Annotated in this window: 48 protein-coding genes (2 of these 48 only partly in view); 21 read left to right on the top strand and 27 right to left on the bottom strand. The window is 73.4% G+C overall.

Going from position 1 to position 57,671, the window contains the following annotated elements; all coding sequences use genetic code 11:
* From QOL16_RS13925 to QOL16_RS13900, 6 genes are all read left to right on the top strand, one after another.
* Positions 1-608, top strand: the 3' portion of a protein-coding gene (locus tag QOL16_RS13925; protein WP_065962892.1) for a phosphomevalonate kinase. 472 nt of this gene lie to the left of the window's left edge; the window shows 608 of its 1,080 coding nt (coding positions 473-1,080); the start codon falls outside the window, past its left edge; the stop codon is at positions 606-608.
* Positions 605-1,669 carry a hydroxymethylglutaryl-CoA reductase gene (locus QOL16_RS13920; protein ID WP_071282311.1) on the top strand — a complete coding sequence of 355 codons (1,065 nt, stop codon included), beginning with the start codon at positions 605-607 and terminating at the stop codon, positions 1,667-1,669. Before QOL16_RS13925 ends, QOL16_RS13920 begins: the two co-directional genes overlap by 4 nt.
* Positions 1,666-2,841: a hydroxymethylglutaryl-CoA synthase gene (locus tag QOL16_RS13915; RefSeq protein WP_071282309.1), complete on the top strand. Its 1,176-nt coding sequence runs from the start codon at positions 1,666-1,668 to the stop codon at positions 2,839-2,841. The genes QOL16_RS13920 and QOL16_RS13915 overlap by 4 nt, the downstream gene beginning before the upstream one ends.
* Positions 2,842-2,997: 156 nt before the next feature.
* Positions 2,998-3,492, top strand: coding sequence for a hypothetical protein (locus QOL16_RS13910; RefSeq protein ID WP_071282307.1), 495 nt, complete (start codon positions 2,998-3,000; stop codon positions 3,490-3,492).
* Entirely contained in the window at positions 3,492-4,397 is a 906-nt protein-coding gene (locus tag QOL16_RS13905) for a hypothetical protein (RefSeq protein WP_065962883.1), read from the top strand. Before QOL16_RS13910 ends, QOL16_RS13905 begins: the two co-directional genes overlap by 1 nt.
* Positions 4,398-4,401: 4 nt before the next feature.
* Positions 4,402-5,544, top strand: a complete 1,143-nt coding sequence (locus QOL16_RS13900; RefSeq protein WP_083394871.1) for a S9 family peptidase — start codon at positions 4,402-4,404, stop codon at positions 5,542-5,544.
* A 96-nt stretch (positions 5,545-5,640) separates the two neighbouring features.
* Here QOL16_RS13900 and QOL16_RS13895 read toward each other — a convergent pair whose 3' ends face one another.
* The 6 genes from QOL16_RS13895 to QOL16_RS13870 all read right to left on the bottom strand — a co-directional run bounded on the left by QOL16_RS13895 (position 5,641) and on the right by QOL16_RS13870 (position 17,306).
* Positions 5,641-7,434, bottom strand: coding sequence for a sulfite reductase subunit alpha (locus QOL16_RS13895; protein ID WP_071282305.1), 1,794 nt, complete (start codon positions 7,432-7,434; stop codon positions 5,641-5,643).
* Positions 7,431-13,016 carry a glutamate synthase-related protein gene (locus QOL16_RS13890; protein WP_071282297.1) on the bottom strand — a complete coding sequence of 1,862 codons (5,586 nt, stop codon included), beginning with the start codon at positions 13,014-13,016 and terminating at the stop codon, positions 7,431-7,433. Before QOL16_RS13890 ends, QOL16_RS13895 begins: the two co-directional genes overlap by 4 nt.
* 502 nt (positions 13,017-13,518) lie before the next feature.
* Entirely contained in the window at positions 13,519-14,331 is an 813-nt protein-coding gene (locus QOL16_RS13885; protein ID WP_071282295.1) for a fructosamine kinase family protein, read from the bottom strand.
* A 104-nt stretch (positions 14,332-14,435) separates the two neighbouring features.
* Positions 14,436-15,173 (bottom strand): response regulator transcription factor, encoded by a 738-nt coding sequence (locus QOL16_RS13880; RefSeq protein ID WP_071282293.1) that lies wholly within the window; start codon positions 15,171-15,173, stop codon positions 14,436-14,438.
* The gene (locus QOL16_RS13875; RefSeq protein ID WP_083394869.1) at positions 15,161-16,369 is read right to left on the bottom strand and encodes a sensor histidine kinase; all 1,209 of its coding nucleotides are present in this window, start codon (positions 16,367-16,369) and stop codon (positions 15,161-15,163) included. Before QOL16_RS13875 ends, QOL16_RS13880 begins: the two co-directional genes overlap by 13 nt.
* A gap of 88 nt (positions 16,370-16,457) precedes the next feature.
* Complete coding sequence (locus QOL16_RS13870; protein WP_071282291.1) at positions 16,458-17,306, bottom strand: LysR family transcriptional regulator; 849 nt, start codon at positions 17,304-17,306, stop codon at positions 16,458-16,460.
* 71 nt (positions 17,307-17,377) lie between these two features.
* Here QOL16_RS13870 and QOL16_RS13865 point away from each other — a divergent pair, with 71 nt between their 5' ends.
* Positions 17,378-18,331 carry a DMT family transporter gene (locus QOL16_RS13865; RefSeq protein ID WP_139266281.1) on the top strand — a complete coding sequence of 318 codons (954 nt, stop codon included), beginning with the start codon at positions 17,378-17,380 and terminating at the stop codon, positions 18,329-18,331.
* Here QOL16_RS13865 and QOL16_RS13860 read toward each other — a convergent pair.
* Positions 18,273-19,454: a HAMP domain-containing sensor histidine kinase gene (locus QOL16_RS13860; RefSeq protein WP_071282287.1), complete on the bottom strand. Its 1,182-nt coding sequence runs from the start codon at positions 19,452-19,454 to the stop codon at positions 18,273-18,275. The two genes, QOL16_RS13865 and QOL16_RS13860, sit on opposite strands and share 59 nt — an antisense overlap.
* A complete protein-coding gene (locus QOL16_RS13855) occupies positions 19,451-20,185 on the bottom strand; it encodes a response regulator transcription factor (RefSeq protein WP_071247527.1) in 735 nt (244 codons plus the stop codon). Before QOL16_RS13855 ends, QOL16_RS13860 begins: the two co-directional genes overlap by 4 nt.
* 88 nt (positions 20,186-20,273) lie before the next feature.
* On the opposite strand from QOL16_RS13855, the gene QOL16_RS13850 reads away from it, so the two are divergent.
* The 5 genes from QOL16_RS13850 (at position 20,274) to QOL16_RS13830 (ending at position 25,442) form a co-directional block, all read left to right on the top strand.
* Positions 20,274-20,927: a M15 family metallopeptidase gene (locus QOL16_RS13850; protein ID WP_065965163.1), complete on the top strand. Its 654-nt coding sequence runs from the start codon at positions 20,274-20,276 to the stop codon at positions 20,925-20,927.
* Positions 20,924-22,198: an alanine racemase gene (gene alr / locus QOL16_RS13845; RefSeq protein ID WP_071282285.1), complete on the top strand. Its 1,275-nt coding sequence runs from the start codon at positions 20,924-20,926 to the stop codon at positions 22,196-22,198. The genes QOL16_RS13850 and alr overlap by 4 nt, the downstream gene beginning before the upstream one ends.
* Entirely contained in the window at positions 22,191-23,171 is a 981-nt protein-coding gene (locus QOL16_RS13840) for an ATP-grasp domain-containing protein (RefSeq protein WP_071282283.1), read from the top strand. Before alr ends, QOL16_RS13840 begins: the two co-directional genes overlap by 8 nt.
* A gap of 89 nt (positions 23,172-23,260) precedes the next feature.
* On the top strand, positions 23,261-24,481 hold the full coding sequence (gene fdhA, locus QOL16_RS13835) for a formaldehyde dehydrogenase, glutathione-independent (protein ID WP_071282281.1): 1,221 nt from the start codon (positions 23,261-23,263) through the stop codon (positions 24,479-24,481).
* 94 nt (positions 24,482-24,575) lie between these two features.
* Positions 24,576-25,442 carry a UbiA family prenyltransferase gene (locus tag QOL16_RS13830; RefSeq protein WP_254780147.1) on the top strand — a complete coding sequence of 289 codons (867 nt, stop codon included), beginning with the start codon at positions 24,576-24,578 and terminating at the stop codon, positions 25,440-25,442.
* Positions 25,443-25,572: 130 nt separating this feature from the next.
* On the opposite strand, the gene QOL16_RS13825 is transcribed toward QOL16_RS13830, so the two are convergent.
* The 4 genes from QOL16_RS13825 to QOL16_RS13810 form a co-directional block, all read right to left on the bottom strand.
* Positions 25,573-26,763 (bottom strand): NAD(P)/FAD-dependent oxidoreductase, encoded by a 1,191-nt coding sequence (locus QOL16_RS13825; RefSeq protein ID WP_071282278.1) that lies wholly within the window; start codon positions 26,761-26,763, stop codon positions 25,573-25,575.
* A 114-nt stretch (positions 26,764-26,877) separates the two neighbouring features.
* A complete protein-coding gene (locus QOL16_RS13820) occupies positions 26,878-28,086 on the bottom strand; it encodes an acyltransferase (RefSeq protein WP_071282276.1) in 1,209 nt (402 codons plus the stop codon).
* 361 nt (positions 28,087-28,447) lie between these two features.
* The gene (locus QOL16_RS13815; protein ID WP_254780146.1) at positions 28,448-29,779 is read right to left on the bottom strand and encodes an NAD(P)/FAD-dependent oxidoreductase; all 1,332 of its coding nucleotides are present in this window, start codon (positions 29,777-29,779) and stop codon (positions 28,448-28,450) included.
* A 103-nt stretch (positions 29,780-29,882) separates the two neighbouring features.
* A complete protein-coding gene (locus QOL16_RS13810; protein WP_071282384.1) occupies positions 29,883-30,431 on the bottom strand; it encodes a dihydrofolate reductase family protein in 549 nt (182 codons plus the stop codon).
* A gap of 90 nt (positions 30,432-30,521) precedes the next feature.
* On the opposite strand from QOL16_RS13810, the gene QOL16_RS13805 reads away from it, so the two are divergent.
* Together QOL16_RS13805 and QOL16_RS13800 are read left to right on the top strand one after the other, a co-directional pair.
* Positions 30,522-31,427, top strand: coding sequence for an alpha/beta fold hydrolase (locus QOL16_RS13805; protein ID WP_071282259.1), 906 nt, complete (start codon positions 30,522-30,524; stop codon positions 31,425-31,427).
* A complete protein-coding gene (locus QOL16_RS13800) occupies positions 31,424-32,239 on the top strand; it encodes a triacylglycerol lipase (RefSeq protein ID WP_254780145.1) in 816 nt (271 codons plus the stop codon). The genes QOL16_RS13805 and QOL16_RS13800 overlap by 4 nt, the downstream gene beginning before the upstream one ends.
* A gap of 358 nt (positions 32,240-32,597) precedes the next feature.
* On the opposite strand, the gene QOL16_RS13795 is transcribed toward QOL16_RS13800, so the two are convergent.
* On the bottom strand, positions 32,598-33,605 hold the full coding sequence (locus QOL16_RS13795; protein ID WP_071282257.1) for a LacI family DNA-binding transcriptional regulator: 1,008 nt from the start codon (positions 33,603-33,605) through the stop codon (positions 32,598-32,600).
* A 186-nt stretch (positions 33,606-33,791) separates the two neighbouring features.
* On the opposite strand from QOL16_RS13795, the gene QOL16_RS13790 reads away from it, so the two are divergent.
* On the top strand, positions 33,792-34,847 hold the full coding sequence (locus tag QOL16_RS13790; protein WP_139266280.1) for a hypothetical protein: 1,056 nt from the start codon (positions 33,792-33,794) through the stop codon (positions 34,845-34,847).
* Positions 34,848-35,543: 696 nt separating this feature from the next.
* Here the strand turns inward: QOL16_RS13790 and QOL16_RS13785 are convergent.
* From QOL16_RS13785 to QOL16_RS13760, 6 genes are all read right to left on the bottom strand, one after another.
* On the bottom strand, positions 35,544-36,335 hold the full coding sequence (locus QOL16_RS13785) for a hypothetical protein (RefSeq protein WP_139266279.1): 792 nt from the start codon (positions 36,333-36,335) through the stop codon (positions 35,544-35,546).
* A gap of 350 nt (positions 36,336-36,685) precedes the next feature.
* Positions 36,686-36,934: a hypothetical protein gene (locus tag QOL16_RS13780; protein WP_065965201.1), complete on the bottom strand. Its 249-nt coding sequence runs from the start codon at positions 36,932-36,934 to the stop codon at positions 36,686-36,688.
* A gap of 134 nt (positions 36,935-37,068) precedes the next feature.
* Positions 37,069-37,269 (bottom strand): hypothetical protein, encoded by a 201-nt coding sequence (locus tag QOL16_RS13775; RefSeq protein ID WP_065965199.1) that lies wholly within the window; start codon positions 37,267-37,269, stop codon positions 37,069-37,071.
* Between the two features lie 10 nt (positions 37,270-37,279).
* The gene (locus tag QOL16_RS13770) at positions 37,280-38,011 is read right to left on the bottom strand and encodes a class I SAM-dependent methyltransferase (RefSeq protein WP_071282253.1); all 732 of its coding nucleotides are present in this window, start codon (positions 38,009-38,011) and stop codon (positions 37,280-37,282) included.
* Between the two features lie 163 nt (positions 38,012-38,174).
* Positions 38,175-38,402, bottom strand: coding sequence for a hypothetical protein (locus QOL16_RS13765; protein WP_071282251.1), 228 nt, complete (start codon positions 38,400-38,402; stop codon positions 38,175-38,177).
* 121 nt (positions 38,403-38,523) lie between these two features.
* Entirely contained in the window at positions 38,524-39,174 is a 651-nt protein-coding gene (locus QOL16_RS13760; RefSeq protein WP_071246659.1) for a CatA-like O-acetyltransferase, read from the bottom strand.
* 61 nt (positions 39,175-39,235) lie between these two features.
* Here QOL16_RS13760 and QOL16_RS13755 point away from each other — a divergent pair, with 61 nt between their 5' ends.
* From QOL16_RS13755 to QOL16_RS13745, 3 genes are all read left to right on the top strand, one after another.
* Positions 39,236-39,907: a DUF2461 domain-containing protein gene (locus tag QOL16_RS13755; RefSeq protein ID WP_175473030.1), complete on the top strand. Its 672-nt coding sequence runs from the start codon at positions 39,236-39,238 to the stop codon at positions 39,905-39,907.
* Between the two features lie 132 nt (positions 39,908-40,039).
* A complete protein-coding gene (locus QOL16_RS13750; protein ID WP_071282246.1) occupies positions 40,040-40,915 on the top strand; it encodes a hypothetical protein in 876 nt (291 codons plus the stop codon).
* A 65-nt stretch (positions 40,916-40,980) separates the two neighbouring features.
* Positions 40,981-41,526, top strand: coding sequence for a YbaK/EbsC family protein (locus tag QOL16_RS13745; RefSeq protein ID WP_071282243.1), 546 nt, complete (start codon positions 40,981-40,983; stop codon positions 41,524-41,526).
* 85 nt (positions 41,527-41,611) lie between these two features.
* Here QOL16_RS13745 and QOL16_RS13740 read toward each other — a convergent pair whose 3' ends face one another.
* From QOL16_RS13740 to QOL16_RS13710, 7 genes are all read right to left on the bottom strand, one after another.
* Complete coding sequence (locus tag QOL16_RS13740; protein WP_071282241.1) at positions 41,612-41,980, bottom strand: VOC family protein; 369 nt, start codon at positions 41,978-41,980, stop codon at positions 41,612-41,614.
* 19 nt (positions 41,981-41,999) lie between these two features.
* Entirely contained in the window at positions 42,000-45,842 is a 3,843-nt protein-coding gene (hrpA, locus tag QOL16_RS13735; RefSeq protein ID WP_071282239.1) for an ATP-dependent RNA helicase HrpA, read from the bottom strand.
* A gap of 75 nt (positions 45,843-45,917) precedes the next feature.
* Positions 45,918-47,753, bottom strand: coding sequence for a thioredoxin domain-containing protein (locus QOL16_RS13730; protein WP_071282382.1), 1,836 nt, complete (start codon positions 47,751-47,753; stop codon positions 45,918-45,920).
* A 196-nt stretch (positions 47,754-47,949) separates the two neighbouring features.
* Complete coding sequence (locus tag QOL16_RS13725) at positions 47,950-48,480, bottom strand: ATPase (RefSeq protein ID WP_071282237.1); 531 nt, start codon at positions 48,478-48,480, stop codon at positions 47,950-47,952.
* 3 nt (positions 48,481-48,483) lie between these two features.
* The gene (locus QOL16_RS13720) at positions 48,484-49,551 is read right to left on the bottom strand and encodes an NAD(P)-dependent oxidoreductase (protein WP_071282235.1); all 1,068 of its coding nucleotides are present in this window, start codon (positions 49,549-49,551) and stop codon (positions 48,484-48,486) included.
* Between the two features lie 273 nt (positions 49,552-49,824).
* Positions 49,825-50,682 carry a sulfurtransferase gene (locus QOL16_RS13715; RefSeq protein WP_071282234.1) on the bottom strand — a complete coding sequence of 286 codons (858 nt, stop codon included), beginning with the start codon at positions 50,680-50,682 and terminating at the stop codon, positions 49,825-49,827.
* Between the two features lie 248 nt (positions 50,683-50,930).
* On the bottom strand, positions 50,931-52,547 hold the full coding sequence (locus QOL16_RS13710; RefSeq protein WP_305410979.1) for an MFS transporter: 1,617 nt from the start codon (positions 52,545-52,547) through the stop codon (positions 50,931-50,933).
* A 77-nt stretch (positions 52,548-52,624) separates the two neighbouring features.
* Here QOL16_RS13710 and QOL16_RS13705 point away from each other — a divergent pair, with 77 nt between their 5' ends.
* Entirely contained in the window at positions 52,625-53,284 is a 660-nt protein-coding gene (locus QOL16_RS13705; protein WP_175473825.1) for a TetR/AcrR family transcriptional regulator, read from the top strand.
* 174 nt (positions 53,285-53,458) lie between these two features.
* Here the strand turns inward: QOL16_RS13705 and QOL16_RS13700 are convergent, their stop codons facing one another.
* Positions 53,459-55,090, bottom strand: coding sequence for a dolichyl-phosphate-mannose--protein mannosyltransferase (locus QOL16_RS13700; protein ID WP_065962614.1), 1,632 nt, complete (start codon positions 55,088-55,090; stop codon positions 53,459-53,461).
* Between the two features lie 54 nt (positions 55,091-55,144).
* Between QOL16_RS13700 and rsmI the strand changes: the two genes are divergently transcribed.
* Complete coding sequence (gene rsmI / locus QOL16_RS13695; RefSeq protein ID WP_065962613.1) at positions 55,145-55,966, top strand: 16S rRNA (cytidine(1402)-2'-O)-methyltransferase; 822 nt, start codon at positions 55,145-55,147, stop codon at positions 55,964-55,966.
* A gap of 152 nt (positions 55,967-56,118) precedes the next feature.
* On the top strand, positions 56,119-57,671 hold the 5' portion of the coding sequence (gene metG / locus QOL16_RS13690; RefSeq protein ID WP_071246710.1) for a methionine--tRNA ligase. 31 nt of this gene lie beyond the right edge of the window; 1,553 of the gene's 1,584 nt are visible here — the first part of the coding sequence; the start codon lies at positions 56,119-56,121; its stop codon lies beyond the right edge, outside the window.

The following is a 57,671-nucleotide window of genomic DNA, read 5'->3' as shown; positions in this document are numbered from 1 at the left end:
AGGCCTCCGGCGGCGACCTCGCGGCGAGCACCTTCGGCGGGTGGCTCCGCTACAGCGCGCCCGACCGCGAACGGCTGGCCGGGATGCTCGGGGACCGCTCCGTCTCCGACGTCCTCGGTGACGCCGAGGCGTGGACCGGGTTCGACGTGCAGCGCCTGCCCGCGCCGGCGGACCTCGAGCTCCTGGTCGGCTGGACGGGTTCGCCCGCGTCGACGACGAAGCTCGTCGACGTCGTCCGTCGGCACCGCAACGGCGGGTACCAGGCGTTCCTCGACGAGAGCCGGACCTGCGTCGACGACCTGACCACGGGCCTCCAGACCGGCGACGCGGCGACGACGCTCGACGCGCTGCGGCGCGCCCGTCGACTGCTGCAGCGCCTCGGCGCGTCCGTCGGCTCGCAGATCGAGACCGAGCGGCTCACGACCCTGTGCGACGTGGTCGAGGCGGCCGGCGGGGCGGCGAAGCCGTCCGGCGCCGGCGGCGGCGACTGCGGCATCGCACTCGTCCCGGCGGACACCGACCTCGCCGAGATCCACCGCGCCTGGGAGGCGCACGACATCAGACACCTCAGCGTCGCGGTGCAGGCACCCGAAGGGAGCGTCGAATGACCGACCTGCTGACCCCGATCCCGACCAAGTGGGTTGGACCGATCCGCATCAGCGGCAACGCCGTCGAGGGCGAGCACGAGGTGCCGCTCGCGACGTACGAGTCGCCGCTGTGGCCCTCCGTCGGCCGCGGCGCCCGTGTCTCGCGCATGGTCGAGGGCGGGATCGTCGCGACCGTCGTCGACGAGCGCATGACGCGCTCGGTCGTCGTGAAGGCCGACAGCGCCGCCGCCGCGCACATCGCCGCGGGCCGCATCCTCGCGCGCCAGGACGAACTCGCGCAGCTCGTCGCCGGGCAGAGCCGGTTCGCGAAGCTCATCGAGGTGCACCCCGAGATCGTCGGCGACCTGCTGTTCCTGCGCTTCGCGTTCACCACGGGCGACGCGTCCGGGCACAACATGGTGACGCAGGCGGCGGACACGCTCCTGCCCGCGATCCTCGCGTGGGAGCCGGGTCTGCGGTACGTGAGCGTCTCGGGCAACTTCTGCACCGACAAGAAGGCCACCGCGGTGAACGGCATCCGCGGCCGCGGGCGCAACACCATCGCCGAGATCCTCATCCCGGGCGAGATCGTCGAGAAGCGGCTACGGTCCTCCGCCGCCCGCATCGCCGAGCTCAACGTCGCGAAGAACCTCGTCGGCTCGACCATCGCCGGGGCCCTGCGCTCCGCGAACGCGCACTACGCGAACATGCTCCTCGGCTTCTACCTGGCCACCGGGCAGGACGCCGCGAACATCGTCGAGGGCTCGCAGGGCATCACCTTCGCCGAGGCCCGCGGCGACGACCTGTACTTCTCGACCGCGCTGCCGCACCTGATCGTCGGCACGGTCGGCAACGGCAAGGGCGGCGACCTGCCGGTCGTCGAGGACGCACTCGTGCGCCTCGGCTGCCGCGAGGAGCGCGAGCCCGGCGCCAACGCCCGTCGTCTGGCCGCCATGTGCGCCGCGACGGTGCTCTGCGGTGAGCTGTCCCTGCTCGCCGCCCAGACGAACCCCGGGGAGCTGATGGCCGCGCACGTCGCGATGGAACGCCGTGGCTCCCGACCTGCAGGAGGTGCAGCATGACCACGCAGCAGTCGCTGTCCGTCGGCGTCCACGACATCGCGATCGCCACGGGCCACCACGTGCTCGAGCTCGACGACCTGGCGGAGCGCCTCGGCGTCGACCCGGCCAAGTACCACGTCGGCATCGGCCAGGACGCCTTCAGCGTGCCCGCCCCGGACGAGGACATCGTCACGATGGGCGCCGCCGCCGCGAAGGAGGTCATCGACCGCCACGGCGTCGAGGGCATCCGCACCGTGCTGTTCGCGACCGAGTCCGGCGTCGACCAGTCGAAGGCGGCCGGTGTGTTCGTGCACGGCCTGCTCGGGCTGCCGAAGGGCGTCCGCGTCGTCGAGCTGAAGCAGGCCTGCTACGGCGGGACCGCCGCGGTGCAGCTCGCGCTCGGCATCGTCGCGCGCGCACCGCACGAGCGCGTGCTCGTGATCGCCGCCGACGTCGCGCGCTACGACGTCGACACCGCCGCGGAGCCGACGCAGGGTGCCGGCGCCGCCGCGATCCTGGTGTCGGCCGACCCCGACCTCATCGAGATCGAACCGGCCGCCGGGGTCTTCACCGCGGACGTCGACGACTTCTGGCGGCCGAACGACCGCTCCACCGCGCTCGTCGACGGCCGCCTGTCGGTCAGCGCCTACGTGGACGCCTTCATCGGCGCGTGGGACGACCTCGCCGCGCAGGGCGGTCCGGCCTTCGGCGACATCGCCCGGTTCGTGCACCACCAGCCGTTCACGAAGATGGCGATCAAGGCGCACCGGAAGCTCACGCAGCACGTCGGTGAGCCCTTCGACGAGTCCGAGCTCGCGATCGGCTTCACGTACAACAAGCAGACCGGCAACACGTACACGGCGTCGATCTGGATCGGGCTCGCGGCGCTGCTCGACCTGGACGACGACCTCGCCGGGCAGCGGATCGCGATGTTCAGCTACGGCTCGGGCAGCGTCGGCGAGCTGATGACCGGCATCGTGCGGCCCGACCACCAGCAGCACCGCCGTGCCGGCCGGGTGCAGGAGGTGCTCGGGTCCCGCGTGCGGCTGACCGTCGACGAGTACCGCGCCCTGCACGCCGCGGGTGCGGCGACGAGCGAGGACGTCGAGCGTCCGCGCGTGACCGCCGGACCGTTCCGCTTCGCGGGCGTCCGCGGTGGCGCGCGCCACTACGAGGCGGTCGCGCAGGACTGAGTGCGGCAGGTCGCGGTGGACGCGACCTGACGACGGACGGGAGGCGCGGTGCTGGACGGCACCGCGCCTCCCGTCCGTCGTCCGGTCGCCGCGACCGGCGTCCGCCCGGTCCGCCCCACCGCGCCGCTAGGCTGTCCGCGGGACGAGGGGGAGTCGATGGCCGAGCGGGACGTGACGGCGGTGGTCGCCGACCTCGTGCGCACGCTGCCGCGGGCCCCGCGACTCGACGACGTGGTCGCCGCGGTCGCCCGCACCGTCGGCCGCCCGACGCGGGTCGTCGACGTCGACGGGCCGTCGTGGGGGAGCCTGACCGCCCTGGTGTCGCAGGCGCCGCACGAGAACCTCGTCCTCGTGCCGGCCGCCGTCCCGCCGCTGTACCGGATGCACTGCGTGCTGCACGAACTCGGCCACCTCGTGCACGGCGACGCCGGAGCGCCGACCCCGACCGCGGTCGCCGCCCTCGCCAGCGGGACGAACGTGTGCCAGCGGGACGTCGACAGGACCCCAGCGCCGCACGCCGGCCACGCCGGTGCCGGGCTCGCGCGGGTCTCCGGGGACGACGAGCACTTCGCCGAGCGGTTCGCCTACGAGGTCGCGACCGTGCTGCTCGGTGCGGGTGCGGGCGCGTCCGACGAGCGGGCCTACGGCTGATGGGTGCCCTGCACGCCGCGACCTTCTGGTGCGCGGCCCTGATCTTCGTGGCGCGGACGCCGTCCGTCCGGCGGAACCCCCGCGGCCGTGCGGCCTGGGCGGCGACGGGCGTCGGTGCCCTCGGGTTGTTGACCCTCGGCAGCGTGGTGCCGCAGACCGTGCTCGACGGGTGGCTCGGCGGGACGAACGTCGTCAACCTGGTGCAGAACGTGTGCGCGACCACCGCGTTCTGGCTCATGCTCCGCGCCGCGACGGGCGACCTGCCGCGACGACCGCTCCTCGCGCACCCGCTCGCGCTCCTGGCGATGGTCGCCGCGTTCGCGATCCCCTTCGCCTGCATCACCGACCGCGGCACCACCGCGTTCCACTTCATCGTGCTCGGCATCGACCAGACCGCGATGTGGCTGTACGCCTCGGTGTACATGGCCTGCGTGGCGGCGATCACCGTGACGACGCTCGTGCGCGGGATGCCGACCGGCCGAGGCGCGCTCGGGGTCTTCCGGGTCGGGCTCGTCCTCGTCACCGCGGCGAGCGTCGAGGAGGTCGTGTCGCTGACGGCCGACCACTTCGGCCTGTTCCCGGCCGGGGTCCGCGACGTGCTGCGGTTCGCCTTCGACCCGCCGTTCTACCTCGGGATCGTGCTCGTCGTGGTCGGCATGGCCTCGTTCACGGTGCGCCGGTGGGTGCGCGACCTGCGGCTCGGCCGGCACCACCGGCGGCTCGCCCGCGTCGTGCGGCACCACGGGCTGCGGCCGGTCGAACGCCGCGCGGACCTGCGGGTGCGGACGTACGACCTCGTCATCGCGATCCGCGACGCAGAGGTGCAGGGACGGTCGATCGACCCGGGCGAGCTCGCCCACGTGCGGTCCGCGGAGCGGGTGCTCGCACGGAACATCGGAGGATGACGGCATGACGGTCGTGGTGTGGGTGCTCGTCGCCCTGGTGGTGCTCGTGGTGGTCGGCGCCCTGCTGGGCCTGCGGGCCGTGGTCGGCAAGATCGTGCTGCCCGGGCGGGACCGCTGGACGCCCGTGCTCTCGGCGGACGCCGACTCGGTGCAGCTGCCGCTGACGCCCGACACGCTCCGGCCCGGCGAGTACGGCCTGTGGCACGACGGCGACGGGCACACCACCGTCGGACCCGTGCTCGAGGTCGACGAGACCGCGGGCACCGTGCGCCGCGCCGTGGTCCGGACGACGGGTGCGGTGTCCGACCGGATCCGGTGGAGCGGGCACGTGCACCCGGACCCGGCGGCGATGGCGGTCGACTGGTCCGAGGTCGCGATCCCGACGCCGCTCGGCGACGCCCCCGCGTGGGTGGTCCGCCCGGCCCGTCCGGACGACGACGCCGCGTCGACCTGGGCCGTGCACGTGCACGGCATCCGGACCACCCGCGTCACCGCGCTCCGGACCGTCCCGGCCGCGCTCGAGGCCGGGTGGACCTCGATCGTCCCCTCGTTCCGCGGCGACGGCGAGGCCCCGTGGGAGGGGCGGGCGTCCCACCTCGGTGCCCGGGAGTGGGTCGACGTCGAGGCCGCGCTCGACCACGCGGTCGCGAACGGTGCACGGCGCATCGTCCTGGTCGGCTGGTCGATGGGCGCGACCGTCACGCACGAGCTGCTCCTGCGCTCGGCACACCGCGACCTGGTGGTCGGCGTGCTGCTCGTCGCGCCGGCGCTCGACTGGGAGGCCGCCGTCCGCTTCCAGGCCGCCCGCACCCCCGTGCCCGGTGCCGTCGTGTCCGCCGCCCTCGCCGCGATGCGCACGCCCGGGCTGCACCGCGTCGTGGGACTGCGGCGGCCGGTGGACGTCCGCGCGCTGTCGTGGCTGCGGGTGCCGCCGCCGCTGCCGCCGACCCTGCTCGTGCACTCCGACGGCGACCGCACCGTGCCGTTCACGGTGAGCCAGGACTTCGCCGCCGCGCACCCCGACCGGGTGACCCTGGCGGTGAGCGGGTCGGCCGAGCACGCGTGGGAGCGGAACCTCGACGCGGCGTGGTTCGACGCGCAGGTCGGCGGGTGGATCGCCGCGCTGCCGGGGCTGCCGACCCGCTGAGCGCAGCGCGCCGCATCGGGGGCGGCCCCGGGGGTGCCCTGGGTCCGAGCCGTCGCGCCCCGGGGCAGGGTGGCGCCGCAGGGGTGATGGCCCCGCTCAGTACACGTCGCGCACGTACCGCTTCGCGCGGCGCAGGTCGGCCAGGTACGCGAGCGCGTCGTCCACGCCGCGCCCCCGACCGGCGGCGATCACGTCGAGCAGCGCCTGCTCGACGTCCTTCGCCATCCGCGAGGCGTCGCCGCACACGTACACGGACGCACCGTCCTCCAGCCAGCGGTACAGCTCCGCCGCCTGCTCCCGCATGCGCGTCTGCACGTAGACCTTCTCGGCCTGGTCGCGCGAGAACGCCAGGTCGAGGCGGTCGAGCACGCCGCGCTCCTGCAGGTCGGTGAGCTCGTCCTCGTACACGAAGTCGGTCGCGCGGTGCTGGTCGCCGAAGAACAGCCAGTTCGCACCCCGCGCCCCGGATGCGGCACGCTCGTGCAGGAACCCGCGGAACGGCGCGATACCGGTGCCCGGACCGATCATCACCATCGGGGCGTCGCCGTCGGCGGGCACCCCGAACGCGGCGTTCGGCTGCAGGTACACGCCGACCTCGCCGTCCGCCCGCACACGGTCCGCCAGGTACGTCGAGGCGACGCCGTGGTGGGTGCGGTGGGCGTCGCCGTACCGCACGCTCGCGATGGTCAGGTGGACCCGGCCCGGGTGGGCGAGCGGGCTCGACGAGATCGAGTACTGGCGCGCCTGCAGTCCGCGCAGGTTCGGCAGGAGTTCCTCGAGCGTCGGCGCCGCGGGACCCGCGTCCCGGAGCAGGTCGAGGACGTCGCGGCCCCACAGCCACCGGTCCAGCTCCTGCTTGTCGCCGTGCGCCACGACCGCGGCGAGCTCGGACGCCGGCGCGCGCTGCACGAGGTCGGCGACCAGGTCCTTCGACGGGGTCCTGACCTCGCGGTCGACGCGCAGGACCTCGGCGAGCGGGCGGCCGTCGACGTCCGCGGAGCCGTCGGCGCCGAGGTGGTCGAGCAGTTCGTCGACGAGCGCCGGGTCGTTGTGCGGGACGACGGCCAGGGCGTCACCGGCCGCGTACTCGATGCCCGAGTCGCCGAGGTCGAACTCGAGGTGGCGGATCTCCTTGGCGCTGCCCGGTGCGCTGAGCAGGCGGTTCACGACGAGCGGCGCACGGTACGGGGTGCGCTTGGTCCACTGCGCACCCGGCCGGGAGGCGCGGCTCGCCCCCGCCCCGCCGGCTGCGGTCGCGGTCGTGGTCGCGCCGACCCCGGTGGTCGCGCCGGCAGCGGCGCCGGTGGCTCCCGCCTGGGCGGCGACGCGGTCGAGGACGGCAGCCGTCCAGAGCTCGGCCGGGTCCTCGAAGTCGACGTCGCAGTCGACCCGGTCGTGGATCCGTGTCGCGCCGAGCTGCTCGAGGCGGGTGTCGAGGAGCTTGCCGGCCTGGCAGAACTCGTCGTAGCTCGTGTCGCCGAGCCCGAGCACGGCGTACTGCAGCCCCTCGAGCCGGGGCACGGTGCTCGCCTGCAGCGCCTCCCAGAACAGACCGGCGTTGTCGGGCATCTCGCCCTCGCCGTACGTCGAGGTGACGACGAGCACGTGGGACATGTCGGCGAGCTGCTCGGGCGAGACGTCGTCGAGCGCGGTGGCCCGGCCGCCGAGCCCGCGGGCGACGGCACCGGCGACGAGCTGGTCGGCGAGCAGCTCGGCGTTGCCGGTCTGCGTGCCGAAGAGCACGTCCACCGTGGTCGTCGGTGCGGGCGCGGTCGACCGGCGCCCCGCGGCCGCGACCCCCGCGATGAAGCCCGCGAGCCAGGACTCCTGGGCGGCCGAGAACGGGGCGTCGACCGGGATCAGGGACCCGGTCGGGGGGAGCGTGCTCACGCGCCCACCTCCACCGGTGCCTGCGGTGCCCGGCGCGCGATGTCGTCGAGGGCCGCGGTCGCGAGCAGCTCGTCGAACCGGGCCGCGCGGACCCGTCCGGCGTTCTTGGCGTTCTGGTGCATGATCCACCCCGTGGTCCCGGGCGCGTCCGAGCTGCGGTTGTTCCGCTGCGTCAGCGCGCGCTTGGCGTCGTCGAGCCGCTTCACGGCGATGAGCGTGGCGAGCTCGTCGTCGGCGAACGACTCGAAGGTCGCGCGCAGGTACTTGACCACGCGCTGCTTCACCTGGAAGTCCTCGGTCAGGACGAGGTTCCGGACGGCCTCGGTGACCCGCGGGTCGGCCGGGGCGGCGCCGGGCACCCGCTCCTGCGCCACGTCCTGGGCGACCGCGAGCACCGTGTACGACGACAGCAGCGAGAACGTGTCACCGCCCTGGTCGCCGAGCGCGGGGGCGCGGCCGTCGAGCACCGTGCGCCGGTCGCGGTAGTCGGTCTTGAACGCACGGAGCTTGTCCGTCGCGACCGAGGTCGCGAGTTCGTCGAGGAGCTCCGTGCGGGTCGCCGCCGCGAGGATCTCGTCCGCGTCCTGGCTGAGCAGGAGCGCCCGGGGCATGCCGACGTACACGTGCGTGCGGGTGGTGTCCCAGTCGGCCAGGAGCTGCTCGGCGCGTGCCGAACCGGTGGCCTCGAGGTGCCACTCGAGCAGCAGCCGGGCGGCCGCCTCGTGGAACGCCCCGCGTGCGGTCTCGGTCACGGGGAACACCAGGAGCGAGTCGGTGCTCGCCCGCTCGGTCACCCGGCCGGTCGGGTCGTACTGGTACAGGAACCCGCCGGACATGCCGTTGCCCAGGCCCTTGCCGAAGCCGCCGAGGTTGAACACCGCGCCACCGGTCATGTACTCGCAACCGAAGTCGCCGAGGCCCTCGACGACCGCGGTCGCGCCGGAGTTGCGGACGGCGAACCGGTCGCCGGCCTCGCCCTCGACGAACGTGCGGCCACCGGTCGCGCCGAACAGCGCGAAGTTGCCGACGAGGACGTTGCCGCCCCGCTCGGCGCTGCCGCCGCCGGGCGCACGCACGACGATGCGGCCGCCGGACTGGCTCTTGCCGACGCCGTCGTTCGCGGTGCCGGTGTGCTCGAGGGTCGTGCCGTCGTTCGTGAAGACGCCGTACGACTGCCCGGCCGAGCCGGAGGTGCGCACCGTGAGGGCGCCGTCGACGAGCCGGCGGCGACCACGGTCGTCCGTCGTGACCGCGGGGTGCGCCGACAGGTCGACGCCCCGCAGCTCGTGGTTCAGGACGCGCTCGAGGTCGATGCCGAGCTGGCCGCCGACGGACTTGTCCGCGTTGCCGAGCAGGACGCCGTCGATCGTCAGCGCGGCCTCGTGCCCCTCGACGAACGCGGCGCGGACCTGCTCGATGAGGGCGTCGTCGGTGCGGTAGTCCTTCTCGAGGTACTCCGGGTCGGTGACGACCTTCTCGGGCACCCGGGCGAGCAGGCCGCGGACGTCGAGCCGCCCGACGCTCGCCGGGTGGTCGAGGAGCTGGAGCAGGTCGGTGCGCCCCCGGGCCTCGCGGAGCGACCGCAGGCCGAGGCGGGCCAGGATCTGCCGGACGTCGTGCGCGATGTTCAGCAGGTACTGCGCGAGCGCGCGCGGGTCGCCCTCGAACGCCTCCGGGTTCGTGGTCAGGCCCGCCGGGCACTTCACGTTGCAGTTCTTCGCCATCACGCAGCCGAGCATCATGAGCGCCGTCGTGCCGAACTCGAACGAGTCCCCGCCGAGCAGGGCGCTCGTGACGACGTCGGAGCCGGTCTGGTGGGCGCCCGAGCAGCGGAGCGTGACCTTCTGCCGCAGGCCGTTCGCGACGAGGGCCTGGTGCACCTCGGCCACGCCGATCTCGGCGGAGCGCCCCGCGTACTTCAGGCTCGTGACGGCCGCGGCACCCGTGCCGCCGGTGTTGCCCGCGACGTTGATGACGTCGGCGCCGGCCTTCGCGACGCCGACCGCGATCGTGCCGATGCCCTCGGAGGACACGAGCTTCACGACGACGCGCACGCGGGCGGCCTTGCAGTCGTGGATGAGCTGCGCGAGGTCCTCGATCGAGTACGTGTCGTGGTGCGGCGGCGGCGAGATCAGCTCGACGCCCGGGGTGCCACCGCGCGCCGCGGCGATGTCGACCGTGACCTTCGGCGCGGGCAGCTGGCCGCCCTCGCCGGGCTTCGCACCCTGGCCGATCTTGATCTCGAGCTCCTCGAGCATCGGGTCGGCGAGGTACCCGGCCCAGATGCCGAAGCGCCCGGAGGCGAACTGCTTGATCCGGGAGCCGCGGATGGTGCCGTAGCGGGTGTGGTGCTCGCCGCCCTCGCCGGAGTTCGACATGCCGCCGACCATGTTCGTGCCGTGCGCGACCGCCTCGTGCGCCGCGGCGACGAGGGCACCGTGGCTCATCGCGCCGGACGCCAGCGTGCGGGTGACCTCGTGGGCGGGCTGGACCTCGTCGAGGTCGACGCTCGCGGGGGCGCTCTGCAGCAGGGCGAGCAGGGCGGCCGCGCCGCCCGTGGCGCGTAGCGTCACGTGCTCGTCGTCGACCGTGTCGACGGCGACCTGGCCGGGGTGCAGCAGCGCGAGCCCGTCCGCGAGGGCCGTGTGGCGCAGGGCACCCGTGGGTCCCGTCGAGGTGAGCTCCAGGCGGAAGCGGGCCGCGCCTCCCGGCAGACCGTCGGACGACGCCGGACGCGAGCCGGACAGCCCGCGCACCGTGATGCTCGCGTTGCCGCTCGTCGAGAAGCGGCCGAGTTCGCGTGCGAAGTCCTCGGCGGTGTCGATGCCGGTGACGTCGGCGGGCAGCGCGAGCACGTCGCGGAGCGCGGCCGGGCGACGCGAGCGCTCGTCGTGCGTGGTCTGCAGGAACGACACGTAGCCCGGGGTGATCCGGTGCGCGTCGACCTCGGCGTCGCTCAGCCGGTCGTACCCGGTGTGGCGGTACGCGCTGTCGGTGGTGCCGAAGGCGTCGTCGAGCTGCCCGAGGGTGAGCAGGCGCAGCGCCTCGGAGTCGCCCGCGCGCTCGAACGCCGGGCGTTCCTCGGTCATGCCGCCGAAGCCGCGGACGCTCGCGACGCCGAACGAGTGGCCCGCGCCGTCCGAGCGCTCCTTGAACAGCCCGAGGAGCGGGACCTGGGCCGCCGATGCGACCGATCGTGCGCGCTCGTGCCAGTCCGTCGCGGCCTGGGCGATGCGCGCGAAGCCGACGCCGCCGACCGGTGCCTGCATGTACGGGAACACCCGCGCGAACAGGTCGTCGCCGGTGTCGAGGTAGTTCGGCTCGAAGAACGCGCCGCCGATGTAGCTCTCGGCGGTGCACAGCCCGACGCGGCCCATGGTCTTCGCGAGGGCCTTCTCGGCGGCCTTCCGGAACCGCTGCAGCGCCAGGTCGGTCGCGGTGACCTCGCCGGCGGGGGCGGCCTCGGCGGGGTACTGCTCCTCCGCACGCAGTCGTGCCGACAGGCTGTACACGGCCGAGGCGCCGAAGCCGAGCGCGGTCGCGACGTGGTGCGACGACGGCAGCTGCCCGGACTCGGCGACGATCGACAGCCGCAGGCGCAGGCCGGTCTCGATGAGCCGCTGGTTGACCGCGGCGACGGCCAGGATCACGGGGAGCGGGGCGTGGGTCGACGACACCGCGCGGTCGGTCAGGACGGCGATGCCGCCCGAGGTGCGGGCGAACGCCTCGACGGCGTCGCACAGCGCGTCGACCGCCGAGCGGACGGCCGCGGCGTTGGCCTGCTCGTCGCCGAGCACGGGGACGTAGAGCATGTCGAAGCGTTCGAGCGGGACGACGGTCTGGTCACGCAGGCGGACCATGTCGAGGTGGCCGAGCACGGGGGACTGCACGACGATCTGGCGGGTGGGGGCGGTGCCGGTGCCGTCGGTGACCGGGGAGCCCGCGCTGGCGTGCGCGTCGAGCTTGGCGCCGAGGGCGACCCGCATCGACATGCCGTCGGCCTCGCGGATCGAGTCGAGCGGCGGGTTCGTCACCTGGGCGAAGCGCTGCGAGAAGTACTTCGCCATGCCGCCCTCGGTGTCGCTCAGCGCGTTGATCGCGGTGCCGTAGCCCATCGCCGAGATGCGCTCCGATCCGGTCGCGAGCATCGGGTCGAGCATGAACCGGAAGCTCTCCTGGTTCAGCGAGTACGCCACGTAGCGGCCCGCGAGCGACAGGTCGCCGTCGTAGCCGAGCGTGCTCGCGCCGCGGTCGTAGTCGGGCGCGGGCAGCGCGTCGAGGTCGACCCGGGCGGCGTCCAGCAGCGCGCCGTACGGCTTCCGGGCGGCGAGCAGCTCGAGGGCCTCGTCGGTGCGCAGGACCGCGCCGGTGCGGTGGTCCACGACGAGCATCCCGCCGGCCTCGATGCGGCCGCGGTGCACGACGGTGTCGGCGTCGAACGACACCTGGCCGCTCTCCGACGCCACGATGAGGTACTCGTCCGTCTGCACCGTGCGCAGCGGGCGGAGCCCCAGCCGGTCGAGGCGGGCGCCGACGACGTCGCCGTCGCTGAAGATCACGGCGGCCGGGCCGTCGTTCTTCTCCTCGTACAGTGAGTGGTACTCGAGCATGTCCCGCACCGCCGGGCTCAGCGTGCGGTCGTTCTCCCACGCCGGCGGCATCAGGGTCACGACGGCCTCGACGATGTCCAGGCCGTCCTCGAACACCCGGCTCTGCAGGGTCTGGTCGAGCCGGCTCGAGTCGGACTGGCCGGGCGGACGCACGATGCTGCGCGTGCGGGCCCGGGCCGAGGCCTCGTCGGACAGGCGGTTCTTGCGGTCGGTGTTCAGCTCGCCGTTGTGCGCCATCAGCCGGAAGGGCTGGGCCATCGTCGGGTGCGGCTCGGTGTTCGTCGAGAAGCGCGTGTGGAAGTACAGCGTCCGGACCGAGTGCCGCGGGTCGCGCAGGTCGGTGAAGTACCCGATCACCTCGCCCGAGTTCAGGCGCCCCTTGAGCACCTGCGTGCGTGCGCTGAGCGACAGCGGGTACAGGGCGGCGTGCGGGGCGCGTGCCTCGGTGGCCCGGGCGTAGGACACCGCCTCGATCGCGAGCAGCGCTCGGTTCGCGGCCGCGTCGACGTCGGCGCGGGCCCAGTCCTCCGGGGCGCGGAACACCCACTGCACGATCGGCAGCTGGTACCGCTCGGCCTCGGGACGGGCGACGGAGTGGTCGACCGGGACGTCGCGCACGACGAGCAGCTCGAAGCCCTGGCGGTCGAGCTCCGCGGTCACGAGCCGTTCGGCGTCGGCACGCTCGTCGGGGTCGCTCGGCACGAAGCAGTTCGCGACGCCGAAGTGCCCGGCGCGCAGGGCCTGCCCGGTGATCGCGCTGAAGAACTCGACGGACAGGTCGATGCTGACACCCGCGCCGTCGCCCACGCCCTCGGCGGACTTGCCGCCGCGGTGCGGGATCGAGCAGAGCGCCTCGTCGCCCTTCACCAGGACGTCGTGGCTCGGGGTGCCGTCGAGACGGGTGATGAAGCCGACGCCGCAGTCGCTCGACTCGCGAGCAGGGTCGTACAGGCCGAAGGGGGAGGGGTTCACGAGCGGATCCAGTGCAACGAGTGCCGGCAGCGGTCGGCCAGGCTGCATCGGTGGAGCGCTCGCCGTGGGCAGACCGTCTGGTGGCGGCCGGGCCCGGTGGGGTGGGGTGAGCCGATGCTACGGGTTGGTATACCGCGCACGCAACAGACCGACCGGACGGGAGGCGCGGGTCGGCTCCGGCGGGCGCGCTGCGGTGCACCGCGGCTCGGCCCCGGCGGGCGCGTCGCGGTGCGCCGCGGTCGCCGGTCGACGCCCGGTGCCCGGCCCGAGCGGGCCCCACGCCGGGCCGGGCACCGAGCCGTGGGGGAGCTGCTGACGATCCCGGTGCCCGTTCCCCGGGGATCGTGCACCGGTTGCGTCAGCGGGGGAGCGGGACCGGCGGTCCGACCTCGGGCCTCGCCGGCCGCCGGACGTGCGCGGGGTCCGGACGGCGGGCCGGAGCCGACCGGCGACCGGGTCAGGCGGAGTCCGGACGGCGGGCCGGAACCGGCCTGCGACCGGGTCAGGCGTAGCGGCGGGCGGCGCGCAGGGCGTCGTCGGCGTAGGAGCCGCCGAACAGGAACACGTGCAGCAGCAGCGGCGCCAGTTGGTGCAGCTCGACCCGTTCCTGCCAGCCGTCGGCCAACCGCGACTCGGCGTCGTAGCCGGCCAGGACCGTCTCGAGACGCGGCAGCCCGAACAGCGCCAGCAGGGCCAGGTCGGTCTCGGCGTGGCCGCCGTGCGGGGTCGCGTCGATGAGCACCGCGCCGGTCGGCTCGCTCCGGTCGGTGGGCCAGAGCACGTTGCCCGCCCAGAGGTCGCCGTGCAGGCGGGCCGGTCCGTCGCCGACGAGCGCGGGCTGCGGGGAGCCGAGCGTCCCGTCCGCGACCCGGTCGGCGACCCGGTCGAACACCGCCGCCTCGGCACCGTCGAACCCACCACGGTCGACGATGCGGCGGACGAAGTCACGGATGCGGTACTCGGCGAAGAACTCGCCCCAGCTCGCGGGCACCTCGGCGGCGGGGACGAACGGTGTCCGGGACCGCCCGACGCGCATCCCGCGTCCGGACGGGAAGCCCGGTGCGGGGGCACCCCAGTGCGTCGCACCCGCGGCGTGGGTGTGCGCCAGGGACCGGCCGAAGCGTTCCGCCTGGCCGCGGTCGGGGACGCCGTCGGTGATGCGCTCGAGGTGCAGGACCGTCGGCTCCGGGTGGGCGAGCACACGGGCGATCCGGGTGCCGCCGGCGTCCTCGGCCTCGGCGAGCCACTCGAGTCCGAGGGCCTCGGCGGTGGCCTCGTCCGGGTCGGTGAAGGTCTTCACGTGCGTCGCGGGCATCGCCCCATCCTGCCGGTCGCGCCTGCCCGGCGGCTCGGTACCGCCCCCGGGTCGTCGCGCCCGACTCGTGCCGGTTCGTCAGCTCGGCTCGTCGCCCCGGCTCGTCAGCGCTGGGCGGCGTGCACGATGAGCGCCAACTGCACCCGGTTGTCGACCCCGAACTTGTCGTAGACGTGCCCGATGTGGGTCTTCACGGTGGCGAGTCCGACGAACAAGTCCGCGGCGATCTCGGCGTTCGAGGCTCCGTTCGCGACGGCGACCGCGACCTCGCGCTCCCGGTCGGTCAGCGTCGCCATCAGCCGGCGCTCCTCGCTCGCGTCCGGCAGAGCGCCTCCCGCGGCGCGGCCGTCCCCGGGTCTACCGGACTCGTCGGCGGGGCCGCTCCCGGGACCGGTCGCGTTCCCGGTGCCCGCGGCGAAGGCGATCACCCGGTCGAGCACCGACGGCGACAGCGTCGACCGGCCGGCGGCGACCGCGTGGATCGCGGCGACGAGCTCCTGCGGCGGGGTGTCCTTCAGCAGGAACCCGCGCGCACCGCGCTGCAGGGCGCCGAGGACCATGTCGTCGCCCTGGAAGGTGGTGAGCACGAGGACGGCGAGCTCCGGCCGCTTCCGGAGCTCCCGCTCGGTCGCCGCGAGCCCGTCGCAGCGCGGCATCCGGATGTCCATGAGCACGACGTCCGGCTCGACCGCGTCGATGACCTGCTCGGCCTCGACGCCGTCGCCGGCCTCGCCCACGACGTCGACACCGTCGTCGCCGCTGAGCAGCAGCCGGAGCCCGGCGCGCACGAGGTGGTCGTCGTCGACGAGCACCACGCGGACCGGCGCGGTCACGCCGTCCACGGGAGCACCGCCTCGACCGTGTGGACGCCGGCGGCGTCGACGTCGGCGCGGAACGAGCCGCCCACGAGCCGCGCCCGCTCGGCGAGGCCGCGCAGCCCGTGCCCGCCGCCGTCGGTGTCGTGCCCGCGGTCCCCGGGCAGCGTCGGGTTGGTCACCGTGACCCGGAGCGCCGGGGTCGGCAGCACCGCGATCGACACCGTGACCGGCTGGCCCGGGGCGTGCCGGCGGGCGTTCGTCAGGGCCTCCTGGACGATCCGGTACGCGTGCCGGCCGACGGTCTCCCCGGCGGCGCAGGCACCCTCGGCGACCGTGCAGGTCACGGTCGCACCGGCTGCGCGGGCCTCGTCGACGAGGGCCGGCACGTCGCAGAGCGTCGGTTGCGGAGGCGCGGTGCCGGTCGGGTCGTCGGTGTCGCGACCGGCGGGGTCGCGCAGGACCCCCAGCACGTCACGCAGGTCGGTCAGGGCCGCGTGCGCCTCGGCCCGGACGATCCCCGCGGCCTCGACGGTGTCGTCCGGCGACAGCGACCGGCCGCGGAACTCGAGCGCGCCGGCGTGCAGGGCCACGAGCGAGAGCCGGTGGCCGAGCACGTCGTGCATCTCGCGGGCGATGTGCGCGCGTTCCTGCTCGCGCGCACGGTCCTCGCGCACGGCCTGTTCGCGTTCGAGCAGGGCGGCCCGCTCCCGGAGGGACTGGACGAGCGCTCGGCGCTGCCCGATCGCCACGCCCACGACGACCACGAGTGCGAGGAAGACGACCGACACCAGCGTGGTCTGCCACAGCGGCACGTCACCGCCCGGGAAGACGAGCTGCTCGCCGACGAGCCCGGTGACGAGCATCGCCGCGCTGCCCACCGCGATCTCGACCCCACGGCGCCGGGTGGCGAGGGAGACGAGCGCGAGCACGGCGGTGCCCGCGGCGAACGTCGACACGGTGCTGAGGCCGATCACCGCCAGGGTGACGAACAGCGGCGCGCGGTGGCGGAAGCAGTACACGACGAGTGCGACGACCCCGGCCGTGACGTCCCCGAGGAGCCCGATGCCGAGCCGTGCCTCCGACCACGACGACGTGTCGAGCTCGGGCCAGATCAGGCCGAACGCGGTGAAGCCGGCCACGAGGGCGACGAGCACCCGCCAGGTCTGCGCCCACACCCGTCGTCCGAGGGGCGCGGGTGGCGGGAGCACGGTCGCGGTCATGCCCCCGAGCCTAGGAAGGACCGGGCGGTCGCCGGATCGGCCGAAGGTCGGAGATGTCCGGGCGTCGGCACCGGTGCCGCCGGCGACGTCACACGGCGTCGACGAGGGCCCGCGCCAGCGGGTGCCACGCCCGCGTCGAGGGCCCGCTCAGCACCAGCGTCCGCTCGTACCGCGGCGCGACCGGCAGCATCACGAGGTCCTCGGGCAGCATCACCCGCCCGAGTGACGGGACGATCGAGACCCCCTCGCCGCGCTGGATCATCCCGAACATCGTGCTCATCTCCCGCACCCGGTGCGCCCACCGGAAGGGCTGCCCCGCGAGCTCGTGCATCCGTTCGATCTGGTGCTCGCACCCGCCGCCGCCCGCGACGAGCCCGTCCTCGTGCAGGTCGTCGAGGGTCATCGCCGCGGTGTCCGCGAGCGGGTGGTCCCGCCGGACGACCGCGGCCATCTCGTCCCGCGCGACGACGACCCCGCCTTCGGGCACCGGCGTCGGGTCGACGAGCACGGCCGCGTCGACGGTGCCGCCCTCCAACCACTCCGCCATCTCGTCGTCGTCGCCCTCGTACACCTGGACGTCGACGTCCGGCAGCGTCACCGACCACAGCTCGCGGAGGCGGGGGAGCAGGCCCTGGCACACCGTCGGCACCGCGGCGAGGCGCACGGTGCCGCGCGCCGTGGCGGGCCGCACCACCGCCTCCAGGCCGTCGACCGAGGTGAGCACCTGGCGGGCGTGTGCGAGCAGCCGCTCGCCGAGCGCGGTCGGGACCGCGGCGCCGCCGCGGCGCACGACGGGGCCGCCGACCTCGCGTTCGAACCCGGCCACGGCGTGTGAGACGGCCGACTGCCCGACGCCGAGCGCGGTGGCGGCGCTCGTGAACGAGCCGGCGTCGACGGTCGCGACGAAGGCGCGGACCTGCGGGATCGAGACGGGCATGTGTCCTCCTCATGAGGGTATGCGGCGCATGCGTTCGACACATGCGCCGACGGTGCTCGATGCTAGCCCTCGTGAACGCCCTCCTCTACGTGCTCGTGGCCCTGACCTGGGGCTCCAGCTTCTTCTTCGCCAAGATCGGGCTCGAGGGCCTCGCCCCGCAGCAGGTCGCCACCGTGCGCACGGTGCTCGGCGCGGTGACGCTGGTCGGCATCCTGCTCGTCACCCGTCGCCGCTGGCCGCGCGACCGCCGCGTGTGGGGGCACCTGTTCGTCGTCGCGGTGTTCCTCAACGCGGTGCCGTCCTCGCTCATGGCGTGGGCGGAGCAGACCGTGCCGTCCGGGCTCGCGAGCATCTACAACGCGACGACCCCGATCATGACGCTGCTCGCGCTCGCGGTGCTCGTGCCGACCGAACGCCTGTCCCGCCGACAGGTCCTCGGCATCGTGACCGGGATCGTCGGGGTGCTCGTCCTGGTCGGGCCGTGGGACCTCGTCGGGGACCCGCGCGTGCTCGCGACGGTCCCCGGGCAGCTGGCCCTGCTCGGCATGACGGCGTCGTACGGCGTCGGTCTCGCCTGGCTCCGCCGCTTCGGCGTCGGCAGCGGGCAGGACCCGACGACCGTCGCGACCGTGCAGCTCAGCCTGGCGGCGCTGCTCATGCTGGTGGTCGCGCCCGTGGTCGCGACCGGTCCGGTGCGGCTGGACTGGAGGATCGTGGCCGCGATGGTCGCGCTCGGTGCCGTGGGCACGGGGCTGGCCTACGCGTGGAACACGCGCCTGGTCGGCGCGTGGGGTGCGGGCCGCGCGTCGACCGTGACGTACCTGACGCCGGTGGTCGGGGTGGCACTCGGTGTGCTCGTGCTCGGTGAGCCGCTGCGGTGGAACGAGCCGGTGGGCGGGGTCGTCGTCCTCGCCGGGATCGCGCTCGCGTCGGGGTTGCTGCGCGGGCGGCGGGTCGCTGCCGGGGCTACGGCTGCCGGGGTCGCACGGGCGGGGACGCCGACGGCAACGCCACCCGGACGCTGAGCCCGCCGCCGTCCCGGGCGTCCACGGTCAGCGCGCCGCCGTGCGCCGCGACGATCGCCGCCACGATGGCGAGTCCGAGTCCCGCGCCGGTGTCCTCGTCCCGGCGTCGGGACGCGGCACGCTGGAACGGTTCGGTCAGCGTCGGCAGGACCGCGCGCGGGACCCGCGGGCCGGTGTTCTCGACGAGCAGCACCACGGTGCCGGCACCGCCGTCCGCCGACGACCCACCCGTCCGGATCCGCACCCACCCGCCCGGTCCGACGTTGTGCACGACGGCGTTCTGCACGAGGTTCGTCACGAGCTGCAGGAGCAGCGCGGGCGACCCCGTCGTCCACGCCGCGTCGGTGTGGACGTGCGCGGCGGTGTCGGTGTCGCGGTCGTCGTCTGCGTCTGCGTCTGAGTCTTCGTCTGCGTCCAGGGCGACGCCGCGCGCCTCGGCCAGGGGCAGCAGGGTCTCGACGGCGTCCTCGACGAGGAGCGACAGGTCGACGGGCTCCGGGTCGGGCACGCGTCGACCGGCGCGGGCCAGCACCAGGAGCGACTCGGTCAGGTCGATCGCCCGCTCGTTCACCACGCGGAGCCGGTCGAGCACCGCCGCGGGGTCGTTGCCCGGCTCGCGGACGGCGACCTCGAGCAGGGCCCGCGTCGTGGCGAGCGGCGTCCGGAGCTCGTGCGAGGCGTTCGCGGCGAAGCGCTGCTGCTCGGCGACGTCGGCGGCCAGGCGCGCGACCATGCCGTCGAAGGCGTCGGCGAGCTCGCGGAACTCGTCGCGGCGCCCCGGCAGGTCGACGCGGTGGTCGAGCGCGCCGGAGGACACCGCCCGCGAGGCCTCGGTCAACCGCCGCAGCGGGTCGAGCACCCGGCCGGCGAGCAGCCAGCCGCCGACGACACCGAGCACGACGAGCACGAGGAACGCCCAGACTGCCGGCGGGACGAAGGCGCGGACCAGGTCGGTCCGGTCCGGCACGTGCCCGCCGGTGGTCGTGAGGTTGCCGACCGGCACGTAGCGGAGCAGGAAGAGCCACACCACGGTCAGCAGCAGGGCGGCCGTGACGACGACGACGCCCGCGTAGCTCAGCGCGAGGCGGAGGCGGACGCTCGGCCCGGGGCGACGGTCCGTCACCGCGGGGGACCGTCCGCAGCACGACCCGCGTCGACGCCCGCAGCCCGGTCGACCGCCGTGTCCGCGGCCGTGGGCACGTCCATCCGGTAGCCGACGCCGGGCACGGTCACGATCGCCCAGGGCTCCCCGAGCCGCTTGCGGAGCGCCGAGACGGTGATGCGCACGGCGTTCGTGAACGGGTCGGCGTGCTCGTCCCAGGCTCGTTCGAGCAGCTGCTCGGCGCTGACCACGCCGCCCCCGGCCTGCACCAGGACCTCGAGGACGGCGAACTGCTTGCGGGTCAGCGCGACGTGGTGACCGCCCCGGAAGACCTCGCGGCGGAACGGATCGAGCCGGACCCCGGCGACCTCGAGCACGGGCGGCCGACGCTCCGGACGACGCCGGTCGAGCGCGCGGATCCGCAGCACGAGCTCCCGCAGCTCGAACGGCTTCGTCAGGTAGTCGTCGGCACCCGCGGCGAACCCGGACGCCTTGTCGTCGAGCCGGTCCGCGGCGGTGAGCATGAGGATCGGCGTGCCGGACCCGGTCGCGACGACGTGCTCGGCCACCTCGTCGCCGGACGGCCCCGGGACGTCCCGGTCGAGCACGGCGACGTCGTAGCGGTTCACCGCGAGGAGCTCGAGCGCGGCGTCCCCGTCGGCCGCGACGTCCGCGGCGATCGCCTCGAGCCGCAGGCCGTCCCGCACCGCCCCGGCCAGCAGGGGTTCGTCCTCGAGGATCAGTACACGCACGACCCCGATGCTAGGCGGCGGGACGTGTCGTGAGCGTATGTGGAAACGCGTACGCTCCGGCGACGTCCGGCCCGTTGCACTGGTCGACATGCTCCACTCCCTGCACACCCCGGTCCCCGTCCGTCACCGACCGCGTCGGGCCCGCGCGCTGCCCCTGGTCGTCGTCCTCGTGCTGGTCCTGGCTGCCGCGGTGGTGGCGGGAGCGCTCGCCGTCGCCGCCCCGGGCGGACCGTCCTGGCCGGGAGCCGCCTCCGTCGGCGCCGGTGCCGCCGGCACGGAGGGCGCGACCGGACCCGCGGGCGGTGAGGTGCCCTCCGGCGCCTCGGTGTTCGACGACGACCTGCCCGCCGTGACGAAGCTCGACCCGGACCTGCTCGAGGCCGTCCGCCGTGCCGCCCGCGACGCCGAGGGGGACGGCGTCCGCTTCGTGGTGAACAGCGGCTGGCGGTCCGCCGCGCTGCAGGAACGCCTGCTCGACGACGCGGTGGCCGAGTACGGCTCCCGCGACGAGGCCGCGCGCTGGGTCTCGACCCCGCAGACATCGCTGCACGTCCGGGGTGAGGCGATCGACATCGGCGACTGGGACGCCGCCGAGTGGTTGCAGGACCACGGCGCCGGGTACGGGCTCTGCCAGGTCTACGACAACGAGGCGTGGCACTTCGAGCTCCGGCCCGAGGCGCCCGAGGCCGGCTGCCCCCGCCTCTACGCGGACCCGACGGCCGACCCGCGGATGCAGCGGTGACCGCGCCGGTCTCCGAACTGCTCGTCCACGACGACGCGGTGCGGGCGAACACAGCCCACTTCGCCGCCCTGACGGGCGGACGCCTGATGGCCGTGCTCAAGGCCGACGGCTTCGGGCACGGCGCGGTCGCGCGGTCCGTCCTGGAGGCGGGGGCCGGCTCCGTCGGCGTGACGAGCGTCGACGAGGCACTCGCGGTCCGCGCCGGGGGCGTCCGCGCGCCCGTGCTCAGCTGGCTCAACCCGCCGGACGCCGACTTCGCGTCGGCACTCCGTGCCGACGTCGGGCTCGCCGTCGCCGACCCGGCGACGCTCGTCGCCGTGGGGCGAGCCGCCCGCCGGACCGGACGTCGCGCCGCCGTCCACCTGCACGTCGACGTCGGGATGGGACGGGAGGGCTGTCCGCCGTCGGCGTGGGACGCGCTGTGCGCGCTCGCTCGGGAGCTGCAGGGGACGGGGGCGCTGCGGGTCGTCGGGGTGATGGGGCACATGTCCTCGGCCGACCGACCCGGGGACGGGCGGGACACCCGCGAGGTGCTGCTCTTCCGGAACGCCGTCCGGAGCGCCCGTCGACGGGGGCTCGGCCCGCTCGTGCGCCACCTCGCGGCGACCGCGGCGACGATCACCGGAGCCGCCGACGGGTTCGACCTGCACCGGGTCGGCGCGGGACTGTTCGGGATCGACCCCTCGGGCACGACGACCGCCCTGCGCGACACGCTCACCCTGACGACGACCGTGGTGTCCGCGCGGGCCCTGCCGACCGGGACCCGGATCGGGTACGGCGGCGACCACGTGACCGACCGGCCCACGAACACCGCGCTGCTGCCGCTCGGGTACGCCGACGGGCTGCCCCGCGCCGCCTCGGGCCGCGCGGTGGTGTGGGTCCGGGGACGGCGACGCCCGCTCGTCGGCCGCTTCTCGATGGACAGCGTCGTCGTCGACACGGGCGACGACCTGCTGCTGCCCGGCGAGCGCGTCACGGTGTTCGGGCCCCGGGCGAGCGGCGCGGGTGCCGGTACCGGTGCCGTCGGCCGGGACGCCGTGCCGACCGTGGCGGAGTGGGCGGCCTGGGCCGACACGATCCCGCACGAGGTCGTCACCCGGGTCGGCACGCGCGTCGCCCGGGTGCACCGCACCACCACCCGCGCCGACGCCGACTCCGCGGCACACCCCCGCGGAGACGACGCTGCCCCCGTGCCGTCCGAGCACTCGCCGTCCGGGCGCCCGCCGTCCGTCCGCTCCCCGATCCACCACCAGGAGGGCCACCGTGCCTGACCACTCCCACCTCCGCGTCGCCGTCATCGGCGGCGGCGCGAACGACGAACACGACGTCTCCCTGGCGTCGGCGGCCGCCGCCGAGCGGGCACTCCGCGCCGGCGGCACCGCGACCGTCGCGCTCACGGTCGGGCGCGACGGTTCCTGGCACGCGGCGGACGGGACGCCCCTGTCCGCCGCCGCCGCGGTCGCCGCGATCACCACCTGCGACGCCGCCTTCCCGCTCCTGCACGGCGACCACGGCGAGGACGGCGCGGTCGCCGGGCTGCTCGACATGATCGGCGTGCCGGTCGTCGGTTCGCCGGTCCGGGCGGGGGCGCTCGCCGCGGACAAGTGGGTGACGAAGCTCGTGGCCGAGGCGCTGGGCATCGCGACCGCGCCGGGTGTGCTCGTGCGCCGGACGGCCGACGACCGCGAGGTCGACGTCGCCGTGCGGGCGCTGCCCGGATCGCCGTGGGTCGTGAAGCCCACCTCGGCCGGGTCGAGCAACGGCGTCACGGTCGTGCGGCGGTCCGCCGGGGTCGCCGCAGCCGTCCGGCACGCACGGACGGCGGGCGACGCGGTGCTCGTCGAGTCGTTCGTCTCCGGCCGCGAGGTCGACGTCGCCCTGTTCCGGGACGCGACCGGGACGCTCCGCACCGGGGCGCCGCTCGAGGTCGTGGTCGCCGCGGACCACGTGTTCGACCGGGAGCAGAAGTACGACGGGACGGCCGACTTCCGCGTCCCCGCGCGCCTGTCGACCGCCGAGCAGGCGGCGGTGACGGGGGCGGCCGTGGCGCTGTACGACGCGCTCGGGTGCGCCGGGGTCGCCCGGTTCGACTTCTTCGTGACCGACGACGGGGTCGTGCTCAACGAGGTGAACACCACGCCGGGCTTCACCGAACGGTCGCAGGTGCCGCTCGTGTTCGCCGCCGTCGGTCTCGACCAGGTCGCCCTCGTCGACGCGCTCCTGCGCGCGGCCACCGCACGGTGATCCCGGCGGCGTACTGTCCGAGACGTCGTCGACGATGACGACGTCCCGGTGGGGACACCGGGTGGCCGCCGAGGATCGAGGAGGATCACATGGCGAGCAACCACGCAGTCGCGTACAAGGGGCCGGGGAAGGTCGAGGTCATCGAGACCGACTACCCGACGTTCGAACTCAAGGACGGACCCGGGGTCAACCCCGCGAACGTCGGACGCAAGGTGAACCACGGTGCGATCCTGCGCACGGTGGCGACGAACATCTGCGGCAGCGACCAGCACATGGTCCGCGGCCGGACGACCGCCCCGAGCGACCTCGTCCTCGGGCACGAGATCACCGGCGAGGTGGTCGAGGTCGGGTCCGACGTCGAGTTCATCAAGGTCGGCGACATCGTCTCCGTGCCGTTCAACATCGCCTGCGGGCGCTGCCGGAACTGCAAGGAGCGCAAGACCGGCATCTGCCTCAACGTCAACCCGGACCGCCCGGGCAGTGCCTACGGCTACGTCGACATGGGCGGGTGGGTCGGCGGGCAGGCCGAGTACGTCCTCGTGCCCTACGCCGACTGGAACCTGCTGAAGTTCCCGGACCGCGACCAGGCGCTCGAGAAGGTCCTCGACCTCGCGATGTTGTCCGACATCTTCCCGACCGGGTTCCACGGCGCCGTCACCGCGGGCGTCGAGGTCGGCTCGACGGTCTACGTCGCCGGTGCCGGACCGGTCGGACTCGCCGCCGCGACCGGTGCGCTGCTGCTCGGCGCGAGCGTCGTGATCGTGGGGGACATGAACGCCGACCGGCTCGCCCAGGCGAGGACGTTCGGCTGCGAGACCGTCGACCTGACGAAGGGCGACCCCGCGGACCAGATCGACCAGATCCTCGGCGAACCGCTCGTCGACTGCGGCATCGACGCCGTCGGCTTCGAGGCGAAGGGCCACGGCTCGGGCTCCGGCCAGGAGGCACCCGCGACCGTCCTCAACTCGCTCATGGACGTCACGGCCGCTGGTGGTGCCCTCGGCATCCCCGGGCTCTACGTCACCGGTGACCCGGGCGGCGTCGACGAGGCCGCGAAGAAGGGCGCCCTGTCGCTCAGCCTCGGCACCGGCTGGGCGAAGTCGCTGTCCTTCACGACGGGGCAGTGCCCGGTCATGAAGTACAACCGGCAGCTCATGATGGCGATCCTGCACGACCGCACGAGCATCGCGAAGAACGTCAACGCGAAGGCGATCGGCCTCGACGAGGCCCCGCGCGGCTACGAGGAGTTCGACAAGGGCGCGGCGACGAAGTACGTGCTGAACCCGAACGGCCTCATCCCCGCGGCCTGACCCCGCGAGGACGGTCCCGGCATGCGCCCTCTCGACACCCGGCGGGGCGCGTGCCGGCGGACCCGGTCAGCCGCCCCGCTCTACGCTGGGCGCGGTGAGCCGACCCGCCCCCCTGACCACCGCGAGGCTGCTCGTCGCGTCCTCGCACCCCGGCCCGACCGTCACCGTGACCGTCCTGGCCGCGGTGGTCGCCGCGGCCGTGGGGCACCCGCTGTGGCTCGTCGTCCTCGTCGCGCTCGCCGTCGTCGCCGGGCAGCTGTCGATCGGCCTCGCGAACGACTGGATCGACGCCGACCGCGACCGCGCGGTGGGTCGGAGCGACAAGCCGGTGGCCCGCGGTCTCGTCCCCGTCGCGACCGTCCGCACGACGGCGTTCGCCACGGCGGCCGTCGCGGTCGTCCTCAGCGCGTTCCTCGGCCCGGTCGCCGCCGTCGCCCACGTCGTGCTCGTCGCCTCGGGGTGGGCGTACGACGCCGGCCTCAAGCGGACGCCGTGGTCCGTCGTGCCGTTCGTGGTCGCGTTCGGGCTCCTGCCGGTGGTCGCGGTCGCCGCGGGCGGTGGTGCGTGGCCGGCGTGGTGGGCGGTCGCGACGGGTGCGGTGTTCGGCGTCGCGATCCACTGCACGAACGTCCTGCCCGACCTGCTCGACGACGCGGCGACCGGGGTGCGCGGCTTCCCGCACCGGCTCGGGCTCCGCGGTGCTGGGACCCTCGCGTTCGGTGCGCTCGTGGTCGCGGCCGGGCTCGTGCTCGGCGGACAGCTCCTCGGGGACGCACCGGCGCGCGGTGTCGGTGCCGCGCTCGCGGTCGTCGGCGCCGTGGTGGTCGTCGTCCTGGCCGCAGTGGGCGTCCGACTCGTGTTCGCCGGACGTCCGACCCGTGCGCTGTTCCGGCTGGTCATCGCGTCCTCGCTCGTCCTGGTGGTCGAGCTCGGCGTCGCGGGCGCCCGGCTCGTCGCCTGACCGGGGAGCCCTGCCCGGCCCCGCACGGAGCGATCGGCTCCCGACCCGCACGACCGGCGACGGCGACAGCGACGGCGACGAGTCGCGCCCGTCCCGAGCGGGCCGTCCGGCCGCGCGCGGACGCGACCCGTCAGGCCCACCGCATCGCGTAGACCGAGGCCAGCAGCCCGCCGGTCGGGAGCCGCAGGGCGGACCGGAGCAGCGCCTCCCGGCCGACGAGCGCGAGCCCCCGGGCCGGCCGACCCACCGCCATGTTCGCCTCCGCCTGCCGCGCCGCGCGCGCGGCCGCGGCCTGCCGCGTCGCCGCGTACCGGGGCCACGGCCCGGAGCTCCCGGAGCGCACCGCCCCGGCCAGGACCGGCGCGAGCGCCGCGGCGTCCAGCCACCCGAGGTTCATGCCCTGCCCGCCGATCGGGCTGATCTCGTGGGCGGCGTCGCCGACGAGCACGACGCGGCCGACGCCGACGCGGTCCGCCGTCCGTCGCCGCACCCGGAAGCCGCTCGTCATCGAGCTGGTCGCGGAGTCCGGCGCGACGCCGGTGCGGTCGCGCACGAGGGCGGCCAGCCGGGAGGCCCGTCCCGCCTCCGCCGCGTCGCCGTCCGGGGCGCGCGTGGTCGCCTCCTCGTCGTGGTGGGGCACCAGGGCGACGTAGCGTCGGCGCCCGCCGGGCAGCGGGAACGACTCGAGGACGCCAGCCGGGCCGACGTCGACGACCGCGGTGTCGGCGGGGGTACCGCCCGGGTCGGCGAAGTCGCCCATGACGTACCGGTCGCCGTAGTCGCGGCCGTGGGTCCCGACGCCGAGCAGGTCGCGCACCGCGCTCCTGGCCCCGTCGGCGCCGACCACGAAGCGTGCCCGGACGGAGACCGGGGCGCCGTCCGGTCCCGTACCGTGCACGTCGACGTGGTCCCGGTGGCTGTGCAGCGCGGTCGCGGCGGTGCCGGTGCGGAGGGCGCCCGGCGCGAGGGCCGCGAGCCGGTCGCGCAGGATCGTCTCGGTCCGGTGCTGGTCGAGCGCGGCGACGTAGGGGTGCGTCCCGGACACGTGGTCGAACGACAGGGTGCCGAGCGTGCGTCCGCGGCTCGTGGCGATCCCGCGGCGGACGAGGGCGGCCTCGGCGACGACCGGTGCGGCGACCCCGAGGCGCGCGAACAGGTCGAGCGACGGCGGGTGGATGCCGATCGCCCGGGACCCGGACGGCGGAGCGTCCCGGCGTTCCCAGACCCGGACGTCGAGGCCCTCGGCGGCGAGCAGTGCGCCGACGGACAGGCCGACGGGGCCGCCGCCCACGACGAGGACGTCGGTCTGCTCCGTGGTCACGGCCCGAGCCTACGGACGGGCGGGTGTCCGGGGCGTCAGCCGCCGATGACTGTGCCGACCCGCGGCCGCGTCAGGTGATGGCTGGGTCGGCCTGCGGCTGCGGCTGCGGCTGCGTCAGCTGGTGGCGCTGGCGCGTCCGGCGCGGTCGGCGGCCACGGCCCGGCGTGCCTCGCGGACGCGCTTCCGGGCCTTCTCGACGGGCACCTCGACCGCGTACGCGGCACCGACGGCCACGAGCAGCGCGACGCCGACGAGCCACACGGTGCCCCACGGACCGATCGCGAACGGGTCGAGCAGGGCGATCACGAGCGGGTGCCACAGGTACGCCGAGTACGACACCCGCCGACCGAACCACGACACCGGCGTCCACGCCAGGGCGGACGACAGCGGCGACCGGACCGAGACGAGCCCGCCGATGAGCACCGCCGACACCAGGCCGGTCAGCGGCAGCACGACGCCGAAGGTCGACGCGTGCTGGGTCCAGTCGTCGCCGATCGAGGCCGTCACGACGGCGAGCAGGACGATCCCGCCCCAGGTCGCGACGTGCCCGGCGACACCGGACGCCCACGTCCGGACCCGTTCGTCGTCGAGCAGGAGCGCGAGCAGGCAGCCGGTGGCGAGCGGCACGACGCCGAGCACGGGGGAGAAGTACACGTCGGGCGTCGCGTTGCCGCTCGGCGTGCGGTAGAGCAGACCCGCGGCGACGGACCCGCCGACCACGACGGCACCGAGGCCCGCGAGCAGCCAGCGCCGGCGTGCCCGGAGCGCGAACAGCAGCACGAGCACCGGCGGCCACACGAGGTAGAACTGCTCCTCCATCGACAGGCTCCAGGTGTGCGCGAACACGCCCTGCGTGGTGTCCCAGAACGAGCGGAACAGGTTGCCCGTGTAGGTCAGGGCGATGAACGCCGCCTCACCGGGGCCGAACGACGCACCCTTGTAGTCGCCGACCCAGTTCCACAGGAGCAGGCCGACCACGACCAGGGCGAGCAGCGCCGGGTAGAGCCGCAGCAGGCGCTTCCACCAGAACGACCCGAGCCGGATGCGGCCCGTCTTCCGGTGCTCGCCGAGCAGCAGGGTCGTGATGAGGAACCCGGACAGGACGAAGAAGACCGTCACGCCGGTGAACCCGCCGTCGAACCGCGGCACGTGCAGGTGGTACAGGATCACCATCAGGATGGCGACCGTGCGCAGCCCGTCGAGCGCCGGGGCCCGGCGCGTGAGGGGTGGCGGCGGTGCGGTCCGGGCAGCGCCGAGCGCCGTCCCGACCGGTGTGCGGCCGGTGGTGCTCGTGCGCTCGGGCGCGATCGCGTTCGTCGTCACGGTCCCTCCCTGCGGGATCGGTCTTCCGGGTGACGACCAGACTGCTCCGCCGAGGTAAGAGCGCGCTCAACGACCGGGGTGCACGAGTGCGGTGAACGCCGCGAGGCGCTCCTGCACGACGGCGCGGAAGTCCCGCGTCTCCCCGTCGGCGATCCACTGCGCGAACGCCGTCTCCGCGGCGATCGTGGCGGTCGGTTCGGTGATCCCGTGCGCCCGCAGTGCGTCGGCCAGGTGGACCTTCAGGTTCGCGAGCTCGGCGAGCTCGCGAGCCCGCGGCGGCGTCAGCCCCGCGTCACCACGTGACGGACGGGAGGCGCGGGTCGACCCCGACCCGCGCCTCCCGTCCGCGCCGCGTGCGGCGCTACTCGGCCTTCTGCATCTGCCACGGCTCCGGCTCGCGGTCGCCGTTCGGGCGCACCGGCCGGACGTCGCCGACGATCGGGATCGAGCGCTTCCGCATGAACCACATGTAGCGGACGAAGAAGTGTGACAGCGTCGACAGCCGGTTGCCGTTGCCGAGCAGCGACGCGATGTGCACCGCGACCCACGCGATCCACGCGACCGGCCCGACCATCGTGACGCCGCCGCGCAGCTGCGCGACCGCGGCGTTCGTGCCGATCGTCGCCATCGTGCCCTTGTCGAAGTACTTGAGGTGCTCGGTCGGCTTGCCCTGCATGAGCCGGACGATCTGCCGTGCCGCGTGCTTGCCGCCCTGCAGGGCCGGCTGGGCGAGCTGGGCGAGCGCGTCGTCCTGCGCCGCGATGTCGCCGGCCGAGAAGATCCGCTCGACGCCCTTGACGCTGAGGTCGTCGTTCACCTGGATGCGACCGCCGTGCGTCTGCGGCAGACCCCAGCCCGAGACCTCCTTGTGCGCGGCGACGCCCGTGGCCCAGATCACCTGCGAGGCGGGGATGAACTCGCCGGCCGCCGTCACCACGCCGTCGGGCTTGACCTCGGCGACGCCGGTGTTCAGCCGCAGCTCGACGCCGCGCTTGCGGAGGATCTTCGCCGCGTACCGACGCAGGCGCGGCGCGAACGGCTTGAGGAGTTCGCCGCTGCGGTGCACGAGCGTGATCGAGATGTTGCCGCGCTCGATCTCGGGGTAGGCCCCGACGAGCGCCTGGTCACGCAACTCCGCGAGGGCGCCTGCCATCTCGACGCCCGTGGCCCCGCCGCCGACGATCACCACGCGGATCTCGTCGGGACCCTGCTTCGCCGCGGCCTGCTCGAGACGGGTGAACAGCTCGTCGCGGATCCGGAGCGCCTGCGAGCGGGAGTACATCGAGTACGCGTACTCGTAGGCGCCGGGCGTGCCGAAGTAGCTCGTGTTGACGCCGTTGGCCAGGATCAGCCAGTCGTAGTGCAGGTGCTCGCCGTCGGACATCTCGGCGACGCGGTTCTCGTGGTCGATGCCGGTGAGCAGCCCGTGCCGGAAGTCGGCGTTCGCCTGCTTCGCGCGGAGGCTGCGGAGGAAGTACGTCACGTCGCCGGCGTTCAGCCCACCGGTCGCCACCTGGTACATGAGCGGCTGGAACATGTTGTAGACGTGCCGGTCGACCAGGGTCACCCGGACGTCGGCGTCGGCGAGCTCGCGCATGGCCGCGACGCCGGCGAAGCCACCGCCGACGATGACGACGTGCGGGCGGGTGTCCTCGGACATGGTGAACTCCAGTGTGGTGCGGTCGACGGCCACCCAGAAGGGTACGCCGCTTCCGCACCCTGTCCGTCCACCGGCCCGTCCCGGTGCCGATGGAGCGCTCCGCGCCGGGTCGGTCTGGAGGCGCGCCCCGCCTCCGTCAGTCGGCGAACGGCGCGTACGTGACCAGCACGTTCCCCTTGCTGGTCACCTCGCTGCGCACCAGGCGCAGGCGCGTGGGCGGGTCGGTCGGCTCGAAGAGCCGTCGGCCCGCGCCGGCGACGGCCGGGTGGACCATGAGCTGCAGTTCGTCGAGCAGGCCCGCGAAGAGCAGGTGCCGCACGAGCGTGACGCTGCCGGTCACCGCGACGTCGCCGCCGTCGCCGGCCTTGAGGTCGCGGACGAAGTCGTCGACGTCGCCGCGGATCAGGTGTGCGTTCTGCCACGTGAGGTCGCTGTCGAGCGTGGTCGAGGCGACGTGCTTCTCGATCGGGTTGATCCACTGTCCGAACGGGTCGTCGTCGTGGGACGGCCACCACTCCGACCACTCGAGGTAGCTCTGCCGGCCGAGCAGGACCGTCTCGGTGCGCTCCATCCACGCGCCCATGGCGGTGCCGAGCTCGGCGTCGAACGAGTCGTACTGGAACGTGTACGGGTCCTGCACCACGCCGTCCACCGACGTGAAGAGGCCCGAGGTCACCTTGCGCATGTTGCGGAGCATAGGACCGGCGGCCCCGCACGTCGAGGGTGCCCCCGCGATCCTGACGGCGACGCGTCGGCCCCCGGGTACGGTCGGGCCGTGCGTGCGCGGGTCCAGACGGTCGAGGTCGACGGGCTCCCCGTGCGCCTCCGGACGCTCGCCCCGGCCGGACGGCTCCGCGACGTGCTGGCCCCGACGGTCGTCCTCGTGCACGGCATCGGCATGTCGCACCGGTCCTTCGCCCGGACACAGCGGGCGCTCGCGCGGACGCACCGCACCGTCGCGGTCGACCTGCCCGGGTTCGGGGGACTGCCGCCCGCGGGTCGGCGGCTGCAGATCGAGGAGCTCGCCGACCTCGTCGTGGCCGCGGTCCGCACCGCGGGGGCGGGCGACCTCGTCGTGGTCGGGCAGTCGATGGGCACGCAGGTCGCCGTCGAGGCAGCTCGGCGACACCCGGGTGTCGTCACGGCCGTGGTCCTCGTCGGGCCCGTCGTGGACCGCGCTCGACGGACCCTGCCGCACCAGGCGGTCGACCTCGCCCGGGACACCCTCGCCGAGACCCCGCGCCTGAACGCCGTCGTGACGACCGACTACCTCCGCAGCATCCGGCAGTACGTCCGGCAGCTCGGCCCGATGCTGCGTCACCGGCTCGAGGACGCCCTGCCCACCGTGACGCAGCCCGTGCTCGTCGTCCGCGGCGATCGTGACCCGATCGCCCGGCGGGACTGGGCGACGTCGCTCGCGGCCCTGGCGCCCCGCGGCGCGTTCGTCGAGCTGCCCGGCGGGCACCACGTGCAGGAGCGGCAGCCGCAGGCCCTCGCCCGGCTCGTCGACGAGCTGCGCCGCGTGCAGACCCTCGAGGACCCCGGGCTCGCCGGTTCAGCTGGTCGCGCCGATCCTGCCGGTCCTGCCGGTCCTGCCGGACGAGCGGAACCGGCGCCGGAGGGCGACGACCGCGGACCGGCGTCGGAGGGCGACGACCGCGGAGCGGGGGCCGCACCGTGAGCGACGCGACCGCCCCCGCGACCGGACCGGCGCGCACGACCGGCACCGAGCCTCCCGTCCGGGTGTCGCTCGTACGACGCGCGTGGTGGGCCGCACTCGACTGGTGGTACGCGGCCCGGTGGCAGCTCCGGAGCCTCGGGCCGACGACCGCCGACGACTACCGCAGCGGCGACGGCCAGCCGGTCGTCGTCGTGCCCGGTGTCTACGAGACCTGGCACTTCATGCGCCCGCTGATGGACGCCCTGCACGACGCCGGCCACCCCGTGCACGTGCTGCCGGTGCTCCGGCACAACCTGCGGCCCGTCCCCGAGTCGGCGCGCGAGGTGCTCGCGTACTGCGCCGAGCAGGACCTGCACGGGGTCCTCGTCGTCGCGCACAGCAAGGGCGGGCTGATCGGCAAGTACGCGATGACGATGCCCGAGGGGAACCGGATCGACCGCATGGTCGCCGTGTCGACGCCGTTCGGTGGTTCAGCGTACGCGCGGCTCGCACCCGTGGCGCACCTGCGGGCCTTCCGCGCGACGGACCCGGTGCTCGCGGCGCTCGGGAGGGACCTCGCGGTGAACGCCCGGATCACCTCGGTGTACGGGGTGTTCGACACGCTCATCCCGGGCGGCAGTGCGCTCGCCGGGGCCGCGAACGTGCGGGTGCCGGTCGGTGGCCACTTCCGGATCCTGGGCGCGCGGCAGACGCGGGAGGCGGTGCTGGCTGCGGCGGCGGGGTCGGGCGCTGCGCGGCCGGCCCTCGGGTCGGGGGCCGGCGAGCCGGGGGCCGGGCTGGGACCCGGGCCGGAGGCCGGCGGGCCGGCCTGACCGGCGGGCCGGAGGGGCGTCAGCAGCGCGCTGCTGGCGCGTCGCACAACGGGAGGCACGTCGCACCACGTGTTTCCGTGGCGCGACGTGCCTCCCGTTGTTCAGAAGCACGTCGAACCACTGCCGAGAGCCTCGTGGCGCCGTCCGCGGCCGCCGCGGCGACTGCCGTTGCGTCGCGCCGCCCTGGCGGCGCTCCGCGCGCGCCGTCTGGCCGGCGCACAACCGGAAGCAGGTCGCGCCACGGTTTCCCGTGGTGCGACCTGCTTCCCGTTGTGCGGGAGCACGTCGAACCGCGCCGTGCCCGCCGCCTGCCGTGCCGCGCCGCGGCCGCGCCGCGCCGCGGCCGCGGCCGCGCCGCTCAGCGCGCTCGCACGCTCGCGCGCTCGACGATCCGGTGCGGCACCACGACGGTCTCCGGCGGCGCCGACGGGTCCGCGATGCGCCGGGACAGCAGGTCGAGCGCCGCGGTCGCGAAGGCCCGGCGGTCGAAGGACACCGTCGTCAGTGCGGGGATCGCGTACGCCGCCGGGTCGACGTCGTCGAACCCGACCACGCTCACCTGCTCCGGTACCCGGACGCCCCGCGCCGCGAGGACGTGCAGCACGCCGAACGCGATCGAGTCCGTGAAGGCGAACACCGCGTCGGGCAGCGGGTGGGCGTCGAGCCACGCGGCGAAGGCCTCGGCGGCGGCGCTCGTCGTCCACGCCGGCAGCGGTACCCGAAGAGCCGGGTCGGCGGGGACCCCCACGGCGTCGAGCGCTGCCCGGTACCCGCGCTCCCGGAGTTCGCTCGTCGCGGTCGGAGCACCCTCCCGGGCCGCCCCGACGACCGCGATCCGCCGGTGGCCGCGGGCGAGCAGGTGGGCGGTGACCTCCTCGGCCGCCCGACGACTGTCCACGTGGACCTGGTCGACGTGCTCGGGTTCGACCTCGCCGATGACGACCGTCGGCGGCAGCCCCTCGGTCGTGGCGAGGACGCTCGCGCTGAGCGACACCGGGTTGAGGACGAGCCCGTCGACCAGGTGCGCCCGGGCCCGCGACACGAGCTCCCGCTCCCGGTCGGGGTCGTTGCCGGTCTGGTCGAGCTGCACGGTCCACCCGCGGTCCCGCGCGAGTTCGACGAACCACTGGGCGAGCTCGGCGGAGTACGCGTTCCCCAGCTCGGGCAGCGTCAGCGCGATCGCCCCCGAGCGGCCGTTCCGCAGCCCCCGGGCGGACAGGTTCGGCACGTAGTCGAGCTCCGCGAGCGCCCGTTCGACCCGCTCGCGGGTGTCCGGGCGCACCGGGACGACGCCGTTGATCACGTTGGACACGGTCTTGGCGGAGACCCCGGCGAGGGCCGCAACGTCCCGCACGGTGGCGCGCACCGGTCGAGCGTAGCGCGACGGTCCGCGCCCGAGGGCCGTCGCCCGAGGGCCGTCGCCCGACGGGCCGGCGCCCCGCTGTCGAACGCGGTGTGGGCGGAGTTCGCTGCGATCGCGGACGAGCAGCAGGATCGGGATCCGGTCCGCCTGCCTCGCTACGACCCCAACCGGTTCTGACCGTCCGACTCGGTGACCGCACCCCCCGCAACATCAAGTTCCGCGCAGATTACGGTTTCGGTGGACGCCGCCGACGCGGTCACAAGAACTGTTCCTGAAAGTGTCGCATTCAGCCAGAGTGTGCAAGTTGCCGCAACTCGCGGTGCTCATCTCATTACTGCGACGCGAATCATCGACGGGACGGCAACTTCCACCACTGTCTACCCGCTGACGTTCGGAACCTGGACTGAATCTGCCCTGGTTGGTGCCCCGACTGAAGGTGAAGTTACCCATCTCAATCCCTACTTGTCGGTCACGCTCGCGGGTGCCGATCAGTTCCCTCGGGATAGCACGTATCGATACTATCTAAGCGACTCGGCCTCGACGCAGGTACTCTGGGACAGCGGGCAAATCACAAAGCCATTTGCACAAGTTTCAATGCCGCTCACGAATGGAGTGACATATTCGTGGCACGCTGAGATCACGGGGAGCGTTGATCCCTCCGGCACGCAGTCCACAGTCGTTACCCCTGTCTTCTCATTCACTGCCTCTGATCACGCTGCGGGAGCAGAGCAAGCTGCGACTACTTCCTCAGATGGGACGTGGACGGCAAGCGATGCCAATCAGGCTGGTGCTTTCGCTCAGGATCCATCTCAATCCAGCTTCGGCGTATCAAGGAGATATGCAGATGTGCCCTATTGCAGTTCGCGTGATAACACGTCGAAGACAGTTCGCATCTACGAGCGAAAGGCCTTCCCGGGGGTAGTCGGTCGAGGCGGAGTCGGCACGCTCATCTGCGGAACCCCAGGTGGCATGGGGATGCGGCACATCTGGGCAGGGCACGGTGATGATTGGATTGGTATCGTAAATAAGTATCCGATGGGAATTAGTGCCGAAAGCTTCATGGATCAATCGATCAACACCACGCTGCGCGCGCCGTCGAGCGTTGTGTATAATCGGGCCAATGATACGTATACCTATTACGGCTTGGTTCAGATCAAGCAAAAAGGCAAGGTTGTACGTACATACACGGTCAAGGTAGGCCACTCTGCAGGGAGCTGGAGGATCATCACGGCCTTCCCTAGTTGACCGAGAGAGCACCCTGGCGAACAGCGCCAGGGTGCTCGTAGGAGCGTTAACCGAGAGAACACCCTGGCGAACAGCGCCAGGGTGTTCTTAAAAGCCCAATCGACTTCTTGACTCCCATAGTTGAAGGTCAATTGTGTCGCCATAGGGGAGCTCGCGTCGAATAATCTCCAACAGCCGCTCTCCTTGTCTCCTATGGAATGCGGCCGCCGCAGACGAGGGCCATCCGTATTCCCTGGAATACGAGTCGTTGAAGTGTTGCGTCCAGGCCAGGATCTCTTGGCGGACGGCAGGGGGTAGCGGGGGTATATGGGCCTTGCATTGCCCTTCGTCGTCCCAGAGTGGCCATTCGACACCGTAGTCGTTCATGAGGCGGTAGTGCACGGTCAGATCGTTCCATGAAACGACTTGCTCTGCACGTCCGTGCCGCGACTGGGCGCCGGCGTCGCAGCCGTGGGCATGCGACTTCTTGCGGGCCTCAGTGGAACCGCCGACGGGAGCTTTGTGGCTGTCCAGGGTGACGTCTCTGTTCCGGGCCTGCGTGCCCTTCCTGAAGGATTCAAGACTCGCGTGCGCTTCGAGGACTCAGGGCGCCGTCCGCGAGGGGTCCGGGGGGGGGTGACTGCAGTTCGACGACGACCAGTTACTGATATTAGCCATACTATCGGCGCTTTCGCTGAAGCCGTAGTTGGTGCTCAGTCAGGTTCCGCGGAGAGCTTCAGCGACGTTGACCTGATCCCGGTGCTGCGCGCTGATGCGATCGAGAGCAGCGACGAACGCGTCGACGTTGTCATCACGACCACTCCACTGCGCAGCGGCGCTGCTGATGTCCGTGAGGAACTGAGCTGCGGCGTGCCACTGCGGTGCCACGACGACGTCGAACACGAGGCGCTGCATCTCCTGCAACGCGTCGCGGCTCCGCGGCGTCCCAACGAGCAGGACCTTGTCGACTGCGCCGCGGAGCCCTTCGTAGCGTGGCCCCTGTACTGACTCATGCAGGTCGTCGACGTCCAAGGCGACGAGTGGGTCGATCCGCAAGCCCTGTCCCTCGAAGTGGCCGTTCAAGGTGCCCTGTCCCCAGCCGGCTTCAATCGGCCGCGCCGCCCATGCGTTGATGCGCTGCACCTGCACCTGCACCTGCACCTGCACCTGCACTGGCACGTGCTTCTGCTCTCGGTCGAGCATGTTGATCCGGTGGTCACCCTCCAACAGATGCGACGCCATCGGGTCGGCGTCGACGTGCGCGCACAGCGGTACGTCGCAGGTGTGGAGCAGCATCACCGACGACGGCAACGCCCGCCCCGTCACGATCTGGTGCGCGTAGCGGGACGGACGCGCTGTACGCTGCCGACCTGCGCCGGGCCGAATCCAGAACCGGCCGTAACCGTCGTCACTAATCGCGCCGGTCCAGATCCGGCAGTCATCCGGCAGCGGTCCACGAATCAGGTGCGACCAGAACCGTTCCTGCTCGTTTAGCGCGGCACCGGTCATCTAACGCCCACCACCCGACTAGATCGACGCCCGCATGGCACCGGACCGCACCGCCGCTACGTGTGCGGGCATCGGGGTGGCGCTGGGCATCATGCCGCGACCACTGCGGTGGGAAGCGCCTCGGTGCAGAGCGGGCAGCTTGACTCTGGTCCGTCTACGCGCGTCACGGTGCCTTGCTGCTCCTCCTGGTTAGCGAAGTGCTCGTGGTAGTCGGGCTCAGCCCCACATGGGTACGGCTTGATCACCCAGGGCCGCACACTGTAGCGCTCGGCGTGGTTCCATACCGGCTCTCCGGTCCCGTCCTGGGTGTGTGCATCCGCCCATCTCCAGGCAGCGTCACCGGTCGTGCCCTAAGCGAGCGCGTCTGCAAGGAACGCGATTCTTCGTGCGTCGAGGAGTTGCAGGAGGCGATCGGACCTGCGGCGGACGGCGTCTTCGTCGCCGTCGCGCCAGCTCGTGCCGAGGACCTCTGTACCCAGAGCGCGGGCGTACAGGCGCGGTACCTCGACGGCGAGGGGACGGACTTCCCGTCCGTCGCCGGCGGGGTGGAGCTCGTGCGCGTAGCGGCGTTTGGTGCGCCGCACCACGTTGTCGGTCATTGGTCTCTCCTTGGTTGCGGCTCCTCGTAGAGCTCCGATGCCTGCGATGTCAATTGGCGGATGGGTCGCTGCTCACCGGCCACCGGGATCGCCTCTACGGCAATGTGGTCGGCACCTAACGCCCACCACCCCGCTCATCGCGGTGTTGACCACCGGGACGCCCACTGGAACCGGCTTCCGGCGCCGCGGTGTTCTTCTACGCCGAGGGACGCGAGCCCCATCAGTCCGCGAGGCAGAGAGAACCCGAGCAGCAAGCCGAACACGATCAGCTTCCAGAGCCAGACGACCGGAACGAGGTAGAGCGGGAAGAGCCAGATGCGTGGCGCGGAACGCATCGCCCGACGGTCAGGCCCGGACGGAGCGGTGCACCCGCGTGACGTACTCGACGGGGATCGTCGACCGACCGGCGGTCTCCGGGTCGTCGTCGAGCACCCGGCGGACGGCGTCGAGGAGCGCGGCCCGCTCGTCCGCCGGGAGCACGATGACCGCACTCCGCGAGGCGATCGCGTCGAGGAACCCGTCACGGTCCTGGTCGAGCGTCCAGCGGACCTCGTGGTGCTCCACCGGCCCGAACGGTGGCCCGACGACCGGCGCGCCCTGCGCGCTCCGACGCGTCTCGGGCTGCGGCACGAGCCGCCCGATCCGCTCCGCCCACCCCCGGTCATCGACGCGTGCGTTCCAGACGAGCCCGAGGACGCCGCCCGGCCGCAGCACCCGGGCCACCTCGGCCGCACCCGGGTCCGGGTCGACCCAGTGCCACGACTGCGCGAAGGTCACGACGTCGGCCTCGCCGTCGTCGAGCGGGATCGCCTCGCCGGTTCCGTCGAGCGCGCGCACGCCGGGCAGCTCCGCGACCAGCCGCGCGCGCATCGCCGGGTCGGGTTCCACCGCCACGACGTGGTCGGCCCGGCCGAGCAGCGTGCGCGTGAACTTGCCGGTGCCCGCACCCACGTCGACGACGGTGTCGGTCCCGTCCGGCACGAGCGCGGCCGCCACGGCGGCGGGGTAGCCGGGCCGGCCGCGCTCGTAGGCGTCGACGGCGGATCCGAAGGAGCGGGCGAAGCGGTCGAGGGTCACGGTTCCAGCGTGGTCCGTCGCGGCCAGGCTGTCGATGCGAGACGCCTCAGGCCGTCCCGGACCCGCCCGGCAGCGCGGCTCGCGGTGGTGGACCGGGGGACGGACGGGAGGCCCGTGGCGGCGCCGCCACGGGCCTCCCGTCCGGTGGGTGGTCGCGTCCGCCTCAGGCCGGGTGGCGGGCGGTCCACGCGCGGAACGGGGCCGTCGGGTCGTCGACCGATCCCTGCTCGGTGGGCAGGTTCCGGTCCGCCACGGGCTTGGCGTACTCGTCGTAGAACGTCGCGAGGGTCATCAGGCGGTTGCCGTCCTCGTAGTGCTCGCCCTCCTGCTCGCGGGTGGCGGCGAAGACGACGCGGTCGGGCTGGGCGTAGTAGAGCGCACCGAGGCACATCGGGCACGGGAGACCGCGAGGGCGGTGAGGTCGTCGTCGTTCATGCCGGCCACGGTGCTCCGTCCGGGTGCCCGTGGGCCGTGCGGTCGGGGCACGCGGGGCGGTGGGCTGGCGGGTCCGGTCAGGCGAGCCACGTGGGGTCGGCGAACAGTTCCTCGAGCTCGGCGACGAACCGCGACGCGTGGAAGCCGTCCACCGCCGCGTGGTTCACCCGCAGCGCGAGGGGCATGAGGGTGCGGCCTCCGACCTCGCGGTACCGGCCGAGGGTGACGACCGGGAGCAGGTGGTCCTCGGCGCCGGTCAGGTGCAGCGCGAACCCCGTGAACGACGTGCGGGGGAGGGTCGACACGTCGAAGCGGTTCGTCGCGCGGTCCTCCTGCGGGAACAGCCGGTGGTCGTCCCGGTACGTCGCGGTCGTCGCGACCACGGCGTCGTGGAAGCGCCGGTGGTCGGCGTCGTACGGCACGCCGAGCACCGAGAACGTCTCGGTGTCCGGGTGGAACACCGTGAAGGTCGGGTCGACCGAGTCCCACACGGCGGGCTGCCCGTCCTCGGTCAGCGCCATGCGGAACTCGTCGTGCCGGTTCACGACCGTCGCGATCGCCCAGATCTGCGACGGGTACGTCTTCACGCCCGCCGCACGCACCGCCGCGACGAACGCCGTCACGTCGACGTCGACCGTCAGCTCCCACGCGCAGGGTTCCCGTCGGTAGTGCGCGAAGTGCTCGCGACGGGGCCAGCGGTCGAGGTCGATCGGACGGAGTTCGCTCATGTCGTCATCCTCGTACCCCGACCTGCCGACGGTCCTGCACGCGGCGGCGGTTCACTGGTGCGTGACCCAGACGCCGTTCTCGCCCGCGCTGGCGACGTTCTTCCGCGGCCTCGCCGCGCACAACGAGAAGTCGTGGTTCGAGGAGCACCGCGAGGACTGGGAGCGGCACGTCCGGGACCCGATGGAGGCCCTGCTGCACGAGGCCGAGCGACGGTACGGGCCCGGTCGGGTGCTGCGGCAGCACCGCGACCTGCGCTTCACGCCGGACAAGCGGCCCTACCGGGAGGACACCGGGCTCACCGCCGGCGGGATGTACCTGAGCGCCGGTGCCGATGGTCTGCAGGTCGGCGGCGGGCTCTACGAACCGTCGCGCGCACAGCTTCGGGCGGCGCGGGAGACCATCGACGGGCACCCGCAGGCCGCTGCCGCGCTGCGCCGGGAACTCGACGACCTGGTCGCCGCGGGGTACGAGCTCGCCGGGCCGCCGCTCAAGACCGCCCCGCGCGGGTACGACGCCGACCACCCGCGGATCGACCTGCTCCGGATGCAGCACTACGCCGCGCTCGTGCACCTGCCGCTCGACAGCAGCACGGAGGACATCGTGGCGGCGTGGGACCGGGTGCAGCCCCTCGTGCGGTGGACGGTGAAGTGGGCGCGGGCGGACGACCCCGAGGCCGCGGACGACCCGGCGCCGCCGGTGCCGGGGGCACGGTCCATCGACGAACGGGCGTAGCGCGCAGCACGCCCGGCAGGTCGCCCGGGTCGTCGGGAGCCTCGCAGTCCGTGCGCCCGATCGCCGGGAGCCTCGCAGTCCGTGCGCCCGATCGCCGGGCGCCTGCCAGGATGGGCGGCGCGAGGGGGACGCATGAGCATCGACGACCAGGGGCCGCAACCGGCCTGGAACCGGACCGACGACGGCGCCGAGGCCGGCACGGGGGCCGTCGGCCGGACGAACGCGGTCGTCGTCGCGGTCGTCCTGCCGATCCTGCTCCTCGTGAGTTGGTGGATCCAGCTCGCGGTCCTGCTGCAGAGCTCGTTCGCGCCCGAGGACGAGCGACCCGGACCCGGCGGGGTGCTGACCGGTTACGTGATCGGCGCGCTGCTCGCCGTCGGCGTCCCGGTGGCGGTCGTCGTCGCCTACTCCGTGAAGCGCCGTCGGCAGCCCCGCACGTCGCTCGCCGGGGTGATCTCGGCGATCGTCGTGCTCGTCGTCGCGGTCCCGTTCAACGTGCTCGGGATCACCGCACAGGCCGGGCGGGTCGCGGAGGACGCCCGGGTCCGCGCGCAGCCCGCCACCGCCGCCGAGCGGCACTTCTCGGACGGCGGGGACGACCCCGAGGCAGCGCTCAACCGCATCGGCGACCGCACCGTGGAACTCCTCGGGTCCCGGCGAGCCGACGCCTTCCGGTCCGACGGCTCCCCGAAGGGCGGGGCGTACTCCGAACCGTGCCTGCTCGACAACCGGCACGAGGGGCTGCAGTGGGAGTACTGGTTCACCGCCGCCGAGCTCGTGGACGCTTCGGGCGCGGACCTGCTGCCCGAGGGGGCCGAGACCGTTCCCGGCGGCACCACGGACATGTCGGCGGTCGTCGCGGCGTGGCAGGCCGAGGGGATCCGTGCGGAGCGCAGCGACGTCGGGCCCGAGGAACAGTACGAGCCGCGGGCGGACTGGCTCTCGCCCTCGTCGTACGCGCGTCCGGGGCCGACGGTGACCCTCAGGACGATCTGCCTCGAGCGCTGAGCGGAGCCCGCCTCCGCAGCCGGAGTCTCCGTCGCCGCCGGGGGAGGGTTCCCTACGGTGGGACCATGCCGACGCTCGAACGATCCAACGCCCTCGTCGCCACCGGGTTCCTCGCGATCCCCGTCGCCCAGGCCCTGGTCGCGCTGCCGAGCGCACTCCTCTCGCGCATCCAGGCGGCGCCGATCGACCCGGAGCTGGCCGACACCGCGGCGTTCTCGGAGGCCTACGGGTACCCGCTCGAGGCCGGCGCGAACTGCATCGTGGTCGCGGGCAAGCGCGGCGACGAGGTCCGGTACGCGGCGTGCGTGGTGCTCGCCTCGACGAAGCTCGACGTCAACCGTGTCGTGAAGCAGCTCCTCGACGTGCGCAAGGCGAGCTTCGCGCCGATGGACCGTGCGGTCGAGCTCACCGGCATGGAGTACGGCGGCATCACGCCGATCGGCCTGCCCGCCGACTGGCCCGTGTACGTCGACGCCCGCGTGCTCCGGGCGCCCGAGGTCGTCGTCGGTGCGGGACTGCGCGGTGCGAAGGTGTTCCTGCCGGGCGAGGTCCTCGCGGCGCTGCCGAACGTGACCGTGGTCGAGGGCCTGGCCACCGAGCAGACCGTCTGACCGATGGCGGCTCGGTCCGCCGTTCCGCTCGTCCCGCCGTCCCGCTGAGTCGCTGAGTCGCTGAGTCGCTGAGTCGCTGAGCCGTTCAGTCCTCCGGCCGGACGAGGCAGAACGGGTGCCCGGCGGGGTCGAGGTACACCCGGAACGTCGGCGTCGCCGAGCCGGTCGCCGTCGCACCGATGGCGAGCACCGCCGACTCGCCCGCATCGAGGTCGTCGACCTTCACGTCGAGGTGCGACTGCTGCGGCACGTCCTGTCCCGGCCACTCCGGCGCACGGTAGTCGTCGACGCGCTGGAAGGCGAGGATCGGCCGGTGGTCCGTGAAGGGCAGCGCGACCTCCGTCCATCCCTCGTCGAACCCGACGATCTCGCCGCCGAGCAGCTCGGCGGAGAAGCGGGCCAGCGCGCGCGGGTCGGGGCAGTCCAGGACGACGACGTCGAGTGAGCCGATCATGGCGCACACGCTAGCCCGTTCACCGCGCGGCGGTCAGTGCCTTCGTGATGCGCTGCAGCGACACCGTCTCGGCCGTCCCGAGCTCCTGGGCGAACAGGCTGAGGCGGAACTCTTCGAGCATCCACCGCGCGTGCACGAGCTCCGGGTGCGCGCCGACCGCGGGCGGGAAGGTCCCACCCGCATCGGTGTAGCGGTCGGTCGCGACGGTGACCTCGCGCATCCACGTGGCGTCGCGCCCCGGGTTCTGCAGGAGCTTCTGCACCCGTGCGTCGACGCCCTGCAGGTACACGCGGATCCGCCGCAGTCGGTCGAGCCCGGCGACGGCGACGAAGCCCGGGAAGACGAGGCGCTCCATCTGCTGCCGCATGTCGGTCAGGGCCGGCAGCAGGGACATCGAGTTGGCCTGCTTGAGGGACTTCTCGGCGGCGCGGTGTGCCGTGAGGACCGCGGCGACCTCGGACACCGCCGTGAACATCGTGTCGACGACGGTCGAGGACACGCGGTCGCGGACAGCCTCGAAGTCGACCCTCGCGAAGACGAGCCCGTCCGGGTGTGCCGCGCGGATCCCGGCGTCGACGACCGCGGCGAGCACGTCGTCGAACAGGGCCGCGGTGGACGGGTAGGGGCTCGCCGCGAGCGCGAGCTTCTCCTGGGACGTCAGGTGCGACTGGACGTACGACACCGGGGACGGCACCGCGTGCATGACGAGGCGACGGACACCGCCGGGCATGCGGACCGCGCGGTCGCCCGGCGTCGCGAGCAGCTGCACGCCGACCGTCGCCTTCGGTCCCTCGCCCTCCTCGACGAGGGACGGGTACGCACGGATGACGCCGCCGGCCTGCTTCGTGTCGAGCACCTGCGGCAGGTCGCGGGACGGCCACGCGGTGAGGCCGGACGCCTCCACCTGTTGGCCGGAGGCGGCCCCGGCGACACGAGCCGCGCCTCCCGACCGTGCCGCGCCCTTCGCGGTGGCGGCGGCGACGCTCTGCTGGGTCCGGTCCTTGAGCTTGGTCTGCAGGGCCGACAGGTCCTTGCCGGACTCGACCCGGCGGCCGCGTTCGTCGACGACCGCCCACGTGGGCAGGAGGTGCGCGGGCACGCGCGACAGGTCGAAGTCGGACTCCGACACGGTCACGTAGGTCATGCGTTGGATGGCCTTGGCGAGGGTCGCGCGGAACGACTCGGTGGGCTCGGTGGGGGCGTCGTCGGGCAGTTCGGCGACGATCTTCTCGGCCCAGTCGGCCGCGGGGACGACGTTCTTGCGGATCTGTTTCGGCAGGGACTTGATGAGCGCCGTGACGAGCTCGCGCCGGAGCCCGCGGACCTGCCAGTCGAAGCCCTCCTCGCGCATCCGGGGGAGCAGCGCGAGCGGGACCTGCACGCTGACGCCGTCGTCCTGCGCGCCGGGCTCGAAGCGGTAGCGGACCGCGAGGCGCTGGTCGCCGCTGCGCCACTGCGTCGGGTACTCCTGCTCGTCCTGTGCGGCGTCGGCGGCGTCCTCGTCGAGGAGGTCCGACCGGCGCATCGTGAGCAGGTCGGGCTGGTCGCGACGCGCGGTGCGCCACCATCCCTCGAAGTCGCGCGTGGTCGCGACGTCGGCCGGGATGCGGGCGTCGTAGAACTCGTACACGCGCTCGTCGTCGAACAGGATGTCCCGGCGGCGGGTGCGTTCCTCGAGCTGCTCGAGTTCCTTGCGGAGTCGACGGTTGTCGCGGTCGAACGCCTGCTGGCCGTCCCACTCGCCCTCCACCAACGCGTGCCGGATGAAGAGCTCGCGAGAGTGTTCCGGGTCGATGCGCTTGTACTGCACGCGGCGGCGCTGCACGATCGGGACGCCGAACAGCGTCACCCGCTCGTAGGCGACGGCCGCGCCCTGCTTCTTCTCCCAGTGTGGTTCGCCGTGGGTGCGCTTGAGGAGGTCACCGGCGAGCGGCTCCACCCACGCGGGGTCGATGCGCGCGACGGTCCGGGCGAACAACCGGCTCGTCTCGACGAGTTCGGCGGCCATCACGGCGTCCGGCTGCTTCTTTGCGAGGACGCTGCCCGGGAAGACCACGAACCGGGTGTTCCGCGAGCCGAGGTAGTCGCGCTTCTCGCGGTCGCGGAGGCCGATCTGGCTGAGCAGTCCGGCGAGCAGGGAGCGGTGCACGGCGTCGCCGTCCTCGGAGCGGGACTGGGCGATCCGGACGTCGACCTGCTTGGCGGCGCGGGAGAGCTGCCGGTACAGGTCCTGCCACTCGCGGATGCGCAGGTAGTTGAGGAACTCGGCCTTGCACAGGCGACGGAACGCGCTCGACGACAGCTCGTCCTGCTTGTCCTCGATGTGGTTCCAGAGGTTGAGGAGCGTCAGGAAGTCACTCGTCGGGTCGGCGAAGCGGGCGTGCAACTGGTCGGCGTGCGCACGCTTCTCGAGGGGGCGTTCCCGGGGGTCCTGGATGCTCAGGGCACTGACGATCGCGATGACCTCGCGCCCGACGCCCTGTCGCCCGGCCTCGAGCACCATCCGCCCGAGCCGAGGGTCGATCGGCAGGCGGGTCAGCTGCCGTCCGGGCTTCGTGATCCGACCGTCGGCGTCCACCGCCCGCAACTCCCGGAGCAGGTCGAGGCCGTCCTTCACACCGCGGGAGTCCGGCGGCTGCAGGAACGGGAACGACTCGATGTCGCCGAAGCCGAGCGAGATCATCTGCAGGATCACGGCCGCGAGGTTCGTGCGCAGGATCTCGGGGTCGGTGAACTCCGGGCGGCGTTCGAAGTCGTCCTCGGCGTACAGCCGGATCGCGATGCCCGCGCTCGTGCGACCTGCACGCCCGGACCGCTGGTTCGCGCTCGCCTGGCTGATCGCCTCGATCGGGAGCCGCTGGACCTTGGCCCGCGGCGAGTACCGCGAGATGCGGGCGGTGCCGGTGTCCACGACGTACTTGATGCCCGGCACGGTCAGGGAGGTCTCGGCGACGTTCGTCGCGAGGACCACCCGGCGGCGGATCCCCGGCGTGCTGCGGCGTTCGAAGACCCGGTGCTGGTCCGCGGCGGAGAGGCGGCCGTAGAGGGGGAGGACCTCGGTGCCCGGGTACCGCTTGCCCTCGATGGCGTCCTGCGCGTCGCGGATCTCGTTCTCGCCCGAGAGGAACACGAGCACGTCGCCCGGGTCCTCGCGCGCCAGCTCGTCGAGCGCGTCGGTGATGCCCTGCAGCACGTCGCGGTCGTCGGCCGCGTTGCCGCTGTCGCCGGTGCGGGAGTCGGTGTCGTCGTCGGCGTCCTCCGGGTCGTCGCCGACGAGCGGCCGGTAGCGGATCTCGACCGGGTAGGTGCGGCCCGAGACCTCGATGATCGGCGCACCGCCGAAGTGCTGCGAGAACGACTCCGGGTCGATCGTCGCACTCGTGATGATGACCTTGAGGTCGGGACGACGGGGGAGCAGCCGCTTGAGGTACCCGAGCAGGAAGTCGATCGTGAGCGACCGCTCGTGCGCCTCGTCGATGATGATCGTGTCGTACCGGGTGAGGTCGCGGTCGAAGTGGATCTCGTTGAGCAGGATGCCGTCGGTCATCAGCTTGATCCGCGTGTTCGCCGAGACCTTGTCGGTGAAGCGCACCTGGTAGCCGACGAGGTCGCCGAGCTCGCCGCCGAGTTCCTCGGAGACGCGCTCGGCGATCGTGCGCGCCGCGATGCGTCGGGGCTGCGTGTGCCCGATGTGCTCACGACCGAGCTCGAGGCAGATCTTCGGCAGCTGCGTGGTCTTGCCCGAACCGGTCGCGCCCGCGACGATGACGACCTGGTGGTCGCGGATCGCGGCGGCGATGTCGTCCCGCCGCTGCGAGACGGGCAGTTCCGGCGGGTACGTGATGACGGGCGTGGCAGACATGAGCCTTCCAGGATAGCGGTTCGGGAGGGGCAGCCGTGCTGCCCCGGGACTGCACGTCGGAGCAGGAGCGGCTCGTCAGCCCACGAGCTGCGCGTGTAGGTCCTCGGCCCGACGCGCGGGGAGGGCACACACGCGGTCGTGACAGACGTAGCCCGCGGGGTCGAGCGCGCCGCGTCCCGCGAAGAGTTCGAACCCGGCCTCGGCCCACTGGTCGGCCTGGTCCGGTGTGACGCGGGCGACGACCGTCCCGGGCCGTCTCGCGTCGCGCCTGACGGCGCGCATCGGGTCGACCGGGTCGGAGGCCACGACGACGACCTCACGCGACGGACGGCCCAGCGCGAGGGCGACCCCGAGCGCGTCCGCGTGGCCGAGCGGTCGTTCGGTCCCGGTGCTGGCGCGGTCCGCGACGAGCCGTGCGGCGGCGTCGCGGTACGCGTCGTCGCCCGTCAGCGCGGCCAGGGTCACCGCGGCAGACGCCAGCGCCACGGTCCCGGACCGCATCGCCGTCTGCGGCTGCTCGCCCGTCGCCGTGCCGGCACCGGCCAGGACCGGGTCGACGGTGAAGCGACCGGCGAGGCCGTCGTCGACGATCGTGCGGGCCTGTTCGGCGAGGGTGACGTCACCGGTCACGAGGGCGAGCTCGAGGAGCCCCTCGGCGAAGAGTCCGACGTCCTCGACGGTCGGGGCGGCGGAGGACGCACCACGCGGCGTGCTGGACCGCACCACCACGTGCCCGTCGCGGACGTGGGCGGCGAGCACCGCATCGGCCGCTCCCCGCGCGAGGGCGAGCATCTCGTCGTCACCGTGCCGCGACCCGGCGATCGCGAGGCCGCGGATCGCCAGCCCGTTCCACCCGGTCAACACCTGGTCGTCGAGCGGCGGCGGGTCGAACCGTCCCCGCTGGTCGAGCGGGAGGCGGTACCACTCGCCCTCGACCCGCCGACCGTCCATCGTCGACTCGCTGTCCTGCGCGGCGACGAACGCCCCGTCGTCCCTGCGGAGGGTGTCCCGCAGGAAGTCGGCGATGCCGCGGGCCTGCTCCGCGTCGGCGACGGCGAGCAGTCCGGCGTTGTCGTAGAGCATGCGTTCGTAGTGCGGCACGCTCCAGTCGCGCTTCGTCGCGTACCGGAAGACCCCGCCGTCGGCGTCGGTGAGCTCCGTCGACCGGATCGCGTGCAGGCTCCGTTCCAGCAGGGCACGGGCGGCGTCGTCGCCGTCGGCCGCGACGTCGGCGAGGAACTCGAGCAGGGGCGTGCTCGGGAACTTCGGCGCGCCACCGAAGCCGCCGTACGTGGTGTCCTCGGACGCGGCCAGTTGCGTGGTCACCGCCCGGATCGCGTCGACGGTCGGGAGGCGCGGCTCGTCGCCGCCGTCGGCCCCACCCCCACGGGCGGTCGCCTCCGCCTCGGCTCCCTGCCGGATCGCCGCCGCGATCGCGGTCGCGTTCGCGTCGACCTCGTGCCGACGCTCCCGCCACGCGTCGAGGACGGCCGCGAGGACCTGCCGGAACGAGCCCACCTGCCCGACCGGGACCGGCGGGTAGTAGGTCCCCGCGAAGAACACCTGCGCGTCGCCCGTCGTGAACGCGGTGAGCGGCCAGCCGAGCTGCTGCGTGAAGGCGCTCGCCGAGGCCATGAGGCTCGCGTCGACGTCGGGCCGTTCCTCGCGGTCGACCTTCACCGCGACGAAGTCCCGTCGCAGGAGCTCGGCCACCTCGGGGTCGGAGAAGCTCTCGCGCGCCATGACGTGGCACCAGTGGCAGGTGGCGTACCCGACCGAGACGAGCACCGGTACGTCGCGGGCGCGGGCCTCGGCGAAGGCGTCGGGCCCCCACTCCCGCCAGTCGACGGGGTTGTCCGCGTGCTGCCGCAGGTACGGGCTGACCGCACTGCCGAGTCGATTGTCGCTCATGCCGTCCAGCGTGCCCCGCCGACGCTGGACACGGGGGAGCGGAGCGGGACCGGTGGACAGGTCGACGCCGTCCACAGGCACCGCGGGGGAACCGGACCGCCAGCCGCGTCGGCGACACCGCGAGCGACGGCACCGCGAGCGGCTGCGGCCCGCGCAGCGCGGGCGCCCCAGCCGCACCGGGCCGCTCCGACCCGCCTCAGGCGGGCAACCACCCCGTGACGGCCGCGAGCCGACGCGCGACGTCCGACGGCGACAGTCCAGCGGTGTCCACCCGGGTGACCGTGTCCGCGACGGCCGAGTCGAGCCTCCCGGCCGTCGCCGCGCTGTGCGCGAGCTGCGCCGACGGGGCGGAGCCGCCCGCCCGTCGGCCCAGCCGCTCCGCGGTCGTGTCGTCGTCCGCGCGGAGGAGCACGACGTGCACGACCGGGTCGTCGCCCATCGCCGCGGCCAACCGGTCGTGCTCGAGCACCGCGGCCGTGTTCGTGAACACCAGCCGGTGGTGCCCCAGCTCCCGGTACGCGCGCCACAGCACCGCGAGGTTCCGCTCCGCCAGGTGCGCCTCGGGGTGCACGAGGTGCGGGGCCGGGTAGGCGAGGTCGAGCACGTCGCCCTCGATCACCGCGTGGTGGACGTCCGCGGCGGACAACAGGTCGTGCAGGGCCGCTGCTGCCGTCGACTTGCCGACGCCGGAACGTCCGCCGACGAACAGGACCTCCGACCGCGGCACGACTCAGCCGCGCCCGAGCGACAGCAGGACCAGCGCGGCGTCCTCGGGCCCGTAGTCGAACATGCGGTCCCAGAACGGGTCCGCCGCCCACGGCACGTCGCCGCCGGCGGGCACCGCGTGCGCGGTCTCGAGCAGCCAGTCCACGGTCGGGCGCACCGCTTCGGCGTACCGCGGCGGCTGCCACCCGAGCGTTCGGGCGGCGGTGGTGTCGAGCACGGACGGCGACGGCACGCTCCAGGGGGTGACGCCCACGAAGCCGGGGGCGTCCTGGTCGAGCAGGACCTCGTCGAACCGGTGGTCCACCAGGCCGGCGAGCGTGCGGACGATCTCGAGCACGCTCGGTGCGTCCTCGTCGGCCACGTTGAGGATGCGGCGGTCGGGTGCGTCCGCGACGAGCCGGACGAGCGACGCGATGCCGCTCGCGGCGGTCGTGTGGTCGACACCGCGGCCCGCGTCGGCGAGCAGGATCCGCTCCCGACCGTCGAGCGCGCGGCGCACGACGAACCACTCCCGGGGCCGGCCGGTGCCCGGGCCGTGCACCTTCGACGGGCGCAGCACCGTGACGGGGGCGCCGTGGTCGAGCAGGACCTGCTCCGCTGCGACCTTCGCGGCCGCGTAGCCGTCACGGCTGGTCGGGTCGCCGTCGCCCGCGGTCACGGTCGGTTGCAGCTCGGTGACCGCGCCGCCGAACACCGGCTTGTCGAGGGAGTTCGCGTGCCGACCCTGCTCGTCGACGTAGACCGCCTTGGACGACACGAACACCGTCGAGCCGACGTCGTCGAGGTACGGGCGCAGCTGCAGGGCGTCGTCGCGCGTGACGCCGACGGTGTCCACCAGCAGGTCGGCCCCGGGACGGAGCAGGTCGCGCAGCACCGCGGTGTCGCGACGGTCGCCCGCGGTGAAGGAGGCGCCGGCCGCCGTCAGGGCGTCCGCGGCGGGCCCGCCCCGGCGGGCGAGGACGTCCACCTGCCAGTCGTCACCCCCGCGTCCGGACGCGTCGAGGAGGTCGCGGACCACGGCGGAGCCGATGCCGCCGGTGCCGCCGAGGACGACGGCTCGCCTGGTGCTCATGGCGTCAACGCTAGCCCCGAGCAGGCGCGGGCCGGGACGGGGAGGCACGTGGCTGGTCCGGCGCGCCGCCCACGGCGTGCACGAGGGACGGACGGGATGCGCGCGGCCGGGTCCGCGCGCTCGTCACGGTGTGCAGATGGCTCGGACGCGGAGGCGCGTGGCCGGGACGGCGCGCTCGTCCGGCCCGGAGGGCACCCGGTCCGGACCCGGCACGGACCGGACGTGCTCGTCCGGCCCGGCGGGCACCCGGCCCGGACCGGGCGCTGGCCGGACTCAGGACGCGAGCCGCTCCGGCTCCCGCTGCCACCAGTCCACGAGCGACCCGTCGTACACCGTCACGTGCTCGTGCCCGAGGACGGTCAGGACCAGGGCGTCGACGCACGCCGCGCTCCCGACCCCGCAGTAGGTGACGATCTCGTCGGCCTCGAGGACCGGCCGGAACGCCTCGGCAAGCGCGGGGCGCCGCAGCAGCGTGTTCGACACCGGGTCGACCAGGTCGTCGGTGGTGATCACCGTGCTGCCCGGGACGACGTCCGGGTGGTCGTCGCCGAGCAGTGACCGCGGAGCCGCGAGGACGATCGCGGCGGGCTCGTCGCCGCGGACGGCGCGCAGGACCCGGTCGTGGTCGGCCCAGACGGCGCGTTCCTCACCCGCGAGGAACGGCTCCGACGGCACGGCCACCGCGGCGCGCAGGGCACCGACGCGGACCGGGCGGCCCTCGTCGCGCCACTTCGTGAAGCCGCCGTCGAGCACGGCCACCTGCTCGAAGCCGAACGCGCGGAAGATCCACCACAGCCGTGCGGCCCACTCGCCGACGCTGTCGTCGTAGACGACGACGCACGAGGTGTTCGTCACGCCGAGCGCCCGGGCCGCGGCCTCGAACCGCTCGGCACCGGGACGGGTGAACGGGACGGGTGCGTCCGGGGCGGAGAAGGCGTCGACGAGGTCGGCGTAGCGGGCACCGGGCACGTGGCCCTGCTGCTCGTACGCGTCGCGGGCGTCCTGCCAGCTCATCGCCAGTCCGGTCCCCGTCGTGTGCACCGACGCGTCGAGCACGACGAGGTCGTCGGCACCGAGGTGGTCGGCGAGCCACTGCGTGGACACGAGCGGCGAGGTCAGGACGGGGGACATGGCGCTCACGATATCCGCGGCCCCCGACGCATCCCAGCAGGATCGACACAGTGCGCAACCGCGCCGTCCGGAGCGCACGGAATCCGAACTTCCGTGCAGCAGGACGGCCCGGGTCGCGCAGAGGTTCTGCGCGGCCCGGGCCGTGGAGCGGCCCCCGCGTCGAGCGGTCGCCAGGTGCGCCACTCGGGGGACACCGCTGGTGCGCCCGCTGCGGGGATGCCGCTGGTGCGCCCGCTGCGGGGATGCCGCTAGTGCGCTGCCGCGGGGATGCTGCCCGTGGCGGTCGACGCCGCGTGCTCGAGCTTCGCGAGCCGCACCGACTGCCGGTTGATGAGCAGCCCGCCGGCGAGGGCGACGAGCACGAGCACGCCCGCCGAGATCGCGAACGCGGCGTGGTACCCGTCGAGCACCGCCTGCGCCTGCTGCAGCTTGCTCGGGGCGCCCTGCAGCCCGGACAGGCTGTTCGAGACGACGTCGGCGAAGATCGTCGACAGCAGCGCCGTCCCGATCGAGCCGCCGACCTGCTGCGCGGTGTTGACGGTCGCCGAGGCCACACCGGCGTCGGCGCGGGCCACCCCGGTGGTCGCGGTGTTCATCGCGGACGAGAAGATCGTGCCCATGCCGAGACCGATGACGATCAGCGCCGGCAGGACGGTGCCCGCGTAGGTGCTGTCCAGGTCGGTGCGGAGCAGGAGCAGCAGGCCCGTCGCCGCCACGAGGCCACCGGCGAACACCAGCACCTTGGGGCCGACGCGGGGCAGGAGCCGCCCACCGATCTGCGTCGAGGAGAGCATGATCGACGCCGGCATCGGCAGGAACGCCAGGCCCGTCTGGAGCGAGGTGAAGCCCAGGGTCTGCTCGAGGTAGTAGGTCAGGAACAGGAAGATCCCGAACATGCCGATCGCCACGAGGCCGATGGCGAGGAACGAGCCGCCGCGGTCGCGGTCGAGCACGACCCGGAGCGGCAGGAGCGGGTGTGCGACGCGGGTCTCGATGAACACGAACGCGGCGACGAGTACGACGCCCGCGGCGAGCATGACGATCGTGACGGGAGCGTCCCAGCCGTTCGACTCGGCGTTCGAGAACCCGTAGACGATCCCGACCAGGCCGGCCGTGATCGTGAGCACCCCGGCGACGTCGATGCGCGGGCGGTCCACCTTGGGCGGACGGGCCATGAACACGAGCGCACCGATCACGCCGAGGACGGCGAACACGACGTTCACGTAGAGGCACCAGCGCCACGAGGCGTACTCGGTGAGGACACCGCCGAGCAGCAGGCCGATGGCGGCACCGGACCCGGCGATCGACCCGAAGATGCCGAACGCACGACCGCGTTCCTTCGGGTCACGGAAGGTCGTCGTGAGCATGCCGAGGGCCGACGGTGCGAGCAGGGCACCGAACACGCCCTGCAGTGCGCGGGCCGCGACGAGCAGCCCGAACGAGTCGGCGAGGCCGCCGAGCACGGACGCGACCGCGAAGCCGACCAGGCCGATGATGAAGGTGTTCTTGCGCCCGAACAGGTCGCCGAGGCGGCCGCCGAGCAGCAGGAGCGACCCGAACGCGAGCGAGTAGGCGGTGACGATCCACTGCCGCTGGTCGGTCGCGAAGCCGAGGTCGGCCTGCGCCGAGGGCAGTGCGATGTTCACGATGGTGGCGTCGAGGACGACCATGAGCTGGGCGAGGGCGATCACCGCGAGGGCGATCCACCGGTGCTGCGGCTGGCCGTCAGCGGAGCCGGCGCTCCGGGAAGGTGCGGGGGCCGACCCGGTCGGGGTCGGCGCGGTCTGTTCTGCCGTCACGGCAGCCTCCTTCGAGAAGGTGGAGGGGGAGGTGGTCTGGTGGACCGGGAAACGGATGCGCGGCATCCGCTTCGGAACACTGTAGACCAAAACGGAGCGACCGCATCCACTTGTTCCCAGAAAGTTCCGTTACGTTCATGGCCATGAGCACCACCGACCACGCGCACGACGTCGAGCGCCCCCTGCGCGCCGACGCCGCACGCAACCGCGAGCTCATCCTGCAGACCGCGCGTCGGTGCTTCGCGGAGCGCGGGATCTCGGTCACCCTGAACGACATCGCGCACGAGGCCGGCGTCGGCGTCGGCACCGTCTACCGGCGCTTCGCCGACAAGGACTCCCTGATCGAGGCACTGCTCGCCGCCAAGTTCGAGGCCCTCAACGAGGCCGCTGCCCGGGCCGCCGCCGAGTCCGACCCGCGTGAGGCCCTCCGCGTGTACCTGATGGGCGTCTTCGCCTTCCGGGCCCGGGACCGCGCGCTCGCCGACGCGATCGTCCGCGCGGGCAAGGGGCGCCCGTCGATCGCCCGCGAGCGCGACCGGCTCGAGGACCAGGTCGACCGCATCATCCGCCGCGCGAAGGACGCCGGGGTGGTGCGCGCCGGGTTCGACTACCGCGACCTGCCGATGCTCACGACCATGCTCGGTGCCGTGGCGGACGCCACCCGCGACGCCGACCCCGAGGCGTGGCAGCGCTACGCGCAGGTCCTCGTCGACGGGGTCATGCCGCCGAGCACGCCGGACGACATGGTCGGGACGCCGCTCGACCGGGGCGCGCTCGAGCGCGCGATGCAGCCGACCGTCTGACGGACGTGCGGCGCGCGCCCGTCACGTGACCGGCGACCGGCCGGGAGGCGCGGGGCAGGCCCGCCCCGCGCCTCCCGGCCGTCCCCTGGTCGCGACGCGACCGGGCGCCGACCGGCGTCCGCCGGTCGCGACGCAGTGCTCCGACCGGCGAACACGGTCGCGACGCGACGCGCGCTACAACCAGCTCGGCACCCAGTAGTGCGAGCGGATGAAGTCCCACGGCACCTGCATCCCGGTCCACATCGGGTACCAGTACGCCGACGCCAGGACGACGACCACCAGGTACACCCCGATCCAGACCAGTGCCCGCGTGCGGCGCGGCCGCGGGTCGTCCCGCGACCCGGCCACCAGCCCGATCGCCGCCGCGAGCGCCATCACCATGAAGGGCTCGAAGGCCACCGTGTAGAACTGGAACACCGTGCGGTCGGTGTACAGCAGCCAGGGCAGGTAGCCGCCCGCGACGCCGATCAGGACGAAGCCGTACTCCCAGCGGCGGCGCAGCACGAAGAGCACCAGGAGCGCCACGGTCGCGATCACCGCCGCGTACCAGACGAACGGGTTCGCGATCCCGGTGATGGCCTCGCCGCAGCGGGTGGACGCGCAGCCGTCCTGCCCGGCGTCCGTCCCGACGTAGTACATCGACGTGGGCCGCTGCATGACGAGCCAGAGCAGCGGGTTCGCCTGGTACGAGTGCGGCGTGTGCAACCCGATGTTGAAGCCGTAGATCTCGGACTGGTAGTGCCACCAGTTCTGGAACGAGTCCGGGACCCACGCCAGCACGCCCGTCCAGCGCTGTCCGCCGGAGCCGATCCAGTCACGGTCCCAGCCCGCCCGCGACAGGAACCACCCGGTCCACGACGCCAGGTAGGTGACGGCGGCGACCGGCACCGTGAGCAGGAACGTCACGGGCGCCTGCTGCAGGAAGGCGCTCGACGACCAGAACGCGATGCCGGCCCGGCGGCGCATCATCATCTCGACCAGCACCGAGTACAGCGCGAAGAACGCCAGGAAGTACAGGCCCGACCACTTCGTCGCCGAGGCGAGCCCGAGCGCGATCCCGGTCGCCAGGAGCCACGGCCGCCACACGAGCACCGGGCCCCAGAGCAGTTCGCGTCCTGCCTCCCGACGCCGGGCGACCCAGGCGTCCAGCCGTCGCTGGGCCCACCGGCGGTCGAGCAGCAGCGCTCCCGCACCGAGCACCACGAAGAACGTGACGATGCCGTCGAGCAGGGTGACGCGACTGAGCACGATGGCCTGCCCGTCGACCGCGAGCAGGAAACCGGCCAGGGTGCCGATCGCGGTGGACCGGAAGAGCGAGCGGGCGATGAGCGCGGTCAGCAGGACCGTGGCGGTGCCGAGCACGGCGACCGTGATGCGCCAGCCGAAGGAGCTGTCCGCCCCGAACAGCAGCATGCCCAGGCCGATCAGGTACTTGCCGAGCGGCGGGTGCGCGACGAACTCGGCCGCCTTCGTGAACAGGTCGGTCTCGCCGGCGGCGAAGCGCTGGTCGGTCGTCGTGGCGCCCTCGCCGCTCGGGTTCGCCGGCCAGGTGCCCTCGTACCCGAGGTGCACGATCGACCAGCCGTCCTTGACGTAGTACGTCTCGTCGAACACGAGCGAGTGCGGGTGACCGAGCCCGACGAGGCGCAGGACCGCCGCGAGGAGCGTGACCGCGAGCGGCCCGGTCCACCGCCAGACCGCGACCCGGCGCGAGGTCGACAGGACCCGGCCCCACCAGTCGTCGATGCGGGAGCCGACCGGCCCGGCGGGCGTGGTCGTCGGGTCGTCGGTCAGCTCCGTGGTCATCGCAGTGCATCCTACGGATCGACCCCACGACGGACCTGCCACCACAATGGGGAGGTGATCGTCCTCGCAGCAACGCCCATCGGGAACCTCGGCGACGCGTCGCGCCGACTCGTCGAGACCCTGTCGAACGCGACCGTCGTGGCGGCGGAGGACACCAGGACCGCCGTGCACCTCATGCGCGCGCTCGGCATCGAGAACCGGCCGCGGCTCATCGCCCTGCACGAGCACAACGAGCGCGCCCGCGCCGCGGAGGTCGTCGAACTCGCGCGCGACGAGGACGTGGTCGTGCTCACCGACGCGGGCATGCCGGCGATCAGCGACCCCGGGTTCCCGCTCGTCGAGGCCGCCGCTGCCGCCGGGGTGACGGTCACCGCGCTGCCGGGGCCGTCGGCCGTGCTGATGGCGCTCGCGGTGTCCGGACTGCCGACCGACCGCTTCACCTTCGAGGGGTTCCCGACGCGCAAGGCGGGGGAGCGGCGTCGCGCGTTCGAGGCGCTCGCCGGGGAGCAGCGGACCATGGTGTTCTTCGAGTCGCCGCACCGGCTCGCCGACACGCTGACCGACATGGCGGCCGGGTTCGGGGCCACGCGCCGGGCGGTCGTCTGCCGCGAGCTCACGAAGCTCTACGAGGAGGTCCGGCGCGACTCGCTCGAGGCGCTCGCGGCGTGGGCCGCCGACGGCGTGCGGGGCGAGATCTGCATCGTCGTCGCGGGCGCCTCGGGCTCGGTCGACGAGGTCTCGCTCGAGGACGGCGTCCGGCTCGTCCTGGAACGCGTCGCCGCGGGCACGCGCATGAAGGAGGCGTCGGCCGCGGTCGCGGACGCGACCGGGCTCTCGAAGCGCGACCTGTACGAGGGCGCGCTCGCCGCGCGCTAGTCGCGACCACGGCCGGTCTGGAGGCACGGTGCGGGCCCGCCCCGCGCCTCCCGTCCGCCGGTCCACAGGCGGCGCGCGGGGCGCGACGTGTTCTCCACAGGTGGTGCGCGGGGCGCGTCACGCGGCATGCGGCCGCCCGTAGGATGGTCCGCATGTCCGCCGGGTCCTCGTTCAGCATCACCACGCCGATCTTCTACGTGAACGACGTGCCCCACATCGGGCACGCCTACACCGAGGTCGCCGCGGACGTCCTCGCACGCTGGCACCGGCAGCGGGGCGACGACGCCTGGCTGCTGACCGGCACCGACGAGCACGGGCAGAAGATCCTGCGCACCGCCTCGGCGAACGACGTCACGCCGCAGGAGTGGGCGGACCGGCTCGTGAACGACGCGTGGAAGCCGCTGCTCGACACCGTCGACGTGGCGAACGACGACTTCATCCGCACGACCGACGAGCGCCACGAGCGCGGCGTCACCGCGTTCCTGCAGAAGCTGTACGACGACGGCTACATCTACGCCGGCGAGTTCGAGGGCTTCTACTGCGTGGGCTGCGAGGAGTACAAGCAGCCGAGCGACCTCGTCCCCGGCACCGGCGCGTACGAGGGCCAGCAGGTCTGCGCCATCCACTCGATCCCGGTCGAGGTCCTGGCCGAGCGCAACTACTTCTTCCGGATGAGCGACTTCGAGCAGCGCCTGCTCGACCTGTACGAGTCGAACCCGCTGTTCATCCAGCCCGAGAGCGTCCGCAACGAGATCACCGCGTTCGTGAAGCAGGGCCTGCGCGACCTGTCGATCTCGCGGTCGAGCTTCGACTGGGGCATCCCGATCCCGTGGGACCGGGACCACGTGCTGTACGTGTGGTTCGACGCGCTGCTGAACTACGTCACCGCCCTCGGGTACGGCTCCGACGACGACGAGGCGTTCCGGCGTCTGTGGCCGAGCGTGCACATCGTCGGCAAGGACATCGCGCGGTTCCACGCCGTCATCTGGCCGGCGATGCTCATGGCGGCGGGGCTGCCCGTGCCCGAGCGGGTCTTCGGCCACGGCTGGCTGCTCGTCGGCGGCGAGAAGATGTCGAAGTCGAAGCTCACCGGCATCGCCCCGTCCGAGATCACCGACACGTTCGGGTCCGACGCGTTCCGCTACTACTTCCTCCGCGCGATCACCTTCGGGCAGGACGGCAACTTCAGCTGGGAGGACATCTCCGCCCGGTACGCGGCCGACCTCGCGAACGGGTTCGGCAACCTGGCCTCGCGGCTCGTCGCGATGCTGCAGAAGTACTTCGACGGTGCGGTCCCCGAACGCGGCGAGCTGACCGACTCCGACCGTGCGATCGACGCCCTCGCGGTGTCCGTCACCGAGCGCGCCGACCAGGCGATCCAGGCGTTCGCGCCGCAGGACGCCATCGCCGCCGTCTGGGAGCTCGTCGACGCCCTGAACGGGTACATCACCGAGCAGGAGCCGTGGGCACTGGCCAAGGACGAGTCGGCGCGCGAGCGGCTCGGCACCGTGCTGACCACCGCGCTGCGCGGCCTCGGCACCGTGAACGTCCTCGTGTCGCCCGTCATGCCGAAGGCCACCGAGAAGCTCTGGGCCGCGATCGGTGCCGGTGGGTCCGTGGCGGAGCAGCGGGTCGACCGTGCCTGGGAGTGGCAGGGTGCCGAGACCGTCGTGCCGCTCGAGAGCGGACTGTTCCCGCGGATCGA

This window comes from Curtobacterium sp. MCBA15_004, assembly GCF_001865055.2.
Lineage (GTDB): Bacteria > Actinomycetota > Actinomycetes > Actinomycetales > Microbacteriaceae > Curtobacterium.
The sequence above is the reverse complement of the archived record's forward strand: the minus strand, read 5'-3'. Positions and strand labels throughout refer to the sequence as shown.

What these genes read in the sequence shown, in the direction of transcription:
- hrpA (WP_071282239.1), bottom strand. Translation starts at nt 45,842, where the DNA reads ATGTCTGCCACGCCCGTCATCACGTACCCGCCGGAACTGCCCGTCTCG.
- QOL16_RS13900 (WP_083394871.1), top strand. Translation starts at nt 4,402, where the DNA reads ATGACGGTCGTGGTGTGGGTGCTCGTCGCCCTGGTGGTGCTCGTGGTG.
- QOL16_RS13850 (WP_065965163.1), top strand. Translation starts at nt 20,274, where the DNA reads ATGCTCCACTCCCTGCACACCCCGGTCCCCGTCCGTCACCGACCGCGT.
- QOL16_RS13765 (WP_071282251.1), bottom strand. Translation starts at nt 38,402, where the DNA reads ATGTGCCTCGGTGCGCTCTACTACGCCCAGCCCGACCGCGTCGTCTTC.
- QOL16_RS13810 (WP_071282384.1), bottom strand. Translation starts at nt 30,431, where the DNA reads ATGCGCAAGGTGACCTCGGGCCTCTTCACGTCGGTGGACGGCGTGGTG.
- QOL16_RS13780 (WP_065965201.1), bottom strand. Translation starts at nt 36,934, where the DNA reads ATGACCGACAACGTGGTGCGGCGCACCAAACGCCGCTACGCGCACGAG.
- QOL16_RS13775 (WP_065965199.1), bottom strand. Translation starts at nt 37,269, where the DNA reads ATGCGTTCCGCGCCACGCATCTGGCTCTTCCCGCTCTACCTCGTTCCG.
- QOL16_RS13915 (WP_071282309.1), top strand. Translation starts at nt 1,666, where the DNA reads ATGACCACGCAGCAGTCGCTGTCCGTCGGCGTCCACGACATCGCGATC.
- QOL16_RS13745 (WP_071282243.1), top strand. Translation starts at nt 40,981, where the DNA reads ATGCCGACGCTCGAACGATCCAACGCCCTCGTCGCCACCGGGTTCCTC.
- QOL16_RS13875 (WP_083394869.1), bottom strand. Translation starts at nt 16,369, where the DNA reads ATGACCGCGACCGTGCTCCCGCCACCCGCGCCCCTCGGACGACGGGTG.
- QOL16_RS13910 (WP_071282307.1), top strand. Translation starts at nt 2,998, where the DNA reads ATGGCCGAGCGGGACGTGACGGCGGTGGTCGCCGACCTCGTGCGCACG.
- QOL16_RS13905 (WP_065962883.1), top strand. Translation starts at nt 3,492, where the DNA reads ATGGGTGCCCTGCACGCCGCGACCTTCTGGTGCGCGGCCCTGATCTTC.
- QOL16_RS13760 (WP_071246659.1), bottom strand. Translation starts at nt 39,174, where the DNA reads ATGAGCGAACTCCGTCCGATCGACCTCGACCGCTGGCCCCGTCGCGAG.
- QOL16_RS13720 (WP_071282235.1), bottom strand. Translation starts at nt 49,551, where the DNA reads ATGAGCACCAGGCGAGCCGTCGTCCTCGGCGGCACCGGCGGCATCGGC.
- QOL16_RS13700 (WP_065962614.1), bottom strand. Translation starts at nt 55,090, where the DNA reads ATGACCACGGAGCTGACCGACGACCCGACGACCACGCCCGCCGGGCCG.
- QOL16_RS13740 (WP_071282241.1), bottom strand. Translation starts at nt 41,980, where the DNA reads ATGATCGGCTCACTCGACGTCGTCGTCCTGGACTGCCCCGACCCGCGC.
- QOL16_RS13750 (WP_071282246.1), top strand. Translation starts at nt 40,040, where the DNA reads ATGAGCATCGACGACCAGGGGCCGCAACCGGCCTGGAACCGGACCGAC.
- QOL16_RS13785 (WP_139266279.1), bottom strand. Translation starts at nt 36,335, where the DNA reads ATGACCGGTGCCGCGCTAAACGAGCAGGAACGGTTCTGGTCGCACCTG.
- QOL16_RS13870 (WP_071282291.1), bottom strand. Translation starts at nt 17,306, where the DNA reads ATGCCCGTCTCGATCCCGCAGGTCCGCGCCTTCGTCGCGACCGTCGAC.
- QOL16_RS13920 (WP_071282311.1), top strand. Translation starts at nt 605, where the DNA reads ATGACCGACCTGCTGACCCCGATCCCGACCAAGTGGGTTGGACCGATC.
- QOL16_RS13705 (WP_175473825.1), top strand. Translation starts at nt 52,625, where the DNA reads ATGAGCACCACCGACCACGCGCACGACGTCGAGCGCCCCCTGCGCGCC.
- QOL16_RS13885 (WP_071282295.1), bottom strand. Translation starts at nt 14,331, where the DNA reads ATGCCCGCGACGCACGTGAAGACCTTCACCGACCCGGACGAGGCCACC.
- fdhA (WP_071282281.1), top strand. Translation starts at nt 23,261, where the DNA reads ATGGCGAGCAACCACGCAGTCGCGTACAAGGGGCCGGGGAAGGTCGAG.
- QOL16_RS13730 (WP_071282382.1), bottom strand. Translation starts at nt 47,753, where the DNA reads ATGAGCGACAATCGACTCGGCAGTGCGGTCAGCCCGTACCTGCGGCAG.
- QOL16_RS13710 (WP_305410979.1), bottom strand. Translation starts at nt 52,547, where the DNA reads ATGCCGCGCATCCGTTTCCCGGTCCACCAGACCACCTCCCCCTCCACC.
- QOL16_RS13715 (WP_071282234.1), bottom strand. Translation starts at nt 50,682, where the DNA reads ATGTCCCCCGTCCTGACCTCGCCGCTCGTGTCCACGCAGTGGCTCGCC.